Raw genomic sequence first — 56,086 nt, forward strand, 5'->3', positions numbered from 1 at the left:
GTCGAAGGACGCCAAGGGCGCCATCACCTTCGCGCTCAATGCGCAGGGCGCGCCTACGGCACCGGACCTGTCATTGACGGTGAACAGCGACCGGCTTTCGGTGGCGTCGCGCGATATCACCGGGCTGAAGCTGATCGCGACCGGCAAGGCCGATGCCGCCAGTCCGGCGGCCAATGTGCAACTGACCGGCAATGTCGCCGGGCAGCCGCTGCAGGGCAGCGCGGTGCTTGCCACCACCAACGGCAAGAGCGCGATCAACGGGCTTTTGCTGTCGCTGGGATCAAGCAAGATCTCCGGCGATCTGGCGCTCGACCAGGCTTTCGTGCCGGTGGGCACCGTGTCGCTCGACCTGCCCGACATCGGACCGCTGGCGGCGCTGGCACTGGAAAAGGCGGAAGGCGACGTACGCGGCACGATCGCCTTCGCGAAAACCGACAACGGACCGAATGTCGCCGTCAAGGCGACCACGGCGGCGATCAAGCGCGGCGACCTCTCGGCCAAGAACGTCGCCATCGATGCCCAGATCGCAAACTATCTCGCGGCGCCCGTCATCTCCGGCACGATCCGCGCCGGGAGCGTGATCTCGGGCGGCACCGCCGTCACCGGCATCGACGTCGACTTGAAGCGCGACGGCGACTGGACCGGCTTCTCCGGAGGCGCCACCGTGAAGAATATTCCGGCGAAGGCGGCCGGCCGGGTGAAAATGGCGAACGGCACGACGACCATCGAGCTCGCGTCGGGCCAGGCGACGGTGCAAGGCATCAAGGCCGCGATCGCGCAGGCCTCGACGGTGACCATCGCCAACGGCGCCACGACGCTCGACCGGCTGGTGCTCAATCTCGGCGGCGGCACGGCAACGGTGACGGGCAAGGTCGCGCAGACGCTCGACATCAACGCCAATCTGGCCAGGGTGCCGGTCTCGCTCGCCAACAGTTTTTCGCCCGGCCTCGATGCTGCGGGCTCGATCTCGGGCACGGTTAAGGTGTCCGGCGCGCCGGCCACGCCGGCGGTCGCCTTTAACGTCGACGCTTCGGGTGTGCAGACCTCGCAGACGCGCGGCGCCGGGCTCGGCGGCATCAACGTCTCGTCGTCCGGAACCTTTGCCGGCAACAAGCTCGCTTTCGACGCCAACATCAGCGACAGCGCTGGCCTTGGCCTCAAGGGCGGCGGCACGGTGACGACAGCAGGTGGGCCTACATTGGCGCTCGACTTCAACGGCAAGGTGCCGTTTTCCTTCCTTGCCGCCAAGCTTGCGGCGCAAGGCCTGGCGCTCAATGGCACCGCCAATGTCGACGTGCAGGTGCGCGGTCCCGCATCGTCGCCGGTGATCAGCGGCAAAGTCACGACATCCGGCGCACGCCTTATCGACGCGCGTTCCGGGCTCGCGGTCAACGACATCGCGGCCGACGTCTCGATCGGCGGCGGCGTTGCCAGGATCAATCGCCTGACCGGTACTTTGTCGACGCGCGGCAGCCTTTCGGCCAGCGGCACAGTCGGCATTACCCCGGCGCAAGGCTTCCCGGCCGACCTGTCGATAAAACTTACCGATGGCCGCTATACCGACGGCAGGGTGGTGACCGCCAATCTCGGCGGCGACCTGACCATCAAGGGGCCGCTCGTTTCGGCGCCGGTGATCGCCGGCACCATCAATCTGGCGAGGACGGTCATCACCGTGCCGGAAAAGCTGCCGGGCTCGCTCTCGGCGCTCGACGTCAAGCACAAGAATGCGCCACGCGCGGTGCGGGCGCAGGACAGGGCGCTGAACCCGCCGACATCTAGCGGTAGCAGCAAGGGCGGCGGCGGTCTTGTTCTCGACGTCACAGTCAACGCGCCGAACCAGATCTTCATCCAGGGCAGGGGCGTCGATGCCGAGTTCGGCGGATCGCTCAAGCTGACCGGCCCGGCCTCGTCGCCGCAAGCCGTGGGCACCTTCACCCTGCAGCGCGGACGGCTGTCGATTCTTGCCAAGCGGCTGACCTTCACCGAAGGCACGGTCGGCTTCCAGGGTTCGCTGGTGCCTTATCTCAACCTGACGGCGACTACGACGACAAGCAGCGCCACCGTCACCATCGTCGTTTCGGGCGAAGCGACCAATCCGAAGTTCACTTTCTCCTCCGTGCCGGCGTTGCCCCAGGACGAGGTCCTGGCACAGCTCATCTTCGGTCAATCCATGTCCAAACTGTCACCGCTGCAGATTGCGCAACTGGCGCAAGCCGCCGCGCAGCTGGCAGGGGTCGGCGGCTCGACCTCACTGCTCGAGAACCTGCAAAGCGCCATCGGCGTCGACAATCTCGACGTGACGACGGACGAGAAAGGCGGCACCGCGGTTTCCGCCGGCAAGTACCTCAACGACCGCACCTATGTGACGATCCAGAAGGGCGACAAACCAGGCTCCGGCAAAGCAACGATCGACCTCAATGTCGGGCGTGGCGTGAAACTTCGCGGCGAGGCCAACGACGCGGGCGAAGCCAAGGGCGGCGTCTTCTACGAGCGCGAATATTGACGACGTGGCGCTCGCCTCGGCGGGCCTGAGGGGACTTTTGCCGTGCGCGCAAGGCCCTTATCCGCCTAAAATGTCTTGATTTAATCCGCTCGTCGATTTTTTCAGAAATGTGCGCTGCACTAACAAATTTGCGTCATGACTGTCGTTATCGCGCGAACCGGCCTCATTCCAAAGTTGCACATTCGCCACCATGTTCCCAGTCCACACCGTGTTTTGACATCACGGTCCGGATGCGGAATGTTAAAAGGCAGAAAGCCAAACAATGGGAGTTAGTCATGGCAATCTACAAAAGTAACGGTGACCGCGTTCCGGACCACATCCTGGCAATGGCCGAACAGGCCAAGTCGGGCGAGGTGGACCGCCGTGAATTCCTGGCCTTGGCCACCGTCTTCGGCGCATCGACGGCAATGGCCTACGGCATGCTCGGCCTCGCCGCTCCGACGCCGGCCAAGGCCGAGGACGTGCAAGGCAAGAAGGGCGGCGTGCTGAAGGTCGCCATGTCGGTCAAGGATCCGAAGGATCCGCGTACCGCGGATTGGTCAGAGATTGCCAACGCCGAGCGCCAGGCGCTCGAGCCGCTGGTTAAGTACACGAAAGAGTACACTTTCGCGCCGTACCTGCTGGCAAGCTGGGACATCAACGACGACGCCACCGAATACACGCTGCACGTGCGGCCGGGCGTCGAATGGAACAACGGCGACAAGTTCACCGCCGACGACGTCATCTACAATTTCACCCGCTGGGCCGACAAGGGAGCGGAAGGCAACTCGATGCCCGGCCGCCTCGGCAGCCTGGTCGACGACACCACCAAGAAGCTGCGTGAAGGCTCCGTCGTCAAGGTCGACGACATGACGGTCAAGCTCAAGCTGAGCAAGCCTGACATCGCCATCATCCCGAACCTGTGCGACTATCCGGCACTGGTCGTGCACAAAACCTTCGACGAGAAGGGCGCCAACTTCAAGAACTGCCCGATCGGCACCGGCCCGTTTGAGCTCGTCTCCTACGATGTCGGCCAGAAGGTGGTCTACAAGCGTCGCGAGACCGGCAAGTGGTGGCAGGGCGAGGCTTTCCTCGATGGCGTCGAGTTCATCGACTACGGCACCGATCCGGCGGCGACGGTTTCGGCCTTCGAGTCCGGCGAGGTCCAGACCAACCACGAAACGACCGCCGACTACATCAAGATCATCGCTGACGTCGGCGCGCCCGTATCGGAAGTGGTGACCGCCGCCACCGTGGTGTCGCGCTTCAACGTCACCCACAAGCCCTATGACAACCAGAAGGTTCGTCAGGCGATGTTGCTTGCCGTCGACAACGCCACCGTGCTGCAGCTCGGCTACGGCAATGCCGGCACGCCGGCCGAGAACCACCATGTGGCGCCGATCCATCCGGAGTATGTCAAGCTGCCGGAGGTCAAGCGCGATATCGCCAAGGCCAAGCAGATGCTGACGGAAGCCGGCGTGATGGATTTCGAGCACGAGCTGATCAGCAACGACGAGGACTACCACAAGAACACCACGGACGCGATCGCGGCGCAGCTGCGCGAGGCTGGCATCAAGGTGAAGCGCACCGTGCTGCCGAGCTCGACCTTCTGGAACGACTGGACGAAATATCCGTTCTCGGAAACCAACTGGAACATGCGTCCGCTGGGCATCCAGGTCATCGCCATCGCCTATCGCTCCGGCGAAGCGTGGAACGAGACGGCCTACGCCAATCCGGACTTCGACAAGAAGGTGAACGAGGCGCTCGGGATCGCCGATGCGGAGAAGCGCAAGACGGTGATGAAGGACATCGAGCAGACCCTGCAGGATTCCGGCATCATCATCCAGCCCTACTGGCGCAAGCTCTACATCAACATCAAGCCCGAGGTGAAGAACCACTCGATGCACCCCACCTACGAGCACGACTTCGGCAAGGTCTGGCTCGATCAGGCGTGATCCTTTGCGATGAATACGAGGGGCGCCAGCCCCTCGTATTTGCAGCTTCGTCGCCGTTGCGTATTGTGCAGCGGTGGCGGGGCCTCACAAGGTTTCCGACACAGGGTTGAACGTATCTGACCCCAACCCGGCCGGCAGGGGGGCACGCATGTTCTCATTCATCGCCAGACGCATCGGCACCATCCTGCTCACGATGCTATGCCTGACGCTGGTCGTCTTCTTCCTCGTCAATCTCGAACCCAATCTGAAGAAACTGGCGATCAGCCAGACCGAGATGCACACTTCGGCCGACCAGCTCGAAAGCTGGCTGGTCAACCATGGCTACCGGCAGAACTTCTTTGCGCGCTACGGCCAGTGGCTGGGCATCCTGCCGAAGCAGCCGATCACGGATCCGGCGACCGGAAAGATGATGCAACGCTTCACTTTCTGCAATGATCCGACCGTGCCGACATTTTCCGGTGTGCTCGAAGGCGATTTCGGCTGTTCGACCAAATTCAAGACGACGGTCGCGGCCAAGCTCTTCCCGGCGCTCGGCGCCACAGGCGTACTGATGTTCTGGGTGCTGGCGCTCATGGTGCCGGTTTCGCTGCTGATCGGCATCCTGGCGGGGATGCGCGAAGGCTCGCGCACCGACCGGACGTTGTCCGTCGCCTCGATCGCCTCGACGGCGACGCCCGAATATGTGTCGGGCGTCATCTTCACCGTCATCTTCGCGTCGTGGCTCGGCTGGCTGAACGGCTCGGCCGCCTCCGCCAGCCAAGGCATCACCTTCTACAATTTCACCCTGCCGGTGATCACGCTGGCGATCTACGGCACCGGCTATATCGCGCGCATGACGCGCGCCTCGATGGTCGAGGTGATGACGCAGCAATATATCCGCACCGCGCGCCTCAAAGGCCTGTCATTCGGGGGCGTGGTGGTCAAGCACGCGCTGCGCAACGCGCTGATTGCGCCCTTCACCGTCATCATGCTGCAGTTCCCGTGGCTGCTCACCGGCGTCGTCATCGTCGAGGTGATGTTCCGGTACCAGGGTTTCGGCTACACGCTGGTCGAGGCCGCGGGCAACAACGACATCGACCTTCTGCTCGGCTGCTCGCTGGTCTCGGTGTTCATCGTGCTGATCACGCAGCTCATCTCCGATGTCGGCTACGCGTTCCTCAATCCGCGCATCAGGGTTCAATAGGGGGACAGGGCGGATGCAAATCGAATATATCAGCGCCTTCGACGTCGTGGTCGGCGTGCTATGGCGCTTCTGGCCGGTGTGGGTCGCCCTCGTCGTGGTGATGGGTGTCAGCTTTGCCTACAAGAAGAAGCTCGGCCTCTACGGCCAGCTCTTCGACAGCGGCGTCGGCATAGCCGGCGTCGGCATCTGTCTGTTCTGGCTGTTCACGGCGATCTTCGCCTCGACCATCTCGCCCTTCGATCCGCTGGCGCAGGTGTCGATCATGAAGGACACGCTGCCCGGCGCGATCGAGCCGACGTCGAAGCTCATCTATTATTTCGGCGGCGACAAGCTTGCCCGCGACGTGTTCTCGCGCATGGTCTACGGCAGCCAGATCGTGCTGATCATCGCGCCGGCGGCGACCGGTTTCGCGCTGATGGTCGGCATCACGCTCGGCCTGCCGGCCGGCTATTACGGCGGCAAGATCGACACTATCCTGTCGTTCCTCGCCAATCTGGTGCTGGCCTTCCCGGTGATCCTTTTGTTCTACCTCCTGGTGACGCCAGGCATCATGGACACGCCGATCCCCTATGCGATGGCCGGACTGTTCTTCCTGTTTCCGATCATCTTCTTCTGCGTGCTGTTCTGGACCCGTTACAAGAACCGGCCGGACCGCCTCTACATCCTGCTCGGTGTCACGCTCGTCGTCGGCGGCTGGATCTATGCCGGCCTCGTCTTCGACAAGGACCCGCTGAAGATCGTCCACATCGATCCCAACCAGCTCAACATCTTCGTGGCGGTGGTGTTCGCTTCCAGCCCAGGCGTGTTCCGCATCGTGCGCGGGCTGACCATGGACATCAAGACGCGCGACTATGTGGCGGCGGCGCAGACGCGCGGTGAATCGCCCTGGTACATCATGCTGTGGGAAATCCTGCCCAACGCACGCGGACCGCTGATCGTCGATGCCTGCCTGCGTATCGGCTACACGACGATCCTGCTCGGCACGCTTGGCTATTTCGGCCTGGGCCTGGCGCCGGAAAGTCCCGACTGGGGAACCGCGATCAAGGATGCGAGCCGGCTGCTGCGCTCCTTCATCCATCCGGCGCTGCCGCCGACGATCGCGCTGATGTCGTTCGTGCTGGGGCTGAACCTTCTGGCGGACTCGCTGCGCGAACAGTCGATGAAGGATTGATGACGGGGCCTTAGGCCCTAGTTGCCCGGAGCATGATCCCGAACCGAAGGTCAGCGTAGCAAAAAGTGGTACTCTGGTTTTCGGACAAGATCATGCTCTAACAAAAGACCAAGGATTGGAGCGACCCATGAACGAGGCAGTTCGAGATCCGGCCAAGCCCTCCAACGGGCCAATCATCGAGATCGAGAACCTGTCGATCTCCTTCTTCACCCGCAAGGGCGAGATCCCGGCGGTGATGGACTTTTCCTGCACGGTCATGCCTGGCGAGGCGATGGGCATCGTCGGTGAATCCGGCTGCGGCAAGTCCACCGTGTCGCTCGGCATCATGCGGGACCTCTCCAACATCGGAAAGATCGTCGGCGGACGGATCAAGTTCCAGGGCAGGGACATGGGCGAAATGTCCGAGGAGGAGCTTCGCGCCATCCGCGGCAACAAGATCGCCATGATCTACCAGGAGCCGATGGCGAGCCTCAATCCGGCAATGAAGATCGGCCAGCAATTGATGGAAGTGCCGCTGATCCACGACAAGGTCTCGAAGGACGAGGCCTACAAAAGAGCGCTCGACATGGTGCGCGCGGTGAAGCTGCCGGACCCCGAGCGCATGATGCGCTCCTATCCGCACCAGCTTTCCGGCGGCCAGCAGCAGCGCATCGTCATCGCCATGGCGCTCTTGTCGAAGCCGGCGCTGCTTTTGCTCGACGAGCCGACGACGGCGCTCGACGTCACAGTCGAGGCCGGCATCGTGGAATTGGTCAAGGGGCTCGGCGAGAAGTTCGGCACCTCGATGATCTTCGTGTCGCACAATCTCGGCCTCATCCTCGAGACCTGCGACAAGATTACGGTGATGTATTCGGGCGAGGCGGTCGAGACCGGCAAGATCGAGGACGTCTTCGACCGGATGCGCCACCCCTATACGCAAGGGCTGTTCCGCTCGATCCCGCTGCCAGGCGCCGACAAGAATTCGCGGCCGCTGATCTCCATTCCCGGGCAGTTGCCGCTGCCGCATGAGCGGCCCATGGGCTGCAATTTCGGCCCCCGCTGCCACCATTTCGTCGAGGGCGTCTGCAACGCCGCCGAAATCCCGATGGTTCCGGTCGAAGGGCATGAAGGCCATTTCTCGCGCTGCGTGCGCTTCAACGAGATCGACTGGGAGGCGCTGCCGCCTGGCGCCAAGAAAGTCAATGAAAAGGTCGAGCCCGGCGCGCCGGTGCTCAAGATCGACGACCTCAAGAAATACTACAAGGTCGGCGGCAGCGAGGTGTTCGGCTCCAGCGAAGGCCGCGTCGTCAAGGCCAACGAGACGATTTCGTTCACCGCGCGCGAATCCGAGACGGTCGCAATCGTCGGCGAGTCCGGCTGCGGGAAGTCGACGCTCGCCAAGGTGCTTCTGGGGCTCGAGACCGCGAGCTCGGGCACGGTGACGCTGGGCAACAAGGAGATCCAGTCGACCGGCATCGAGAGCCGCAATGTCGAGACCGTGTCTTCGATCCAGATGGTATTCCAGAACCCGTTCGACACGCTGAACCCCAGCCATACGGTCGGCTCGCAGATCATCCGCACGCTGGAGAAGTTCAATGTCGGCAAGACGGTCGCCGAGCGGCGCAAGCGCATGCTGGAACTGCTCGACCTGGTGAAGCTGCCGCGGGCCTTCGAGACCCGCAAGCCGCGCCAGCTCTCAGGCGGCCAGAAGCAGCGCATCGGCGTGGCGCGCGCCTTCGCCGGCGACGCCAAGGTGGTGGTGGCCGACGAGCCGGTCTCGGCGCTCGACGTCTCGGTGCAGGCGGCGGTGACCGAGCTTTTGATGGACATCCAGCGCAAGAACAAGACGACGATGCTGTTCATCAGCCACGACCTGTCGGTGGTGCGCTATATCGCCGACCGCGTCGTGGTCATGTATCTCGGCTACATCGTCGAACAGGGCACGACGGATCAGATATTTTCGCCGCCCTACCATCCCTATACCGAAGCGCTGCTCTCGGCGATCCCGATCGCCGACACCAGCGTGGTCAAGAAGCACATCGTGCTCGAAGGCGACATCCCGTCGGCAATGAACCCGCCGACCGGCTGTCCGTTCCAGACACGCTGCGGCTACAAGAAGCTGGTGCCGGACAATCTGTGCGAGACCAAGGTACCGCCGATAAAGAATCTCGGCGACGGCCATATGAGCCTGTGCTGGCTGGCCGACGATGTGCTGGCCAAGATGGAGCCGGTCATCAAATTCGACAAGGAGCACGCCGCGCATGAGGGCGTGCCGGATGACGCGCCGCACGGCGCTGGTCCGGGCTTTGCCGGTACACCTCCGAAGCGTCCGCGCGGAAAGAAGCCGAAGCCGAACTAATTTAAGGGCGTGGCGCCGACATCAGTTCCGCGCCACGGTCAGCTTCCACACTGCCGCAACTGCGTGGCGTAGTCGCGGGCCATCTGGTCGGTGGCGCGCGCGTAGTTCTGTACGCCGGCGTCGCCGCGATTGCCGCGGCCGTAGGTCGACCAGCCGAGGTAATAGGCGAGATAGAGGTTGTAAGTGTCGTTGCGGGCGACGCCGAACGTGTCGGCGGTCTTGGAATGATACCAGCCGACGAAATCGATGGCGTCGGCGAAACGGCTGCGGCGCGCCGCCCAGTTGCCGGTCTCCATCTGATACTGCGACCAGGTGCCGTCGAGCGCCTGCGAGTAGCCCGCGGCAGTGGAGACGTGCTTCCAGGGAATGAAGCCGAGCAGCTTGGTGCGCGGCGGCCGGGCGTTGCTCTTGAAGCCGGATTCCTTGCGCACCGTCGCCATCAGCACCGGGACGGGAATGCCGTATTTCTGCTCGGTGCGTTCGGCAGCGGACTGCCAGTTGTCGAACCAGCCGTCGTTCTGGTCGAAGACGGCGCAGACGTTGTTGATATGGCTGGGCGCCGTCGCGCAGGCCGAAAGCGCCAGCAGCACAGAGACAGCGACAATTTTACTAAAACTCGATCTACGCATCGGAAGACGAATAGGCGGAAATCATAAAAGGAGTCTTTCGAGCTTCCTTAACGCCGGCCGTAGTGCGCCGATCTGGCTCTATCGATATTTCGACCAAATGCGTCGCATTTCTCTCCATCGATTTTGAAAAATGCCGCCTTGGCTAAAATCACGCCGGCAAATGGCGAATTCCTGACAGCTCATGGGCCACGTCGGCGCTCTGATGCGCGCATGACCGAACCAAGACGAAAACGCGGCGCCGAGCGAACCAGCAACCGGGGGCCATCCGCCATCCCGCAGTTGCCGCTAAGGCGCGTGACGAATCCCTACCCGCCGATGGCTCTGCTTTCGGCCGACCAGATCGAAGCCATCCATCAGGCGTCGATGCACATCCTGGAAAATTTCGGCATCGAGGTGATGAGCAGGAGGGCGCTCGCCCTGTTCGAACGCGCCGGCGCCAAGGTCGATCACAGCTCGATGAATGTGCGCGTCGATCGCGGCATGGTCGACGAGGCACTGAAGACGACGCGTGCCAGCTACACGCTTACGCCGCGCAACCCGGCCCGCGCCATTCATCTCGGCGGCAACACCATCAACTTCACGCTGGTCGCCGGGCCGCCCAATGTGCACGACATGGAGCGCGGCCGCCGTGCCGGCAACCTCGCCGACTACTCGGACCTCGTCCGACTGGCGCAGCATTTCAACTGCATCCACATGCTCGGCAACCAGGTCTGCGCGCCGATCGAGCTGCCGGCGAATTCGCGTCATCTCGACACCTATTTCGCCAACCTGACGCTGACCGACAAATGCTTCCATGTCTCGGCGATCGGCCGGGGCAGGGCGCTGGACGGCATCGAGATGATGGCGATTGCGCGCGGACTGACACTGGAGCAGTTGGGCGAGGATCCCGGCGTCACCACCATCATCTCGGTCAACTCGCCGCGCCGCTTCGACGAGATGATGGCCGAAGGGCTGATGACCATGGCCGAGTTCGGCCAGTCGGTGGCGGTGACGCCGTTCACGCTGATGGGTGCGATGAGCCCGGTGACGCTCGCCGGCGCGTTGGCGCAGCAGAACGCCGAAGCACTGTTCGGCATCGTGCTGACGCAACTCGTGCGGCCGGGCGCGCCGGTGATGTACGGCGCCTTCACCTCCAATGTCGACATGAAGTCCGGCGCACCAGCCTTCGGCACGCCGGAGAACACGAAAGCAAACATCGCCTCGGGGCAATTGGCGCGGCGCTACAATCTGCCGTACCGCACCACGCCCGGCTCCGCCTCCAATGCCGCGGACGCCCAGGGCGCCTACGAGACGCTGATGGCGCTGTGGGGCGCCGTGCTTGGACACGGCAACCTCGTCTACCATGCCGCCGGCTGGCAGGAGGGCGGGCTGACGGCGTCGTTCGAGAAGCTCATCATCGATGTCGAAATGATCCAGCACATGATGGAATTCCTGCGGCCGATCGCGGTCGACGAAGGCGAACTGGCCGTCGAAGCGCTGGGCGCGGTGCCGACGGGCGGCCATTTCTTCGGCGAGCCGCACACGCTGGAGCGTTATGCCACCGCCTTCTATCAGCCGATGCTTTCCAACTGGCAAAATTACGAAGCCTGGCAGGAGGCCGGCGCGCTCGACGCCACGGCCCGCGCGACGCGGCTATGGAAGAAAGCGCTGGAGGAATATGTCCAGCCGGCCATGGATCCTGGCGTGCGCGAGGCCCTCGAAGCCTATATCGCGCGCCGCAAGGAAGCGATCGGGCAGGGCGAGCCGTGATGGTTTTGGAATGCTGGCGCCGCCCCTCATCCGCCTGCCGGCACCTTCTCCCCGTGAAGGACGGGGAGAAGGGAAGCGCTCCAGCGCCGGTGCCCCCTCTCCCCGTTCTTCACGGGGAGAGGGTAAGGGTGAGGGGCAGCGCCGACTTTGAAAAGAGATAACTGCCTCCCAACCTGAATCCACTCATTCGCTCAACTCACTGAAATAACGAGAAGAACCCATGAAGTCGCATGCAAAGGTCGTGGTCATCGGCGGCGGTGTCGTCGGATGCTCGGTGCTGTTCCATCTTGCCCGCCACGGCTGGACCGACGTCGTGCTTCTGGAGCGCGATGAGCTGACTTCCGGCTCGACCTGGCACGCGGCCGGCGGCATGCACACCATCAATGGCGATCCCAACGTCGCGAAGCTGCAGAAATACACGATCTCGCTTTACAAGGAGATCGAGGAGCTTTCCGGCCAGGCGACCGGCGTGCATCTGACCGGCGGCGTGCTTTTGGCCGCGACCGAGGCGCGACTCGACTGGCTGCGCGGCGTCGTCTCCAAAGGCCGCTATCTCGGCATCGATCTCGAAGTGATCTCGCCGAACGAAGCGGCCGAGCTGATGCCGCTGCTCGACCCGAAGCAATTCGTCGGGGCAGTGCGCAACAAGGAGGACGGCCATCTCGACCCGTCCGGCGTGACGCATGCTTACGCCAAAGCAGCGCGCAAGCTCGGCGCCGAGGTCGAGCGCTTCACCAAGGTAGAGGACATCGTGCGCCGGCCGGACGGGTTGTGGCGCGTCATCACCAACAAGGGCGAGGTGATTTGCGAGCATGTCGTCAATGCTGGCGGACTGTGGGCGCGCGAGGTCGGCCGCATGGTCGGGCTGGAGCTGCCGGTGCTGGCGATGGAGCACATGTACTTGATCACCGAGGACATGCCCGAGGTCGCCGACTGGAACAAGAAGACCGGCACCGAGATCATCCATGCGGTCGACTTCGACGGCGAGCTTTATTTGCGCCAGGAGCGCGGCGGCATGCTGATGGGGACCTATGAGAAGGCGAACAAGCCGTGGTCCGAGTTCCAGACGCCATGGAATTTCGGCCATGAGCTGCTGGAGCCGGACATCGACCGCATCGCGCCGTCGCTGGAGGTCGGCTTCCGCCACTTCCCGGCCTTCCAGAAGACCGGCATCAAGCAGATCATCAACGGACCCTTCACCTTCGCGCCGGACGGCAACCCGCTGGTCGGCCCGGTGCGCGGCCTGCCCGGCTTCTGGGTCGCCTGCGGCGTCATGGCGGGCTTCAGCCAAGGCGGCGGCGTCGGGCTGGCGCTCTCCAACTGGATGATCGAGGGCGATCCCGGCGCCGATATCTGGGCGATGGACGTGGCGCGCTACGGCGACTGGGCGACGATGGCCTACACCAACGCCAAGGTGCGCGAGAACTATTCGCGCCGCTTCTCGATCCGTTTCCCGAACGAGGAACTGCCCGCGGGGCGTCCGCTCAAGACGACACCGGTCTATGACACGCTGTCGGCCAAGGGCGCGCAGTGGGGCGTCGCCTATGGGCTGGAAGTGCCGCTGTGGTACGCGCCGGCAGGCGTCAAGGACGAGTTCTCGTGGCGGCGTTCGACCGACTTCGACCATGTCGCGAGCGAGGTTGCCGCCGTTCGCAACAGCGTCGGCCTGTCGGAGATTTCGAGCTTCGCCAAATACAGGGTGACGGGCAACGGCGCCGCAGCCTGGCTTGACCGCGTGCTCGCCTGCAAGCTGCCCAAGCCAGGCCGCATGACGCTGGCGCCGATGCTGAAGGCAGACGGCAAGCTGATCGGCGACTTCACGCTCGCCAATGTCGGAGATGGCGAATGGTTCATCGCCGGCTCAGGCATTGCCGAGCAGTACCATATGCGCTGGTTCGAGGCGCATCTGCCCGGGGACGGATCGGTGCGCGTCGAGGCGCTGGGGCAGAAGCTCACCGGTCTCGCCATTGCCGGACCGAAGGCGAGGGAGGTGCTGGCCAAAGTCACCCGCGCCGATGTCTCCAACGCTGCCTTCCCCTTCATGGCGGTCGCCAGGATGGATATCGGCATGGCGCCGTGTCTCGTCGGCCGCGTGAGCTATACGGGCGATCTCGGCTACGAGATCTGGGTGGCGCCGGAATATCAGCGCGCCGCTTACCACGCGCTGATCAAGGCAGGCGAGGAATTCGGCGTCGGCCTGTTCGGCTCGCGCGCGCTCAATGCGCTCAGGCTCGAGAAGAACTACGGCTCATGGGCGCGCGAGTACCGGCCGATCTACGGACCGGTCGAGGCCGGGCTCGATCGTTTCGTCGCCTATGGCAAGGAGGCCGATTTCATCGGCAAGGAAGCGGCGCTGGCCGAACGCAAGCAGGGCGGCAAGCTCAGGCTGCGCACCTTCATCGTCGAGGCTCACGATGCCGACGTCATCGGCGACGAGGCGATCTGGCATGACGGCGTCGTACGCGGCTGGGTCACCTCGGGCGGCTATGCTCACAATTCGAAGAAATCGGTCGCGATGGGTTATGTGCCGAAGGAGATCGCCGACAGGCCGGACGGCTTCGAGATCGAGATCCTGGGCAGGCGCCATGCGGCGCGCATTCAGGCGGCGCCGCTGTTCGACGCCAATTTCGAACGGATGCGCGCCTGAATTCAGGCGCGCATCAAGCTGTCAGGCCTTGGCGCTGTCGCGATTGTCCAGCGCGAAGGAGCCCGGACCGGCAAAGAACAGATAGAGGAAGACGAAGCAGAACAGGATGGCTGCGTCGCCGCCATTGTTGGCCGGAAAGAAGTCGCGCGGCATGTGCACCATGAAATAGGCAACCGCCATCTCACCGCAGAGCAGGAACGCCACCGGGCGCGTGAAGAGCCCCAGCGCGAGCAGGACGCCGCCGGCAAACTCGAGAATACCGGACGTCAGTGCAAGTCCGGTCAGGGCCTCGGCATGGGCTCCGGGAGGAAAATTGAACAGTTTCTGGGTGCCGTGCTCGATGAACTGCAACGCGGTCATGATGCGAAGCACGCCCAGCACCTGCGGACGGTATTGGGCAAGGCTTTCGAAAAGCTTCACGCAGAACTCCATTTCATCCCTTCGGAGCCGGCCATAAATTAATGCCCGGCACCCACTCACCTTCCTATGGCCTGCCATCAACAATCAGTGATGGAGAGACCCAGCGCACCTCCCATATTTCTTCTCTCTCTGGTTGCATTTATATCCCTATGGTTGTATTAGTCTGCAGATACTCCAAACTATCTGGGTCACCTTTGCCATGAAGAAAGCCGCCATTAGCCTATTCGCATTCCTTGCAGGCACCAGCTTCGCCATGGCCGGCGACGCCGGCTGCGATGCCTTCAAATGGCCGGTCACACGCGAGCAGGCCCTGTTTCCGGAAGCGCCGGCCGCGCAATCCGGCGCTGCCTTGACAGTCGGGCAAGCGGTGGATTTGTCACTCGCGGCGGTCGACACGATCAGCTTTGAGGTGCCGCCGCAACGCGCACCGGCAGCCGGCTCGTTCGGTGCGACGGCAAGCGTGACCGTGCCACCTGAAGGCGAGCTCCAGTTCAGCCTGTCTGATGAGGCCTGGATCGATGTCGTGCAGGACGGCCATTCCGTGAAGTCGACGGGTTTCAGCGGCGTGAAGACCTGTCCGGGCATTCGCAAGAGCGTGCGCTTCAAACTTTCCGCCGGTGGTCCGGCTACCGTGCAGCTCAGCGGCGCCAAGAAGGCAGATCTCAAAATGGCAGTGCTGACGCCCGAGTAATCTCAACAGCGAAAGGTCGGCGAGACAACGTCCCTATATGTCCTGCCGGCTTTCGTCGGATGGAAAGCCAAGCAATTGGCTTTCCATCCGCTTCCCACTGCCACGAGGACGAGATCGGCTGTTGCCGCCGGCTTCGCCATTTGTCACCGCACTGGGGCCAGCAACGCGAAATGCGCGCCCTGCGGATCCTGGCATTGGACGACCCACTGCGCGCTCGGCACTTCCATCGGTCCCATCATGACCTTGCCGCCATTGTCGGTGACGCGTTTGGCCGCGGCATCGATGGCGTCGACGTTGAAATAGAACAGCCAGACCGGCACCGGAATCTGCGACGGCTTGTTCATCATGCCGCCGCCTGATTCCGGCCCCGCGGTGAAGGTCTTGTAGATGCCCATCTCGCCCATGTCGAACTCGCCGGCGCTCTCCCAGCCGAACTGGCCCGCATAGAAGTCGAACGCCGCTTTCCAGTCCGAAGTGTAAAGCTCATGCCAGCCGATATGGCCGGGCGTGGTGGCAGGCACCGGCGGTTGCCCAGGCTGGTTGGGCTGCAGGAACATGAAGGTCGCGCCCTGCGGGTCAGCAACCACGGCGAAGCGGCCGACTCCCGGGATGTCATCCGGCGGGCGATGGACGGTGCCGCCGGCCTCCTGCAGCGCCTTCGTCGAGGCGTCCACATCCTTGGTGTAGATGTAGCCGAGCCAGGCGGGCGGCATGCCCATCTTGGCGGCATCCTCCGGCATGGTCATCAACCCGCCGACGCCGCGCACGGCCGAATTCATCACGATATAGCGAGGCATGCCCGGCGCTTTCGCAAAGGGCTCGGCCTTCCAGCCGACAACGGCTGTGTAAAAGGCCTCGGCGGCGTCGAGGTCGGTGGTCATCAGTTCGTACCAGAAGAAGGGTTTTGGGGAATTCGGCATGGTCGGTCTCCTCACCGGTTCAGGCAGCGATCGCGGTCCGATCCATCCTAGGACGATCTCGGCGACAGAAATCCGACATCTGGACCAGAAATCGCGAACGGCAAGGCGCGCCGGGCCTGCAATCTTGCGTGTTCCGCGGTTTTCGACTTTGCTGGCGTCAAAGAGGGGCTGTTTTCCATGCGTCGAATGTCGCTCACGCCCGAGCTCGTCGCTCTGTGCCACCGGGAGGAGGTCGATCCGGGGCCGAGCGGGGAATGGACACAGTTGAACGACGACGATTTCCGCGCGCTTGCCTTGCGCCTGTCGGGCGAAGCCGACGAGGGGCCGCTCTGGGTGTTCGCCTATGGCTCGTTGATCTGGAAGCCGGCCTTCGAGTCCGTCGAGCAGTGGCGCGCCTCGGCCCATGGCTGGCATCGGTCCTTCTGCCTGGACCTTGTGCGCTGGAGAGGCAGCGCCGAGCAGCCGGGGCTGATGATGGCGCTCGAGCGCGGCGGGTGCTGCGATGGCGTGATCTACCGTCTGCCCGATGGCGAGAAGCCGGCCCAGATCGAGCGGCTGCTGCGGCGTGAAATCGACGATCACGAGGCTGTCAGCTCCGTCAGATGGGTTCCGGTACGCACGGCACAAGGATCGTTGCGGGCGCTGGGCTTCTGGGTTGGAGTGACGGGCAGGGGGACGTCGCTCAGGCAGCCACTCGAAAGGGTCGCAAAGATACTGGCACGCGCGTGCGGCCATGTCGGCTCCGGCGCCGAGTATCTCTACAACACCGTCAGCCACCTCGAGACATTCGGCATCCATGACCGCAATCTGTGGCGACTGCAGCAGCTGGTCGCCGACGAGATCAGGTCGCTCCATGGCCACAGGATCGCAAGCGGCGGACCGTCGGAGACAGCAGTTCCCGCTATAATATGACTACGATTATCAAGTTTTTATCCAGCCATTACAGTGGCTTGGCCGAAAATTGACCAATTGATAAAAAAATAAAACGTGCTAGCCTTCCCCAAAACAAAACAAGGGGAACTGGAATGGCGACTGGTCATTTCATCGAAGGCATAGCTGGCGGCAGGCTGTCGGCCGAGCAATATGCCGACAATTTTTCCGACCTGCATCCGCTGCTCGATCACCACGAGGCGCTGGTCGAGGCCGATCGCTGCTACTTCTGCTACGACGCGCCGTGCATGAATGCGTGCCCGACGTCGATCGACATTCCGATGTTCATCCGGCAGATCGCGACCGGCAATCCACTGGGCTCGGCCAAGACCATCTTCGATCAGAACATCCTTGGCGGCATGTGCGCCCGCGTCTGCCCGACCGAGACGCTCTGCGAAGAGGTCTGCGTGCGCGAGGTGGCGGAAGGCAAGCCGGTGCAGATCGGCCGGCTGCAGCGTTACGCGACCGACGTCGCGATGGGCGAGGACAAGCAGTTCTACACGCGCGCCGAACCGACCGGAAAAACGGTCGCCGTGGTCGGCGCCGGGCCGGCGGGTCTCGCGGCGGCGCATCGTCTTGCCCGTCACGGTCATGACGTCACCATTCTCGAAGCGCGGCCGAAGGCCGGCGGCCTCAACGAATACGGCATCGCCGCCTATAAGAGCGTCGACGATTTCGCCCAGGCGGAAGTCGACTATGTCACCGCTATCGGCGGCATCGACATCCAGAACGGCAAGGCGCTCGGCCGCGACTTCCAACTGGCCGACCTGATCCGCAACTACGATGCGGTGTTCCTCGGCCTTGGGCTTGGCGGCGTCAATGCGCTCAGGGCCGACGGCGAGGACGCCGACGGCGTCGCCAACGCCGTCGAGTTCATCGCCGAGCTCAGGCAAGCGAGCGATCTTGGCAGCCTGCCGGTCGGCCGGCGCGTCGTCGTCATCGGCGGCGGCATGACGGCGATCGACGCCGCGGTGCAGTCGAAGCTGCTCGGCGCCGAGGAGGTGACGATCTGCTACCGGCGCGGGCAGGAGCACATGAATGCCTCCGGCTTCGAACAGGATCTGGCCGCCGCCAACGGCGTTACTATCCGCCACTGGCTGCAGCCGAAGCGCGTCATCGCCGAGAACGGCAAGGTGTCGGCGATCGAGCTCGAATACACCGCGATCGACGGCGACAAGCTTGCCGGTACCGGCGAACGGCTGACACTTGCCGCCGATCAGGTGTTCAAGGCGATCGGCCAGAGTTTCACGCCGGCGGTGCTCAACGGCAGCGTCGCATCGATCGAACTCGAGGGCGGCCGCATCAAGGTCGACGCCGAGGGCCGCACCTCGCTGGCGAAAGTCTGGGCCGGCGGCGACTGCATCGCCGGTGGCGACGACCTGACGGTGTCGGCCGTGGCTCAAGGGCGCGACGCCGCCGAATCCATCCACCGGGCACTGACCTCTAACGGGAGGGCATGAGCATGGCAGACATCCGCAACACCTTCGTCGGCATCAAGTCGCCCAATCCGTTCTGGCTGGCCTCGGCGCCGCCGACCGACAAGGCTTACAATGTCGAGCGCGCCTTCAAGGCCGGCTGGGGCGGCGTGGTCTGGAAGACGCTGGGCGAGGAGGGGCCGCCCGTCGTCAACGTCAACGGCCCGCGCTACGGCGCGATCTGGGGCGCCGACCGCCGCCTGCTCGGCTTGAACAACATCGAGCTGATCACCGACCGCGACCTGCAGGCCAATCTGCGCGAGATGAAGCAGGTGAAGATGAATTGGCCGGATCGGGCGCTGGTCGCCTCGATCATGGTGCCGTGCGTCGAGGAAAGCTGGAAGGCGATCCTGCCGCTGGTCGAGGAGACCGGCGCGGACGGCATCGAGCTCAATTTCGGTTGCCCGCATGGCATGAGCGAGCGCGGCATGGGCTCGGCCGTGGGCCAAGTGCCGGAATATATCGAGATGGTGGTGCGTTGGTGCAAGCAGTACACGCGCATGCCCGTCATCACCAAGCTGACGCCGAACATCACCGATATCCGCAAGCCGGCCCGCGCGGCCAGGGCCGGCGGCACCGACGCGGTGTCGCTGATCAACACCATCAACTCGATCACCGGCGTCGACCTCGACAGTTTCGCGCCGCAGCCGACCATCGACGGCAAAGGCTCGCATGGCGGCTATTGCGGCCCGGCGGTCAAGCCGATCGCCATGAACATGGTGGCCGAGATCGCGCGCGATCCGGAGACTCACGGCCTGCCGATCTCCGGCATCGGCGGCATCACCACCTGGCGGGACGCCGCCGAATTCATGGCGCTCGGCGCAGGCAATGTGCAGGTCTGCACGGCGGCGATGACCTATGGCTTCAAGATCGTGCAGGAAATGATCGCGGGCCTGGAGAACTGGATGGACGAGAAGGGGCACGCCTCGCTCTCGGACATCATCGGCCGCGCCACGCCCAACGTCACCGACTGGCAGTATCTCAACCTCAACTATGTCGCCAAGGCGCATATTGACCAGGATGCCTGCATCAAGTGCGGGCGCTGCCACATCGCCTGCGAGGACACCTCGCATCAGGCGATCACCAGCATGGTCGACGGTGTCAGGCATTTCGAGGTGATCGAGGCGGAATGCGTCGGCTGCAATCTTTGCGTCAATGTCTGCCCGGTGGAAGGCTGCATCACGATGGAGCCGCTGGCGGCCGGTTCGGTGGATCAGCGCACGGGCAAGCCGGTGTCGCCGATCTACGCCAACTGGACGACGCATCCAAACAATCCGATGGCCAAGGTGGCGGCGGAGTAAGCTTGGGTTCCTTGCCCCGGCGAGGTGGCCCCGCGAAGCCGGGATGGAGAGGCGCCTTGGCTGCTGGACACGGCTGAGGGCCCCTAATTCCAAGCGGCTGGTCTTTGGCGATAGCGTGCATGGCAGCTTGGTGCATGCATTGTCTAATGTAGCGCTGGTCGACCCCCCACTCCGTCTCGGCTTCGCCGAGCCACCTCTCCCCCGATCGACGGGGTAGAGGAAAGGCGCCAAGCCTTTTGCCGTCAACGCCCGTCCAGCAAGGTTCCCTTCCTTTCCCTCCTGATACTGTTCCTCATCGTCGCAACACCCATGTTCCACAATTTCTGGGACCATCAGGGTCCGGATCGCGCCTCTCGTATCAACGGCTTCGTCGGCAATGTCGCTTTAGCCGGAGGGTTCCTGGCGCTGATCGCGCATTCTGTTTGATCTCGGTCGCCGGATTCGGCGCAATTGATGCCGCAGCGTTAATCGCTCCGTCGCGATTGCCCTGTATTAGCAAATGCAGGTTCGCCACTCGGAGCGTTCATGGAGCGGAGCTGGACTGCATTCTGGACACGCGTTTCGGAAGCCTTCCATCAGGCGCTGTTCCCGTTCCGGGCTGTCGCCCAAGTCCTTGGCGGGCATCCGAGCGACATTCAGATATGGTGTTTCCTGTGCGGCGTCTTCTTCCTGACGGTGGTCGCCATACAGACCTATGGCGACATCGTGCTCAGGCGACGCGGCGTCCTTGCCACCGGCAAGGTGGTCCGCATCGACAAATCGAGCGACGGGCCGGATACGCCGATCATCGAATTCGCCGACCGGCTGGGCAAGACATGGCGGTTCACGTCCTATTTGCCGGTCAACGGAACTACCAGGAATGTCGGCGCGCCAGTCGACGTGATGTACGATCCGCTTCGCCCGAAGCGGGCACGCGAAGTGGGCCGCCCGCTGATGAAGGCGGTCCACCTGATCGTCTGGTATGCGGTCGTTACGGGGCTGATGGCACTCGCCTTCTTGCCCGGCCTCACTTCCAATTGATCCATTCGCCGTTCAGGCGGCAAAGCGCAGGCCGCCGTCGCAAGTCAGCACCTGGCCGGTCATGAAGCCGTTCGAGACCAGGAAGGCGATCGCGTCGGCAACGTCTTCGGCGCGGCCGATACGGCCGACCGGCGTCTTGCCGGCATATTCGGCAAACACCGCCTGCCGCTGTTCGCCCGGCAGAAAATCCCACCAGGGCGTGTCGATGACGCCGGGCGCCACGACGTTGACGCGCAGCGGCTTCAACTCGACGGCCAGGATCGGCGCTACGGTGAGCAGCATGCCGTTGATGGCGGCGATGCCGGCGACGCCGGGCGCGGCGAGCTGCGCCGAGACGGCCGAAATGAAGGTGGCCGACCCGGCCCTGTTCAAGGTCGGCAGGGCCGCCTGCAGACAGGCCAGTTGCGGACGGATCTTCTCGTCGACGCCGCTGCCGATGTCGGCAAGGTCGAGGGTCGCGAACGGCCCAAGCCCCTTGCCGCCGCTCGCGGCCAGAACGAGATGATCGAAGGGCCCGAGGCCTTCGAAGAACTGCCGGACCTCATCCGGCTTGGTCGCGTCGAAAGCGGCCTTGCCGACGGTGCCGCCAAGGCTCGCCCAGGCGTTCTTCAGCTTCTCCTCGTTGCGGCCGGTGATCGTCACTTTCATCGTGGGGCTGACCAGTCGTTTGGCCGTGGCAAGGCCGATGCCGGACGAGCCGCCGATGATCACGCAATGTTCGATGTTCTCGCTCATGAATTTTGTTCCTTGGGCGTCGTGGAAGATTGTCCGGTCAGTTCGAGGCTGAGCGCCCGCAACTGGCGGCGGGCTTTTTCGTCATAGGCCTGGGCGTCGGCGCGCGATTCCCGCTGGCCGTCGAAATAGAGGCCGCTGCGGCCTTCGAGCGCCGGCGACGCCGCGAGGTTGAGTGTCGCGTCGGCGCCGGTCTCGACCGAGCTCCATGGCGTGACGCCCGCCTGCCGGACCATGGTGGTGTCCATGTAGCTTGCGGGATGGAGGGCATTGACGGTGACGCCGGTACCTTTCAACTGTTCGGCCAAATCGATGGTGAACAGGATCTGCGCCAGTTTGCTCTGGCAGTAGGCGCGCACGCCGCTATAGCCATGTGTCAGCATGACATCGGCGAAATCGATCGCCTGCTGGCCGGCCGAGGCGACATTGACGATGCGCGCCGGGGCGCTTGCCTTGAGCAGCGGCAGCAGTTCCGACGTCAGCAGGAAGCCGGCGAGATAGTTGACGGCGAAGCGCAGCTCATAGCCATCGGCGCTCACCTGCCTTTTCGCACCTTGGCCGCCGGTGCCGACACCGGCATTGTTGATCAAAACATCGAGCCGGTCGGTCCTTTTGCGCACGGCTTCGGCGAGGCGGCGCACCTCGGCGAGCGAAGAAAGGTCGGCGACGAGAAATTCGGCCTTGCCGCCCTTTGCCTCGATGGCGGCGACTGTCGCCTTGCCGCGGGCTTGGTCGCGGCCATGCACCAGCACGCGGGCGCCGGCGGCGCCGAGCCTTTCGGCGACCACGCGGCCGACGCCCTCGGTCGAGCCGGTGACGAGAATGGTCTTGTTCTTGAGTTCCATGTTCAGAGCCTCCTTGTGTTGCTCTGAACCCAAGATGGGGCGCGGCGCGCATTCCAAACAGTTTAAACTTTATCCTGGTATCAGTACTGCTATAATAGCTTCATGGATGCCGTGACCCATTCCCCCGAGGACACCCGCCGCCGCGAACTCGGCGCGTTCCTGCGCTCGCGCCGCGAAAGGCTGTCGCCCGCCGACATTGGCATTGCGACCGGCGCCCGGCGGCGCACGCCCGGGCTGAGGCGCGAGGAAGTGGCGATGATCGCCGGCGTCGGCACCACCTGGTACACCTGGCTGGAGCAGGGCAGGGACGTGCGGCCGTCGGTCGAGGTACTTTCGGCGCTCTGCGAAGCGTTGCGCCTCGACGCAGTGGAGAAGCGGCACCTGTTCATCCTCGCCGGCCGCCAGCAGCCGGAGCGTCGCGTTGCTGCGCCCGAAAAAGTCGATGGCACGCTGCTGCACATGCTGCAAAGCCTCGTTCTGCAGCCGGCCTATGTGGTTGGCCGGCGCTGGGACGTGCTGGCCTGGAATGACGCCGCGGCGGCGGTGTTCGGCGACTATGGCCTGCTGGAGGGCGACGCCCGCAACATCGTCCATCTGGTGTTCACCAGCCCGCATCATCGCCGGCTGCTGGTCGACTGGGAAGGGCTTGCGCGTGTGGTGCTCGCTTCGTTCCGTGCCGAAAGCGCGAAATATGTCGGCGATCCGGATTTCGAGCGGCTGATCGCGCTGATGATGCGCTCGAGCCCGGAGTTCCGCGATTGGTGGCCGCGGCGGGACGTGGCGCGAAGGCTGACGGGAGTGAAGCACGTCCGCCATCCCACCGCCGGCGCGATGGCCTTCGAACATATGAGCCTGTCGATCGACGACGGCTCGGATATGCGGCTGATCGTCTACACGCCGCTCGCCGAGCAGAACTCGATCGCGAAGTTGAAGAAATTGCTCGAAGCGGAGCCGGCCGAGCGACGCAGCGCCTGAGGTTAGTAGGTCGCAGGCCCCTCAACTTCGTCATCCACGGGCGGAGCGGGAGCGAAGCGGACGCGGAGACCCGAGGATCCATTCCGTTACCTTGGCCATGGGGTGCAGCAGTGCAGAATTTTGGACCGCAGCGGCGCTTCGAGGTCACGGAATGGATCCTCGGGTCTGCGCCGCGTCGCTTCGCTCCCGCTCCGCCCGTGGATGACGAAGCTGAGAGGCTTCGGCTAATCTCGAAGGGCAGCAATAGCCAAACGGCTCGCAAGCTGCTCAAGCCCGTTGAGCTGTCATGACGAGCCGCTCAGCCCTTCGGCTTCAGCCCTTCGAGGAACAGCTGCTCGAGGAACCGTGCCGCGTCCTCGAAGCGACCGTCGCCGCCACGGTCGGGACCGAGCACGGCGCGCACCTGGACGTCGAAATCGGCGTAATGCTGCGTCGTCGCCCAGATCGAGAAGATCAGATGCCACGGATCGGTGCGGGCGATCTTGCCGGCGCGCATCCAGCCCTTGATGACGGCGGCCTTCTCGTCGACCAGCGTTTTCAGCTCGCCCTCCAGCATCGGCATGATGCGCGGTGCGCCTTGCAGGATCTCGTTGGCGAAGAGCCGGCTTTCGCGTGGGAAGTCGCGCGCCATTTCGAGCTTGCGGCGGATGTAGCTTCTGAGCTCGGTCATCGGATCGCCGATGTCGTCGAGTTCCCTAAGCGGGGCCAGCCAGGTGTCCAGGAGCCGCTGCATCAGGGTCTCGTGGATGTCTTCCTTGCGGCGGAAGTAATAGAGAAGGTTCGGCTTCGACATGCCGGCGGCCTCGGCGATCTGGTCGATGGTCGAACCGCGAAAGCCATTGGCGGAGAAGACTTCGAGCGCGGCTTCCAGGATGAGTTCACGCTTTTCCAGCTGGATGCGGGTGCGGCGTGGAGTCGAGCCTTCCATCGTGTCCGTCATCCTTGCCAGCCGCTAAAGCAATTCCAGGAAAAGTGCGCGGCGGTTTTCCGTCCGGAATTGCGTAAAAACAAAAAGTTGGAGCAGGCCAGCGGCTCTATCAAACGCTGGACTGCTCCAGCGTGCGGTCTCGCTGGACCAATTCTCTGGACCAGTTTTTCTCCGAGCCGTGGAACGCGCTTTTGATGCCGCATTTCCGCTAGTAGTCCCTTGACCGCCGACAGGGCGGTGCTAACGTTTGTCCAATCGGTCAAAAATTTGCGTAGCACGAAAACGCAACGAAGACCAAGCCTTGGGAAGACTAAGCGTTAGCGTACCGAAACAGGTTACAAGGGGAAGTCTTGGTCATGTCCAACCGGCTGAAAGTCACGCCGAACGATCTCAGCGCATTCTGGATGCCGTTCACGGCAAACCGGCAGTTCAAGCAGGCGCCGCGTATGTTCGTGTCCGCCAAGGACATGCACTACACGACGAGCGACGGCCGCAAGGTGCTCGACGGCACCGCCGGTCTCTGGTGCGTGAACGCCGGCCACTGCCGGCCGAAGATCACCGAAGCAATCCAGAGTCAGGCGGCGGAGCTCGACTATGCGCCGGCCTTCCAGATGGGCCATCCGATCGTGTTCGAGCTGGCGAACCGCCTGGTCGACATCGCGCCGAAGGGCATGGACCACGTCTTCTTCACCAATTCCGGTTCTGAATCGGTCGAGACCGCGCTGAAGATGGCGATCGCCTATCACCGCGTCAGGGGCGAGGGCTCGCGCACCCGCCTGATCGGTCGCGAGCGCGGCTATCACGGCGTCAATTTCGGCGGCATCTCCGTCGGCGGCATCGTCAGCAACCGCAAGATGTTCGGCACGCTGCTCGGCGGCGTCGACCATCTGCCGCACACTCATCTTCCGGAGAAGAACGCCTTCTCGAAGGGCGTGCCTGAGCATGGCGCGGAACTGGCGAACGATCTCGAACGTCTCATCGCGCTGCATGACGCCTCGACCATCGCGGCCGTCATCGTCGAGCCGGTCGCGGGCTCGACCGGCGTCATCCTGCCGCCGAAGGGCTATCTGCAGAAGCTGCGCGAGATCTGCACCAAGCACGGCATCCTGTTGATCTTCGACGAGGTCATCACCGGTTTCGGCCGCCTTGGCGCACCGTTCGCGGCGGACTATTTCGGCGTCACGCCGGATATCATGACCACGGCCAAGGGCGTGTCCAACGGCGTCATCCCGATGGGCGCGGTGTTTGTCAAGAAGGAGATCCACGACGCCTTCATGACCGGCCCCGAGCACATGATCGAGTTCTTCCACGGCTACACCTATTCGGGCAATCCGATCGCCTGCGCCGCGGCTCTCGGCACCTTGGACACCTACAAGGAAGAGGGCTTGCTGACCCGCGGCGACGAACTCTCGTCCTACTGGGAAGATGCGCTGCATTCGCTCAAGGGCGAGCCGCATGTCATCGACATCCGCAATATCGGCCTGATCGGCGCGATTGAGCTGGCGCCGATCGCCGGCAGCCCGACCAAGCGGGCCTTCTCGGCCTTCGTCAAGGCGTTCGAGCGCGGCGCGCTGATCCGCACCACCGGTGACATCATCGCGCTGTCGCCCCCGCTGATCATCACCAAGGGCCAGATCAACGAACTGATCGACCATGTCAGGGACGTTCTGCGCTCGATAGACTAAACTGCTTCAACCGGTCGGGCGGTGTCGGGAACCGCCGCCCGACCGGAGACATGAAATGAGAGGACTTTGAATGGCCGCCCCCGGCGAGAATCTGCGAGTGAATTCAGACCGTTTGTGGGATTCCATAATGGAGATGGCGAAGATCGGCCCCGGCATTGCCGGCGGCAACAATCGCCAGACGCTCACCGATTCCGACAGAGAAGGTCGCGAGCTGTTCAAGTCCTGGTGCGACCAGGCCGGGCTCACCATGGGCGTGGACCAGATGGGCACCATGTTCATGACTCGCGCCGGCACCGATCCGGACGCGCTGCCCGTCTATGTCGGCTCCCACCTCGATACCCAGCCGACCGGCGGCAAATATGACGGCGTGCTCGGCGTGCTGTCGGGTCTGGAGGTCGTGCGCTCGCTCAACGATCTCGGCATCAAGACCAAGCATCCGATCGTCGTCACCAACTGGACGAACGAGGAGGGCGCGCGTTTCGCCCCGGCCATGCTTGCCTCCGGCGTGTTCGCCGGCGTGCATACGCAGGATTACGCCTATGGCCGCAAGGACCTCGACGGTCTGACCTTCGGCGACGAGCTGAAGCGGATCGGTTGGGTCGGCGACGAGAAGGTCGGCGCGCGCAAGATGCACGCCTATTTCGAGTATCACATCGAGCAGGGGCCGATCCTCGAGGCCGAGAACAAGCAGATTGGCGTGGTCACCCACTGCCAGGGCCTTTGGTGGCTGGAATTCACACTGACCGGCAGGGAGGCGCATACCGGCTCGACTCCGATGAACATGCGCGTCAATGCGGGCCTCGCCATGGCGCGTATCCTGGAGATGGTGCAGACGGTCGCCATGGAGAACCAGCCGGGCGCCGTCGGCGGCGTCGGCCAGGTGAAGTTCTCGCCGAATTCCCGCAACGTTCTGCCGGGCACGGTGATCTTCACCGTCGACATCCGCTCGCCCGACCAGGCCAAACTCGACGGCATGCGCGCCCGCATAGAGAAGGAAGCGCCGAAGATCTGCGAGGCGCTCGGCGTGAAATGCTCGGTCGAGGCGGTCGGCCATTTCGATCCGGTGACCTTCGATCCGACGCTGGTCGGCCGTGTCCGCACGGCTGCCGAGAAACTCGGCTACAGCCACATGAACATCATTTCGGGCGCCGGCCACGATGCTTGCTGGGCGGCCAAGGTCGCGCCGGCGACCATGGTGATGTGCCCCTGCGTCGGCGGGCTCAGCCACAACGAGGCCGAGGACATCTCCAAGGAATGGGCGGCGGCGGGCGCCGACGTGCTGTTCCACGCGGTGGTCGAGACGGCGGGAATTGTCGAATGACCGAATAGACGTCACCTCGAAAAGCCGCTCGCAAAGAAGCGCGAAAAAGATCAGGGGAACAGATATGACCAAAGTCATCAAGAACGGCACCATCGTCACCGCCGACCGCACGTGGAAGGCCGACGTGGTGTTCAGCCACGGCAAGATCATCGCCATCGGCTCGGACCTGCACGGCGACCACGAGTTCGACGCTACGGGCTGCTACGTCATGCCGGGCGGCATCGACCCGCACACCCATCTCGAAATGCCTTTCATGGGCACCTATTCGGCCGACGATTTCGAGTCCGGCACGCGCGCGGCACTCTCCGGCGGCACGACCATGGTCGTCGATTTCTGCCTGCCGGCGCCGCAGCAGTCGCTGCTCGAAGCCCTGCAGATGTGGGACAACAAGACCTCGAAGGCGTCCTGCGACTATTCCTTCCATATGGCCATCACCTGGTGGGGCAAGCAGGTGTTCGACGAGATGGCGACCGTCGTCGACAGGGGCATCACCTCGTTCAAGCACTTCATGGCCTACAAGGGCGCGCTGATGGTCGACGACGACGAGATGTATGCGTCGTTCCAGCGCTGCGCCGATCTCGGCGCGCTGCCGCTCGTCCATGCCGAAAATGGCGACGTGGTTGCGGCCCTCTCGCAAAAACTGCTTGCCGCCGGCAACAACGGGCCCGAGGGCCATGCCTATTCGCGTCCGCCGGAGGTGGAAGGCGAGGCGACAAATCGCGCCATAATGATCGCCGACATGGCCGGCGTGCCGCTCTATGTCGTGCATGTCTCCTGCGAGCAGAGCCACGAGGCCATCCGCCGCGCGCGCCAGAAGGGCATGCGCGTTTTCGGCGAGCCGCTGATCCAGCACCTGACGCTCGACGAGACCGAATATTTCAACAAGGACTGGGACCATGCGGCGCGCCGCGTGATGAGCCCGCCTTTCCGCAGCAAGTGGCATCAGGATTCGCTGTGGGCCGGCCTGCAGGCCGGCTCGCTGCAGGTGGTGGCGACCGACCACTGTTCCTTCACCACCAAGCAGAAGCGCAACGGCCTCGGAGACTTCACCAAGATTCCGAACGGCACCGGCGGCCTCGAGGACCGTTTGCCCATCCTGTGGACAACCGGCGTCAACACCGGCCGGCTGACGATGAACGAGTTCGTCGCGGTGACCTCGACCAACATCGCCAAGATCCTCAATATGTATCCGAAGAAGGGCGCGATCGTCGAAGGCGCGGATGCCGACATCGTGGTCTGGGACCCAAAGCGAAAGAAGACGATCTCGGCCAAGAAGCAGCAGTCGGTGATCGACTACAACGTCTTCGAAGGCTTCGAGGTGACCGGCCTGCCGCGCTTCGTCTTCTCGCGCGGCGAGCTGTCGATCGAGGAGTCGGACGTCAAGGCCAAGATCGGCCATGGCGAATTCGTCGCCCGCGAGCCGAACGCTGCGGTCAACCGGGCGCTGTCGACCTGGAAGGAGATTTCCGCGCCACGCAAGGTGGAGCGGTCCGGCATTCCGGCGACCGGAGTTTGAGCGTGCGGATAGCTCACCTTATCATCGCGGCAGCCGTGCTGCTGACCGCAGGCTCGGCCTTTGCTGCCGGCATCGACCTCAGCAAGCCTTACGGCGACAAGTATGGCTGTATCAACAGAAACGGTCAGGAAGTCGCCGCCGATCAGATGCTGCTTCTGACCGACAAGGAGCTGATCACTGCAGCCAGCGCCTGCACCTTCAGCGACAAGCAGATGCAGGCCGATGGTTCGCTTGTGGTGACAGCAAAATGTGAGGCGGAAGGCGAAGAGGGGCAGTCGCCGACAAAGTTCATCATCAAGCGCAGCAAGAAGAATGCGAAGAAGCTGGTGGTGACCGACCAGGACGGCAATGCAATGGGCGAAGTCTCCCGGTGCAAATAGCGGCGAGAGAGATCCCTCCGGCCTCAGGCGACCAACGCATCCAGCTCCGGCAGCAGGACGACGCTTTCCTGCTCGTTGGGATCGGTGCGGGCAATGACCGCCGAAGAGGGCGCGCCGCTGAGATTTGCAGGCAAATGCGGCATTCCGGCCGGGATGTAGAAGAGATCGCCGGCCTTGACGACGATGTGGTGCTCGAGCCGGTCGCCGTACCAGGTATGGACCTCGCCGGAGAGCACATAGATCGCCGTCTCGTGGTTCTCATGCATATGCGCCTTGGCGCGGGCGCCGGGCGGCATGGTCAAGAGATGCATGCAGATGCCGGAAGAGCCGACGGTCTCGGCGGCGATACCGGCGAAGTAGCTCAGCCCCTGCTTGCCTTCATAAGTGCTTTCAGGGCGAATAAGATGACAAGTGGGTTTAGGCGACATAGGCAAGCCTCCGGGCGGCGTCGATCTGTTGGGACAGGACGAGTGGAAAGCAACATAAACGCAAAATCAACCGGATTCCGGCCAGCGCGGCAACGGCTGCGAAAGGCAGGCTGCAGCCAATGAGCGGACAGTCGCCAGCAGTCGTTTCGGCAAGCAAGCTCGGCCTCACCTTCCAGACCAATGACGGTCCGGTGCAGGCTCTGTCCAATGTCGATCTCACCATCAACAAGGGCGAATTCGTCTCCTTCATCGGCCCCTCCGGCTGCGGCAAGACGACGTTGCTGCGCGTCATCGCCGACCTGGAGAAGCCGACATCGGGAACGATCTCCATCAACGGGATTTCGCCGGAGCAGGCGCGCGAGAAGCGCGCTTACGGCTATGTCTTCCAGGCGGCGGCGCTGTTCCCGTGGCGCACGATCGAGCGCAACGTGGCGCTGCCGCTGGAGATCATCGGCCTCAGCCAGGCCGAGCAGGCGGAGCGCATCAAGCGCACCATGGAGCTGGTCAACCTCTCCGGCTTCGAGAAGAAATATCCCTGGCAGCTTTCCGGCGGCATGCAGCAGCGCGCCTCGATCGCGCGCGCGCTCGCCTTCGACGCCGACCTGCTCCTTATGGACGAGCCGTTCGGCGCGCTCGACGAGATCGTGCGCGACCATTTGAACGAACAGCTCCTCGAGCTCTGGGACCGCACCAACAAGACGATCTGCTTCGTCACCCATTCGATCCCCGAGGCAGTCTATCTGTCGACGCGCATCGTCGTCATGTCGCCGCGGCCGGGCCGCGTTACAGACATCATCGAATCGACGCTGCCTAGGAAGCGGCCGCTCGACATCCGCGAGACGCCGGAATTCCTGGCGATCGCCGCGCGCGTGCGCGATGGCTTGAGGGCTGGGCACAGCTATGATGATTGAGGGTGATCTTCCTCCTCTCCCCGACGGGGAGAGGGTGGCCGGAGCGAAGCGGAGGTCGGGTGAGGAGGCGGCCGCCCACCGCTTCGTCACCCGAGGGCGGAGCAGGGGGGCCAACGCGCATGTAGTGGGAGCCGCCCATCGCGATTTCGTCATCCTAGGGCGGAGCGACGCGAAGCGGAGTGCAGACCCTAGGATCCATGCCGTGACCTCGGCCGAAGGGTCAAAACGGCGAAGAATGGCCACTAAATGCCGCGCGGCGCAGGGAGCCCTATTCTGCACCGCTGCGAAGCCGAGAAGGAACGGCATGGATCCTAGGGTCTGCGCTGCGTCGCTTCGCTCCTTGCTCCGCCCTAGGATGACGAACAACGCGCCGCGCCACGCTCTATCGCTGAGACGAGGGGAGCGGTAGATGGACTCCTTCCGCTCCAAGATCATCCCCGTCACCACCATCCTCGCCGGCGTGGTTGTTCTCTGGTATGTCTTCGCCGTCATCCTCAACGCGCCGTTCCAGCGCGATCTCGACCAACGGGCGAACCAGACCCGCGGCACCGTCGAATTCATCGGCAAGACGCTGTCGCAGCCGAAGCCGACGCTGCCGGCGCCGCATCAGGTGGCGGCGAACTTCTTCGAGAACACATTCCTGCGCAGCGTCACCTCGAACCGCAGCCTGGTCTACAACGCCTGGGTCACGCTGTCCTCGACGCTGCTCGGCTTTGCCTTCGGCACGGCGCTCGGCATCGTCATCGCGGTCGGCATCGTGCATGTGACGACGCTCGACCGCAGCCTGATGCCGTGGATCATCGCATCGCAGACCATTCCGATCCTGGCGGTGGCGCCGATGATCATCGTGGTGCTGGCGGCGGTCGGCATCACCGGCCTGATCCCCAAAGCGTTGATCTCGACCTATCTCTCCTTCTTCCCGGTCGCCGTCGGCATGGTGAAGGGCCTGCGCTCGCCCGAGATCATGCATCTCGACCTGATGCACACCTACAATGCCAGCGCCTCGCAGACCTTCTGGAAACTTCGCGTGCCGGCCTCGGTGCCGTTCCTGTTCACCTCGATGAAGGTGGCGGTGGCGGCGAGCCTGGTCGGCGCCATCGTCGGCGAGTTGCCGACCGGCGCCGTCGCCGGTATCGGCGCCAAGCTGCTCTCCGGCGCCTATTACAGCCAGACCATCGACATATGGTCGGCGCTGGTCGCAGGCTCGGTGGTTGCCGCACTTCTGGTCATGGTGGTCGGCATCGCCGGCCGCCTTGTCGACCGCGCCATGGGCGGGAGGCCGGCATGACCAGGCTGAAACCGTCCTGGCAATCGGTGCTGGCGATCCTCTTTTGCCTCATTGCCTTCGCGCTTGGCGCAATGTCGAAACCGGAAGCGGCCGCGCTCGCGCAGCCCACGGCAACGATCGCCTACCCGTATATGGGCACGAAGGGGCTGATCCTCGGCTTGCTGCTGATCGCGGCGCTGGTATCGGCGGTCAGGCTCGCGCCTATCGTCGAGGCTGTGATCCTGTTCATCGGCGCCCATGTCGCCGCCTGGCTTCTGATCAAAGGCATCGCCGGTTTCGAGGGCACGGCGTTGGCGCCCTATTTCCTGGCTCTCGCCGCGGCCTGGCTGCTCGCCTGGCGCTGCGCGGCCCTGTTATCCTCCCTGCGACCCACTGCGAGTGGGGCGAAGACTGGACTGCGCCTGATCATCCCGGCGATCTTTGGCGCCTGGATCCTGATCATCTGGGAGGCGGTGACACGCGGCGCCGGTATCCCCTTCATTCTGCTGCCGCCGCCGAGCGCCATTGGCGCGCGCATTGCCAACGCGCTGCCGATCCTGGGCGAGGATGTGCGGCAGACGATCTTCAAGGCGGTTCTGGTCGGCTATATCGTCGGCAACCTCGCCGGCTTCGTCGTCGCCATCCTTGCCGACCGCGTACCGTTCCTCAGGCGCGGGCTGCTGCCGATCGGCAACATGGTTTCGGCACTGCCGATCATCGGCGTCGCGCCGATCATGGTGATGTGGTTCGGCTTCGACTGGCCGTCCAAGGCGGCGGTCGTCATTATCATGACCTTCTTCCCGATGCTGGTGAACACGGTCGCCGGGCTTGCCGCATCCGGCCACATGGAGCGCGACTTGATGCGCACTTATGCCTCGGGTTATTGGCCGACGCTTCTGAAGCTCAGGCTGCCGGCGGCGATGCCGTTCATCTTCAACGCGCTGAAGATCAATTCGACGCTGGCGCTGATCGGCGCCATCGTCGCGGAGTTCTTCGGCACGCCTGTCGTCGGCATGGGATTCCGCATTTCGACCGAAGTCGGACGGATGAACATCGACATGGTTTGGGCCGAAATCGCAGTTGCAGCACTGGCGGGTTCGGTCTTTTATGGCGTGGTCGCTCTTATCGAGAGAGCCGTCACGTTTTGGCATCCCTCTGTCCGTGGTGGATAGGGGCGGTGGGTTTGGGTGCTAACTTCAGAGGGTAAAAATATGAAAAGACTGGTAATTTCTGCTCTAGCCGGCGCGATGTCGCTGGCCGCTTTCCAGGCTATGGCCGCCGACAAGGTGACGCTGCAGCTGAAATGGGTCACGCAGGCGCAGTTCGCCGGCTACTATGTCGCCAAGGCCAAGGGCTTCTATGATGCCGAGGGCCTCGATGTCGACATCAAGCCGGGCGGTCCGGACATCGCGCCGGAGCAGGTGATCGCCGGCGGCGGCGCCGATGTCATCGTCGACTGGATGGGTGGCGCGCTGGCGGCTCGCGAAAAGGGCGTGCCGCTGGTCAACATCGCGCAGCCGTTCAAGAAGGCCGGCATGGAGCTGGTCTGCCCGAAGGACGGCCCGATCAAGACCGAAGCCGACTTCAAGGGTCATACGCTCGGCGTCTGGTTCTTCGGCAACGAATATCCATTCTACGCCTGGATGAACAAACTCGGCCTCAAGACCGACGGCGGCAAGGACGGCGTCACCGTGCTGAAGCAGAGCTTCGACGTGCAGCCGTTGATCCAGAAGCAGGCGGACTGCATCTCGGTCATGACCTATAACGAGTACTGGCAGCTGATCGACGCCGGCTACAAGCCGGAGCAGCTCACCGTCTTCAACTACTCGGCCATGGGCAACGACCTGCTCGAGGACGGGCTCTACGCGCTTGAGGACAAGCTGAAGGACCCGGCCTTCGAGGACAAGATGGTGCGTTTCGTGCGCGCCTCGATGAAGGGCTGGAAATACGCCGTCGACAATTCGGACGAAGCGGCCGGTATCGTCATGGACAATGGCGGCCAGGACGAGAACCACCAGAAGCGCATGATGGGCGAGGTCGCCAAGCTGATCGACAATGCCGACGGCAAGCTCGACCCGGCGACCTACGAGCGCACCGCCAAGGCGCTGCTCGACCAGAAGATCATCGCCAAGGAGCCTTCGGGCGCCTACACAACCGCGATCACCGACAAGGCGATCAAGTAAAGGTCAGGCTTCTGCAACGGAGTTGAAAGGGGCGGGCGACCGCCCCTTTTTGGTTGGCGCCGGTAAAATATGCGTGCGCAGGGATACAAAGCGCCGGCCAACCGTTGCTGTAAGTGCATCCGCGCGCCGGGGGAGCCGTGGCGGACGCGTCAGCAAACGGAGGTCCTCAATGCGTATCTACTCCTTGCCGCTGCTTTCGGCGTTCGCGGTTTCGACCGCCTTCCTGCTCGCCTCGCCGGCCATGGCCGAGACGATGAAATTCAAGGCGACGCTCGATGGCAGCCAGCAGAACCCGCCCGTCACTACCAAGGCCAAGGGAACTGCCACGCTCACATTCAACACCACCAGCAAGAAGCTCAGCTGGAACGTCAAATATTCCGGTCTCAGCGGGCCGGCGTCGGCCGGTCACATTCACGGTCCGGCGGCAAAGGGTGAAAACGCGGATCCAGTAATCCCGTTCAAGAAGGTCAAGAGCCCGATCAAGGGCTCGGCGACGCTGACGGATGCCCAGGCCACCGACCTGGAGGCCGGCAAATATTACGTCAACATCCACACCGCCGCTAACCCGGACGGCGAGATCCGAGGACAGATCGAGAAATCAACAGGCGCATCGATGTAGCCAGATTTTTCCAGGCCGTAACGAGGCGGGTGACCCGTCTCGTTCGGCCTGATCACGACTTGTCGCGGATCTGCGTCAGCGTGCGGGTCGGGGTGATCGCTTCGGGATCGAGCCTGATCTCGACGATCGCGGGCTTGCCGCTGGCGCGCGCGCGTTCGAAGGCGGCAGCGAAGTCCCCGGTCTTTTCGACCGTCTCGCCATGGCCGCCATAGGCGCGGGCGAGAGCGGCGAAGTCCGGGTTCTTGAGGTCGGTGGCGACGACGCGGTTCGGATATTCCCGCTCCTGATGCATGCGGATCGTGCCGTAGATGCCGTTGTTGACCACTACGATGATGATCGGTAGGCCGTATTGCACGGCGGTCGCGAATTCCTGCCCGTTCATCAGGAAGCAGCCGTCGCCGGCAAAGGCGACAACGGTGCGATCCGGGAACAACGCCTTGGCGGCAACGGCCGCCGGTGTGCCATAGCCCATCGAGCCGGAGGTCGGGGCGGCCTGCGTGGCGAAGCGGCGGAAGCGGTGGAAGCGGTGCACCCAGGTGGCGTAATTACCGGCGCCGTTGGTGAGGATGGCGTCCTCCGGCAGCACCTTTTCCAGATAGTTCATGATCGGCCCCATCTGGACGGCGCCTGGGCCGGTTTCAGGCGGTGTCGACCATTCGAGGTAGGCGGCGTGAGCTTTCGCCGTCTCGTCCGCCCATGACGGCGTGCCGACCGGCTTGCGCTTGGCGAAGGCTTCGACGAAGGCGGCGGGCGAGGCGTTGATCGCCAGCGTCGGCCGGTAGACGCGGCCTAGCTCGCCGGCGTCAGCGTGGACATGCACCAGCGCCTGGTCGGGGTAGGGGCTCTTCAGCAGCGTGTAATCCGAGGACGGCATCTCGCCCAGGCGACCGCCGATCAGCAATACGACATCGGCCTGCTTGATCTGTGTCGCCAGCTTCGGATTGATGCCGATCCCGACATCGCCGGCGTAATTCGGGTGCAAATGATCGAACAGCATCTGGCGGCGGAAGGAGCAGCCGACTGGCAGTGCCCATGCCTCGGCGATCGCGCGCATATGCGCCACCGCTTTCGCATTCCAGCGCGTGCCGCCGAGGATGGCAAATGGGCGCTTGGCGCCGTTGAGCAGCATTTCAAGCGCGTCGAGCTCGGCTTCGCCGGGATATGTTTCGACCGGCGAATAAGGCAGCGCTTCCGGCGCCTCGACCTCGCTGGTCAGCATGTCCTCGGGCAGCGAGATGACGACCGGGCCGGGGCGGCCGGATGTCGCGACGGCAAAGGCGCGGGTGACGAATTCCGGGATGCGCGCGGCATCGTCGATCTCGACCACCCATTTGGCGATGTCGCCGAAGAAGCGCTTGTAGTCGACCTCCTGAAAAGCCTCGCGCTCCTTGGCGTGACTGGCGACCTGGCCGATGAACAGGATCAGCGGCACCGAATCCTGCATGGCGATGTGGATGCCGGCGGAAGCGTTGGTGGCGCCGGGGCCGCGGGTGACGAAGCAGATGCCGGGCTTGCCGGTCAGGCGCCCCTGACAGTCGGCCATCATCGCGGCACCCCCTTCCTGGCGGCAGACGATGGTGCGGATCGAGGAGTCGTGCAGCGCGTCGAGCACAGCCAGATAGGATTCGCCGGGCACGCAGAAGATGCGGTCAGTGCCGTTCGCTTCGAGCGCCTCGACGATCAGTTGTCCGCCGGTCTTCATTTTGCTGATCTCTCCAGTTCGGCAAGGATTTCTGCAGTGTGCTCGCCAAGACGCGGCGAGGGGCGCTCGTAGACGAGCGGCGTGCCCGACATCACCATCGGCGCGCGCACGGAAGGCAGCAAATTGCCATGGCCGTCATCGAGGTCGAGCCGCATGCCGCGCGCGATCGTCTGCGGATCGGCGAACATCTGGCCGATCGTGTTGATCGGGCTTGCCGGAACGCCTGCCGCTTCGAGCTTGGCCAGCAGCGGATCGCGTTCCCAGGTGCTCAATACCTCGATGATCAGCTCGCGCAGCCTGGCGCGATTGGCGACGCGGGCGGGGTTGGTGGCGAAATCCGGGTTGGCGGGCAAGTCGGTCAGACCGACCACGGCACAGAATTTGCCGAACTGGCCGTCATTGCCGACGGCAAGGATGATATGGCCATCCTTCACCGGCAGCACCTCGTAAGGCGCGATGTTCATATGCGCGTTGCCCATCTGCACCGGCGATTTGCCGGAAACCAGATAGTTGAGGTTCTGGTTGCCGAGCGCCGAGATCTGGCTGTCGTAGAGCGCCATGTCGATGTGCTGGCCTTCGCCGGTCTTCTCGGCATGGCGAAGTGCCGCCTGGATGGCGATCACGGAATAGAGGCCGGTGAACAGGTCGGAGATGGCGACGCCCGCCTTCTGCGGCTCGCGGCCGGCCTCGCCGGTGATCGACATCATGCCGGCCATCGCCTGGATGATGAAATCGTAGCCGGCGCGTGGCGCATACGGGCCATCCTGGCCGAAGCCGGTGATCGAGCAATAGACGAGGCGCGGGTTGGTCTTCTTCAGGCTCTCGTAATCGAGGCCGTATTTCTTCAACCCGCCGAGCTTGAAGTTCTCGATCAGCACGTCGGCCGTGGTGATGAGGCGGCGCAGCGTGTCGGCGCCCTCGGGCTTGGAGAAATCGATGGCGATCGAGCGCTTGCCGCGATTGCAGGAATGATAATAGGCGGCCGACAGGTTCTCGCCGTCATGGCTCATGACGAAGGGCGGCCCCCATTTGCGGGTGTCGTCGCCGCCGTCCGGGCTCTCGACCTTGATGACATCGGCGCCGAGGTCGGCGAGCAACTGGCCGGCCCAAGGTCCCGCCAGGATGCGGGCCAGTTCGATAACGCGGATGCCTTTCAGCGGAGGTTCAGCCATGGATCACCGTGGTTTGACGAAGCGCAGCCTCTATCAATCGTAGCAGGCTGTGTCACGACTCATGCTGTAGGCCACGCCGATCACGACTTCAGCACGTTGTCTGCCCAGGCGGAGAAATCGTTCATGACGAGATCTCGATTGACCTCGTTCAGGCTTTCGTGCCGCGTCTCCGCGTAAACCTTTGAAACCAGATTCGAAAAGCCCATTCGGTCCATGCGCCGGGCGAGGTGGCTAACCGCCTTACCATAGTCCGAAGCCGGGTCCCTCTCGCCGCCGACCAGGTTGACGGGAAGGTCGCGCCGCACGCCGGTAAAGCTGGAATCCTTGCCGGCGTAAAGCGCCATCTCGACCACATCGCGCCACATCGAGATGGAGGCATCCCAGCCGCAGAGCGGATCGGCGATATATTTGTCGACCTCGACCGGATCGCGCGACAGCCAGTCGAACAAGGTCCGATGGTTGGGCACGGCCTTGCCCCAGGCCTGGAAGGTGAGCCTCGGCAGCAGGCGCGACGGCACGTCCGATCCCAGCCGCATCCGCTCCCAGCCGAGGATGCCCAGCGCCAGCTGGCCGAGCAGGCCTTGCGCGAAATTGCCGTTCCAGATCGCGGCGGCATGGATGCGCCCGGAATGGCGCAGGATGAAATTCAGCGCGATCGAGGCGCCGAGCGAATGTCCAAAAGCGATCACCGGCAATCCTGGATGCTCTGCGGCGATCAGATCATGCACCGCGCCGACATCGGCGATCACCTTGGCGATGCCGTCGACGTCGGCGAACCTACCGAGCGGCGCGTCGGGCGCCTTTGTCGCGCCATGACCGCGATGGTCATGGGCATAGACATGGAACCCGCGGTCCGCGAGGAAATCGGCAAAGCGGGCGTAACGCGCCGCATGCTCGGCCAGGCCGTGATTGATCTGGATGACGGCGCGCGGAGATGTCCGCGCTTGTCTCACATAGAGGTTGAGGTCGGCCCCGGTCGGTGAGGCCAGCCTGGTCTTCCTGTCAAATGGCATGTCTCGCTCCCTTCGCGACTGATGGGCGAGGGTTTCGACGGCGTCAAGAGAGCGCGATCCTTTCGACCGGATCGGGCGCGCCCATCGCTCTCCTGGGGATTATTTTCGCGCGACGAAAAAGATCGTAATTCTGACACTTCGCCTGTTCTAGTGTGACGAATTCAATACGGTTCAATGATCGCCGGGAGAGCGGGAATGCGGGCTTGGGCATTGTGGGGTTCGGTTGTTCTGGCTCTGGTTGGCGCCGACGCGGCGCATGCCGATGTGAAGATGAGCGGCACCTTCGTGGCCGACAGCGCCTGTCCTGCGACGCAAGCCATCAAGAGCGGCAAGAATCCTGGCGACGTGTCCACTCAAACAGGACAGAGCTACCAGCTTTTGGCCGGCAACAAGGACGAACCCACCCACTACCTCATCCAGGTTCCGGGAGCCGATCCGGAACGACGTTGGGTGAGGATCGGCTGCGGCCATGTCACCGGCGGCGGCGCCGCGGCCGCACCGGCATCCGCCGGCCAGGCCAAGCCGTCGCAGCCCGCCTCCGGCAAGCCTGAATATGTCTTCGCTCTGAGCTGGCAGCCCGCCTTCTGCGAGACCAAGGGCAGCAAGCCCGAATGCAAGGCACAGAGCCCCAGCGAGTTCGATGCTTCCCACTTCACCCTGCATGGGCTGTGGCCGCAGCCGAACGGCAATTTCTATTGCCAGGTGTCGGCCGGCGACAAGGCCAACGACAGCCCCGCGCATTGGGGGGACCTGCCGCCCGTCAATCTCGATGCCGGCACGCGCGCCGAGCTCGACCAGGTTATGCCGGGCACGGCTTCCAAGCTCGAACGCCATGAGTGGGTCAAGCACGGCACCTGCTACGGCAAGAGCCAGCAGGACTATTTCTCCGACGCGCTCAATCTGATGCGCGCGGTGAATGCCTCGCCGGTGCGCGACCTCTTCACCAAGAACATCGGCAAGCAGTTGACGTCGGAGCAGATCCGCAATGCCTTCGACAAGGCCTTCGGCGCCGGCGCCGGCGACCGGGTGCGCGTTTCCTGCCTGGTCGATCCGTCGAGCGGCCGGCGGCTGATCGGCGAGCTGACGCTCGGCCTCTCCGGCCCGATCGGTCCCGACAGCAAGCTCGCCGACCTGCTCATGGCTTCGGCGCCGACGGGCAAGGCCGGTTGCCCGAAGGGCACGGTCGACGCGATCGGGTTTCAGTAAGAGCTCGGCAGCCGGGTTTTGGCTGTCGAAGTCAGGCGGTCTTCGGAGCTGCCCGTCGGTTGTTGGCGTCGCTGCCCGGCTCGCCGACCACCCTGTCGCGGCCGCTCGACTTGGCCTTGTAGAGGCGCTGGTCGGCCAATGCGAAAATGTCGGCCAGGCAGCGCGTCGTCTCGCCGACCGTCGAGACGCCGGCGCTGACGGTTATGTTGAAACGGCTGGTATGGCCTGAGGTCTTGACTGCGTTCCTGATGCTTTCGCCGAGCAGCTTTGCCAGCGAATGCGGCCGAGGGCACAGGATCGCGAACTCCTCGCCACCGATCCTGAACACCTGGTCCTCGCTTCCGACAGTCTCGATCAGCGCGGCGGTTATCGATTTCAGCACCTTGTCGCCCTCGGCATGGCCGAACCGGTCGTTGATCGATTTGAAATGGTCGACATCGACGATCAGCAGACTGAGCGGCTTGGCGGTCCGGATGCACGCCGCGACAGCCGCCTCGCCGTCGGCATCGAAGCTGCCGCGATGCAGCAGTCCTGTCAGGCCGTCGCGGCCGACATGCTTGACCAGCGCCTCGTAGCGTTCGCGATAGGTGAGGGTGTCGAAAATGTCGGAGAGGCCGCGCGGCACGGCAATCTCGTGGTCTTCCACCCATTCGAGGTAGGCGACAAGCATGCCGCTGTAGACGAGTGCCGCGGCCATCTTGGCGAACCAGCCGCCGAAGAAGACCTCGATCGGCGCACCGGCGACGAAATGCAGCGCCGTGAAGAAGCCGGCCTGGTCGAATGTCAGCACGCAGGCGACCGAAGCCAGGTGCGTGCAAGAGGCAAATGGCGCAGATAGGCGCCGAGCTTTTCGTAGAGCAGGATGATCAGGATGGCGTCGACGAAGAGCAGCGAGGTGCCCCACGCCATCAGCCAGCCCATCTCGTCGATGAAGGCGATATCCGGCATCTTGCCGTCCGGAAGCGGCGAGATCGCGTGCAAACGCAGGACGAGCACGAGAGCGATCATCAGCGCATTGCCGAGCAGCAGGCCGTAGATCGGCTGGCGGACGGTCGCGGCGTCCTCCTTCATATACAGAAGAAGCAGCATCACCAGCTTGCCGGAGAACATCACGGCGGAGCCGGGCGAGACCATGCCGAAGGGCAGCGCGACATAGAAGGTGCTGGCGAGGTAGGTTTCGAGGAAATGCATGACGCCGAGCGCGCAGATGAACACGCCGAGCCCGATGCGGCGCCGGAAGCGGAAGAGCGTCACCATGGCGCCGAAGTACAGAACCGCTTCGGCAAGCAGCAAGGAACCGTTCAGCACGTCGTCGATCCGATCTCTCCCGAAAATCGCGGCCTTGCCGCGATTCCCCAACCTTCTTCGTTCTGAAGGGGAATGGTTAACCGCTGCTTTCACCGGCTCGGGCCGTGCAAGGATTTGATCGACTACGCATGGCTGCCTCCAATCCAGCGAAAGCCTCAGGAAGGTCCGGGATGCTGAAAGCGATTGCCGTTAGGCGCTTCATCGCCTACATAGCGCGCAACCCCCATCCAATGTGACACCTCAGTTTCCAGGGAAAGCGCGCGTGGCTCGCCAGTTCATCTATCACATGTCCGGCCTGTCGAAGGCCTACGGCACCAAGAAGGTGCTCGACAACATCCACCTGTCCTTCTACCCGGATGCCAAGATCGGCATCCTCGGCCCCAACGGTTCGGGTAAGTCGACGATCCTGCGCATCATGGCCGGGCTCGACAAGGAGTATCAGGGCGAGGCGTGGCTGGCCGAGGGCGCGACCGTGGGCTACCTCGCGCAGGAGCCGCAGCTCGACCCCAGCAAGACCGTGCGTGAAAACGTCATGGACGGCGTCGCCAGGAAGACCGCCATCATCGAGCGCTACAACGAGCTGATGATGAACTATTCCGACGAGACGGCCGACGAGTCCGCCAAGCTGCAGGACGAGATGGACCGCCTCAACCTGTGGGACCTCGAGCAGCAGGTCGAGATGGCGATGGACGCGCTGCAGTGCCCGCCCGCAGATTCCGAGGTGACCAATCTGTCGGGCGGCGAGCGCCGCCGCGTGGCGCTCTGCCGGCTGCTGCTCGAGCAGCCCGACCTGCTGCTGCTCGACGAGCCGACCAACCACCTCGACGCCGAGACCACGCAATGGCTGGAAAAGCACCTGCGCGACTATCCGGGCTCGGTGCTGATCATCACCCACGACCGCTACTTTCTCGACAATGTCACCGGCTGGATCCTCGAGCTCGACCGCGGCCGCGGCATTCCGTACGAGGGCAACTATACCAAGTATCTCGACGCCAAGGCCAAGCGCCTGATCCAGGAAGGACGCGAGGACGATGCCCGCCAGAAGGCGATCTGGCGCGAGCGCGAGTGGATCCAGTCCTCGCCGAAGGCGCGCCAGACCAAGTCCAAGGCGCGCATCAAGGCCTATGAGGAGCTGGTCGAGCAGTCGCAGAACCGCAGGCCCACCGACACGCAGATCGTCATTCCGTCGAGCGAACGCCTCGGCAACGTCGTCATCGAGGTCGAGGGTCTCAACAAGGGCTTTGGCGACGAGCTTCTGATCGAGGACCTGTCGTTCAAACTGCCGCCGGGCGGCATCGTCGGCGTCATCGGCCCGAACGGCGCCGGCAAGACGACGCTGTTCAAGATGATCACCGGCCAGGAAACGCCGGATGCGGGCTCGATCCGCAAGGGCGAAACCGTGAGGCTCGGCTATGTCGACCAGAGCCGCGACGCGCTCGACCCGAACAAGACGGTCTGGGAAGAGATCTCCGGCGGCGCCGAGGTCATCAAGCTCGGCAAGCACGAGGTCAACAGCCGCGCCTACTGCTCGTCGTTCAACTTCCGCGGCGGCGACCAGCAGCAGAAGGTCGGCAACCTCTCGGGCGGCCAGCGCAACCGCGTGCATCTGGCCAAGATGCTGAAGGGCGGCGGCAATGTGCTGCTGCTCGACGAACCGACCAACGACCTCGACACCGAGACGCTGAGCGCGCTGGAAGATGCGCTCGAAGCCTATGCCGGCTGCGCCGTCATCATCAGCCACGACCGCATGTTCCTCGACCGCATGGCGACCCACATGCTCGCCTTCGAGGGCGACGCGCATGTCGAATGGTTCGAGGGCAATTTCGAGGAATATGAGAAGGACAAGCTGCGCCGCCTGGGCGCCGAAGCGGCGACCCCGCACCGCATGACGCACAAGCGGCTGACAAGGTAGGACAGTCCACGGGTGGCGAACAAATACGAGGTTCTGAAATGGCTGACTGGTCCGCCGCCCAATATCTGAAATTCGAGGACGAGCGCACGCGGCCGGCGCGGGACTTGGCGGCACAAGTTCCCGTCGACTTTCCGCGCCGCGTCGTCGATATCGGCTGCGGTCCGGGCAACTCGACCGAGCTTCTGGTCGAGCGCTGGCCGGATGCCGAAGTCCGCGGCTTCGACACTTCGCCGGACATGATCGAGAAGGCGCGGGCGCGGCTGCCCAATGTCAATTTCGAACTTGCGGATGCTTCCACCTGGCAGCCGCAGAAGCCGGTCGACGTGATCTTCGCCAACGCCGTTTTCCAGTGGCTGCCAGAGCATCCGGCGGTGTTCCAGCGGCTGATGGGACTGCTTGCGCCCGGCGGCGCTCTCGCCATCCAGATGCCCGACAATCTCGCCGAACCCTCGCATCAGCTGATGCGCGACACGGCGGCCGAGATGCCGTTCTCGGCGAAGCTGAAAGGCGCCGCGCGCGCGTCGCTGCCGCCGGTTTCCTTCTACTACGATCTCCTGTCGCCGCTCGCGGATCGGGTGGATATCTGGCACACGATCTACAACCATCCGCTGGCCGACGCCGAAGCGGTCGTCGAATGGGTCAAGGCGACGGGACTGAAGCCTTTTCTCGATCCGCTCGACGCGGGCGAGAAGAAGACTTTCCTCGAAAGCTATGCCGCCAAGATTGCAAAGGCCTATCCGAAGACGGCGAACGGCAAGGTGCTGCTGCGCTTCCCGCGCATCTTCATCATCGCCAAGCGCGCCTGACCGCTTCCGGTCAACTCATCGCGATAGCCGCGCAGCAGAGATTTAAGCTGGCATAAACCGGCCAAATGCGACAAGGGTGGCCCGCCCGCTTCGGCACCAACAGGCTGCGCCTCGGACGGATTGGACATGCATCGCGTCATCATCAGCGGCATCGGCGCCGAAATCCCCGAGCCAGTCATCACCAATGAAGAGCTGGTCGGAAGCTTCAACAGCTGGGTTGATACCGAAAATGCGCGCCGTGCCGTCACCGGCGAGACGCTGTTGCAGAAGTCGGACAGCGACTTCATCGTCCATGCATCGGGGGTGCAGACCCGCCATGTGATCGAGCGCGAAGGCATCCTCGATCCCACCCGTATGGCGCCACGGATTCCGGCGCGGCCGGATGACGCGCTGTCGCTCCAGGCGGAGTTCGGCATCGCATCCGCCAGGAAAGCGATCGCTCATGCCGGCGTGAAAGCGTCGGATATCGATCTGGTGATCTGCTCGGCCTCGCATCACCAGCGGCCTTATCCGGCGATCGCCATCGAGATGCAGGAGGCGCTGGGCACCAAGGGCGCCGGCTTCGACATGGGGCTGGGCTGCTCTTCAGCCGCGGCGGCGCTGCACATCGCGGTCAACCTGGTCAGGGCAGGGGCGCACAGGCGCATTCTGGTGTCGACGCCGGAAATCATCACCGGCCATCTCAATTTCCGCGACCGGCAGACGCATTTCATCTTCGGCGACGCCTCCGTCGCGATGATCGTCGAAGGGCTCAACCAGGGCGAGAAGCAGCCGGGGCGCTTCGAGGTGCTCGACACGCGCACCTGGACGCAGATGTCGAACAACATCCGCACCAATCTCGGTTACCACACCCGCACCGCCCAGGACGATCCCTACCAGATCAACCTCGAAGGCAATCTGATCAAGCAGGTCGGCAACAAGGTGTTCAAGGAAGTCACCGTCGCGGGCCATAAATTCATCGTCGAATTCCTGGCCGAGCATGGGCTGACGCCGCAAGGCATCCGCCGCTTCTGGCTGCATCAGGCCAATGCGCGCATGAACGCGATGATCCTGAAACTCGCCTTCGGCCACGATGTCGACCATGACCGCGCGCCGATGGTGCTGGAGCGGCTCGGCAACACGGCGGGCGCCGGCGCGATCGTGGCGCTGTCCGAAAACCATGCGGACATGAAGGCCGGCGATTTCGGCCTGCTCTGCGCCTTCGGCGCCGGCTATTCGATCGGTGGCGCGCTGCTCAGGATGCTCTGAAAGCCACGTCAAGCGGGCGCGAAGGGCACCAGCATCGGCACGCGCCTGGCATAGTCGTCATAGGCGGGGCCGAGCTCGCCGCGCAGGAAGCTCTCTTCCAGTCGCGCCTTGACGACGATGCCGACAAGCAGAAGGCCGGCGCCGGCGATGCCCCAGACCGTGCCCTTCGCAGCCATGGTGGCCAGGATCGACAGCAGCAGGCCCGTGTAGATCGGGTGGCGGACCAGCCGATAGGGACCGGTCTCGACCACGCGATGATCGGCCTTGGCTGTGATGGTGCCGGACCACAGCCTGCCGAGATGCAGGCGCGCCCACCAGGCGAAGGCGATGCCGATGGCGATCAGGGCGACGCAGATCCACGTCTCGGCAAGCGTCGGCGTCCACAGCCGCAGCCTGCCGGCATAGCCGTGCGCCGGCACGAACAGCAGGATGGTGCCGGCGAGCCACAGTACCCGATATTGCGCCTCAGCCCTGAAGCCTGCGCGCTTTTGCGCGGGGTCGGCCCAGAAGGAGGCCAAAGCCCAGGATACGATCCAAGCCAGCCACAAGGCAGCGATTGCGGGTCCGGGATGCATGATCAACCTTTCGTCTTGGCGCCGCCATGAAAGCGACGCCGCGGGGCCAAAGATAGTGGCGGCCAGTAAGAACGTCGTGATCGCAAGGGCGGGCGGCGGGCAGACACCGCTCCTATTCGCTCGAACAGCTAAACATCCACTGTACGCCAAAGGCATCGACGAGCATCCCGAAGCTCGTCCCCCAATATCGACGCGCCAGAGGCACGGTGATCCCGCCGCCCTCGGCCATGTTACCGAACAGCGCCCGCATCGTGATGAGGTCGTCGAACTCCAACATCAGCGCCGAGCCTTTCATGGGCTCGGCGTCGTCATTGTCGGATGCGTGAAAAAGGATGCCCGGCCCCTCGAAACGGGCATGCAGCACTTTCCCTCGCATGGCCTCGGTTCGCACGGGCATATTGTTTTCACCCCAGCGCAGCAGGACTGTTCCCCGGCCGAGGCCGCAACATTCGTAAAAGGCGAGAGCCTCCTCGCAGTTGGTCGTGAAGAACAGCGAGGGAGAAAACCGCATCCCGTGTCCTTGCTTCTGAACCGTGGTCGTCATGCGGCGGCCATCGCCGCCGCGACCAGCGCCTCGCCTGAATATTGCCGGCCGCCGATACCCCAGCCGCCGTCGGGCGCATTGAGAATGTTGATCCAGGTATTTTCGGGCCTGTGACCCGGCACGCAAAGGTCGGTGACGATGCTTGCGGCGGCCATGATGAATGCCTCTCGTGCCTCGATGGAGGCAAGGCCTATGTTCGGCAGTTTCAATTCCACCATGACGACAGGCCGGTTGGCACCGCCCGCATAGATGCGATGATTCGGCAGGACATGGACCGTTCCGCCGACGATTGCAGTGAAAAATGCATTCCCGGTGGCTCCGGAGGCCTCGATGAGCGCGGCGCTCAGGCGGGGAAGGATTTCGCGCTCTCCAGCTGCTGTCAGCACGCCTTCGGGCGCGGTCACGGTGATCGGCATGATGGGTTTCCCTTGCTTGCTGCGGATGGCCCTGACGGCTCTGGTGCTTTGCGCTTGTCAGGTTACGTATTGATTGTTACGTTACATCAAATCGGCAAGTCAACAGGTTTCGTATCGATCACTATGGAAAATCTCGAGAAGTCACGCGGCGGCAGGCCGCGTGCATTTGACCCGGAGGTTGCGCTCGACGCCGCGATGCATTTGTTCTGGGAGCATGGCTATGAAGCGACCTCACTTGCCATGCTGCGCGAGGCCATGGGCCTGACGCCGCCGCAGATCTACAATGCCTTCACCGACAAGGAGACGCTGTTCCGTCGGGCGCTGGCGCGCTACCACGAAAGGGAGATCGGTTTTGCGCTCGACGCGCTTAGCGCGCCGGTGCCGCTCAAGGAGGCGATCCGTTTGCTGCTGATGGGCGCGGCTGAGGCCTACACCCGGCCGGGCAAGCCCGGCGGCTGCCTTTTCATCAGCGGTGCGCTGGCGACCTCGCCGCAGGCGCAAGCCGTCGCGGACGAGCTCAAGACATATCGCAAGGCGACCGAAGCGGCGATCGCGACGCGGCTGGGCAAGGGCCAAGAGGCCGGCGAATTGCCGGCGAATCTGTCCGTCGAGCGATTGGCCAAATACCTGACCGGCGTCATGCACGGAATGTCGATCCAGGCGCGCGACGGCGCTTCGGCGGAAGACCTCAGGGCTATGGCCGAGATCGCTCTTGCCGCCTGGGCAGCCGAAGTGCGAAAAGCGGCCGACTCAAATGGCGAAACCGATGCCGGACCTGTTCTCCACGATTGAAACGCCCTTCGAGATCGTGCCGGGCCGCAAGCTCGCGGCGATGGCCGCGGCGCTTTACACGGCGCCTTCCGATCATTTCGAGACAAGACGGGTGGAGGAATTGCGGCTCGGCTTCGACGGCATCGAGGGCGATTTCCATGCCGGCGCGACGCGGCGTTCGGGCGGGCGCGAGCCCTGGTATCCGCGTGGCACCGAGATGCGCAACGAGCGGCAGTTGTCTCTGGTCGCCGCCGACGAACTGGCCATTGTTGCCGAGCGCATGGGCATCGCGGAGATCAAGCCGGAGTGGATCGGCGCCAACCTGCTTATCGAAGGCGTGCCGCATCTTTCCATGCTGCCGGCGGGATCGCTGCTGTTTTTCAAGGGCGGCGTGACCGTCAAGGTCGACGCCCAGAACGGGCCCTGCCGCTTTTCCGGCCGCTCGGTGGCCGAGCATGCCGGCATGACTGATCACGAGGCTGGGGCATTGCTGTTTCCGAAAGCAGCCAAGCGCCTGCGCGGTCTCGTCGCCTGGGTCGAGAAGCCGGGCGTCATCAGGACAGGCGAGGAGATATCGGTGCGGGTGCCGGAGCAGTGGATCTATCGCGCCTAAAGCGCATCGCGCTGAAACGGATTCAGGCGACGCGCTTCAAGTCTTTGTTTTGATGCCTGCCGTTCTCCCAAACCGCTGCGCACTTTGGGCGACATGCATTAGTAGCGCACCGGGCTCGACCAGGCCGGATCGTCGTGCTTGTTCCAATAGAGTGCCATCAGACGCTCAGTGATCACGCCGACCTTGCCGTCGGCGACAGGCGCGCCGTCGATCGTCGTGACGGGCATGATGCCGCCGGCAGTCGAGGTGATGAAGACTTCATCGGCTGTCTTGAGCGCGGCCACGCTGACATCCGCCGCCACCGCAGGGAGTCCCGCCTCGGCGCATAAGTCAAACACGGTGCGGCGCGTGATGCCGGGCAGAACGCCAACGGCGGGCGTCGACAGTTTGCCCGCCTTGACGCAGAACACGTTAAAGCCCGGACCTTCGGCGACGTTGCCGTTGAAGTCGAGGATCAACGCGGTGTCGGCGCGGCGGTCATAGGCGTCGTAGAGCCCACGCACCAGGTCCAGCCAATGGTAGTTCTTGATCGAGGGATCGATCGAGGCGGGCGGGATGCGGACCTTGTCGCTGATCGCGACATGCAGGCCGCGACGCAGCTGCTCGGCATTGGCGACGGAGCCAAAGGGGACGGCGAAAGCCATGAACCGGTTGACCGCCTGACGCGGATCGCGACTGAAGGTCGGCGATGCGCCGCGCGTGCACAGCATCTCGACATAGGCTGCTCGATGGCCGGACAGCGCAACGCAGTTGTGAAGGATTTCGGCGACGCCGTCGCGGTCGAACGGGATCGCCATGCGGAGCTTTTCCAACCCGCCGAAGAAACGCTCGAGATGCAGATCGAGACGGAAAAAGTGGCCATCCCAGACATGGACCGTGTCGTAGGTGGCGTCGGAGTGCAGAAAGCCCCAGTCGAGCACCGAGACCTTGGCCTGCGACATCGGCAGGTATTGTCCATCTAGGTAGGCGACGCCGTCCGGATAGGCGTGCGGGTCGACGTGACGATCTGAAAGAATGGGCAGCGGCGCAGCGGGCTTGGGGGCGGCCTGGCTCATTTCATTCCTCCTTCGTCGTTCCGGGAAGGCAGGCTAGCGTCCGGCCCCGAATGAAGTAGAGCCAGGCCGCTGGCGCTGCTTGGCCGATCAGGTGGCTGGACGACCTCATTCGTCCTCGTCGTCCTCTTCCAACAAGCGCGTCGCGCGCCAGCGGGTGAGCACCTCATTGGTTTGATCGATCACGAAGAAGCGCGCCGAGTCCCGGTCATAGCCTTCGGCGAGCAATTTCTCGTAGTCGGTGTGGGCGTGGCGGACATGGGCGATGGTTGCCAGCCACACCGCGATCGTCGGCGGCAAGGTCTTCATATGCACGGCCCCAGCATCGGCGCGGATCTTTTCCATGTCCGCGTAAGGGCCGAGCGGCAAGAGCGCGGTCAGTGCCTTGGCAATGGCGCGGCGGCGGCCGGTCGGCGTGCTCATTTCTCGTCACGCCCGGCAATGTTCGCTTCCGGGAAGGCGTCGATCGAGGCGTAGTAGGGCTTGACGTCGACGACCGGCGTGCCATCGAGCACGTCGATGGCATCGATCTCGATCCGGCCTCCCTCGATATCGAGCGCGACGAGCTTCGCGACATGCAGTCCGACGGGGTTTGGCCGGGCAGGGGAGCGTAGCGAGAAAACGCCTTTCGGTTCAGCGGCATGGCGCGGTTTCTGCACAATCAGATTCCGCGGCGCATGATCGAGCCAGGACAGGATGACGACGTGGCTGGCGCGGTCGAGATTCTGCAGCCCCGGACGATAGCGCTCGTCGATCAGGATGGCTGCCGCCCGTCCGGTGTCGCGGGCGGCGCGCATGTTCTTCGGGCAGTCCTCGCGGCTCGTCCAGGGCGAGACTATGCGGCCGATGAAGACGACATGGCCGTCGGGCGGCATATCCGCCGGGTCGGTTTCAAGGAGCTTCTCACCCTCGCGTATCTCGAACATCGCCCTCGTCCGCTCAATCGTTCGCGGCGCGAGGGTCACGGCTGCGCCATTTTCTTGTCCGGAAGCGACATAGTGCTTGCCAGGGTTTCAAATTCGACATAAACATATCTTTATATCTTTCAGCGAGTACCCGTTCATGCATGTCACGCTCGACACGATGGTAGATACATTGAAGGCGGCAGCCGAATCCAGCCGCCTGCGCATCCTGGTGCTGCTGTCGCGTGGGGATCTCACGGTCTCCGACCTCACTGAAATCCTTGGCCAGTCGCAGCCGCGCGTCTCGCGACATCTGAAGCTCCTGCTCGACGCGGGGCTGATCGGCCGCTACCAGGAAGGGTCCTGGGCCTTCTTCAGGCTGTCCGATACGGACAGCTCGCGCGATTTCGTGCAACGTCTGGTTTCTGGCGTGCGCGAGGCCGATGTGCAGGTGGTACGCGATCTGGAGCGGCTGACCGCGGTCAAGCGCAAGCGGCAGGACCGGGCCGCCGAGTATTTTTCCGTGAACGCCGCGAGCTGGGACCGCATTCGCTCGCTGCATGTGCCCGATCGAGCGGTGGAAGCCGCATTGCTCAAGCTCGTCGGCAAACGGCCGTTCCAGTCGATGCTCGACCTCGGTACGGGCACGGGCAGGCTGCTGGAAATCTTCGCGCCGCTCTACAGGCGCGGCGTCGGCATCGACATGTCACGCGAGATGCTGACGGTGGCGCGCGCCAATCTCGACAGGGCAGGGGTCGCCAATGCGCAGGTGCGCCAGGGCGACATCTTTTCGCCGCCCGTCGAGCGCAACGCCTTCGATCTCGTCACCATCCACCAGGTGCTGCACTATCTCGACGATCCGGCACGGGCCATCGGCGAGGCGGCGAGGCTGCTGCGTCCGGCGGGCAGGCTGGTCATCGTCGACTTCGCGCCCCATAATCTGGAGTTCCTGCGCGACCAGCACGCCCATATGCGGCTCGGCTTCTCCGATCGGCAGATCGCCGACTGGTTCGAGGAGGCAGGGCTCGATCTCGAGGACAGCCAGGAATTCGAGCCGCGCGGCCAGGCCGAGGCAAAACTCACCGTCAAGCTCTGGCTCGGCCGCGATCGCCGGCTGCTGATTGCCGACCCGTCCAATGATGCGCTACCAGCAAGGGAAACAGCCTGATGAACCAATTCCGCTTTTCCCGCCGCCCCGACATTGGCGACAAGGTCCGGGTCTCGTTCGAGTTCTTCCCGCCGAAGACGGACGAGATGGAGGCAAGGTTGTGGGACACTGTCACCCGGCTGGAGCCGCTCAAGCCGAAATTCGTCTCGGTGACCTACGGCGCCGGCGGCTCGACGCGGGAGCGCACGGCGCGGACGGTGAAGCGCATCCTCAACGAGACGACGCTGACGCCGGCGGCGCATATGACCTGTGTCGACGCGGCCCGCCATCAGGTCGACGCCGTCATCCGGGAATTCGCCGGCTTCGGCGTGACCCGTTTCGTCGCCCTGCGCGGCGACCCGGCGGCGGGGGTGGGAACCGCGTACCGCCCGCATCCCGATGGCTATGCCAACGGCGCCGAACTGGTCGGAGCGCTGAAGAGCGTCGGCGATTTCGACATCTCGGTTTCGGCCTATCCGGAAAAGCATCCGGAAAGCCCGGATTTCGCCACCGACATCGACATGCTGAAGCGCAAGGTCGACAATGGCGCGACGCGGGCGATCACCCAGTTCTTCTTCGACAATGATCTCTACGAGCGCTATGTCGAGCGGGCGCGCCGCGCCGGCATCTATATCCCGATCGTGCCCGGCATCCTGCCGGTGCATAATTTCACGCAGGTCGCCAATTTCTCCTCGCGCTGCGGCGCGCTGGTGCCGGCATGGTTGGCCGAGCGCTTCGAGGGGCTGGAGAACGATGCGCAGACGCATGCGCTGGTGGCGTCAGCCGTGGCGGCCGAGCAGGTGCACGATCTCGTCGAGCGCGGCGTCGGCGATTTCCATTTCTACACGATGAACCGCGCCGATCTGGTCTTTGCCGTCTGCCACATGATCGGCATCCGCTCGCATGAATCGGAGGCTGCTGGGTCGGCTGCAGCCTGAATGGAAAAGGCCGGGTGGAACCCGGCCTTCTCGAATTGATTTGGACTATTTGCGGTGCTGGTCTTCCCGGCTTCGGCGGGTCAGGGAAGAACGCCTATGATAAGGGCGCCGATGAATGCAAACGCAGCACAGATCATCAATGCGTTGATTGGCCTCGTCAGTCCCATGTCATAGCCTCCTCTTAAGAGCTATGGCCGGAATCTAGAGTCATTTGGGTCACAGGCAAGCGGAAAATATGCTGCATTGCGACGTGATTGTGGAATTTGCGACCGCCGATTTGTCGTTAGCCGTTGAAACTCTTCGGCAAAAATCGATCCAAAAGTTGTGAAAAAATTATGGCGAAGCCGTGGCATGGCACCGCTACCATCGGCCGAACAGGCGGCCGTCGATGGTGATCAGGCCGAGTCCGATCAGCGCCATGCCGCCGATCTCGAAGGCCGCCAACCTCTCGCCGAGGAACAGGAATCCGAGCAGCACGGCGCTGACAGGCACGATCAAAGTCACCAGCGAGGCGTTGGTGGCGCCGGCCGAGGCGACGAGGTTGAAATAGAGAATGTAGGCAAAGGCGGTGGAAAGCAGCGCCAGCCCGAGCACTGCGGCCCAGACCGGCGACGAGACCGAAAACAGCCCGGCCGGGCCGTAGGTGAGGAGCACGACGGGGATCATGATGATGGTCGACGCGGTCAACTGTCCGGTGGCGATCACCGGCGAGGGGACGCCCTTGAAGCGGCGCGCGATCATCAACGCGACCGCGTAGGATAGCGAGGCGCCGATCAGCGCGAACTTGGCCCAGACCGGCCCGCCGAGGCCGGCAATCAAGCCCGGGCCGATCATCACCGCCGTTCCCGCAACGCCGAGCGCGATGCCGGCCAGCTTGTTCCAGGAGAGCTTTTCGTCCGTGGTGAGCGCATTGGCGAGGATCAGCGTCCAGAACGGCGTCGTGGCGTTGAGCACGGACGCAACGCCGGCGCCAAGCTCGGTCTGGCCGGCGAAGATCAGCGAAAAGGGAATGACGTTGTTGGTCAGCGCCAGCAGGAAGAACAGCCCGGCATAGGGAAAGGCGAAGCGGAAAGACGGACCGCGGACCGCCAGATAGAGCTGAAGCGCTGCCGCGGCGATGGCGACGCGAAACAGCACTAGCGCCAGCGGATGGATCTCGGACACGGCGATGCGGGCAAAGAAGAACGAGCCGCCCCAGATCGCGCCGAGCAAAAGCAGCTGAGCCCAGTCCTTGAGCGTCATCGGTCCGCGAGTCGCCGCGGCGCCAGCCGTAATCGTCATCTCTTCAACCCTCCCAGGCCGGTCGCAATCTCAAGCCCGCCGAACAGTTGCAACCGATATCCGGTCTGGGGGCAAGGGCCACCCGAAACCTGACCAGTGGTTTAGCGTTGGCGAAAGGGTGCGGCCGGCCGCGGGGGAAGGCGAGACACAGAACTGTTTTCTTTGGCGGCTAGCTAGGATTAATTGTGCGCGGCCAGATCAAGGATTCGTCCATGCAGCGATTCGAAAATGCCCGCGAGGCGGCACTGGCGCTTCGCCCGGACGATCCGGTCTACTGCTTCCGCCCGCAGGTGCTGAAGGCCGACGCCTTGCAGTTCATGGGCATGTTTCCCGGCAAGACCGCCTATGCGGTGAAGACCAATGGCGAACAGATCGTGCTGAGGACGCTGATCGAGGCAGGCGTCAGCGCCTTCGATGTCGCTTCGCCGGGCGAGTTCGCCGCCGTGCGCGCCGTTTCGCCGGATGCCGAGATGCTCTACATGCATCCGGTCAAGGCGCAGTCGGACATCAAGCTGGCGCTGGAGAAATACGGCATCCGCGTGATCTCGCTCGACCATGAGGACGAGATCACCAAGCTGACGCGGGTGGTGCGGGCGCTCGACATCGACCCCGGCGCGCTCACCGTGTTCGTGCGCATCCAGACCAAGGGGCACGCCGCCTATGAGCTATCGAAGAAGTTCGGTGCCGGGCCGGCCAATGCGGTCGAGCTTGCCGAGCGGCTCAACCGCACCGGCTACAAGGTCGGCCTTTGCTTTCATGTCGGCAGCCAGATCGAGGATCCCGACACTTATGAGCGGGCGCTGGCCTCGGCCGACTGGGTGCGCAACCGGCTGACCTTCGACATTGCCGGGCTCGACGTCGGCGGCGGCTTTCCCGCCGAATACGGCCACGACCCCAATCGCAGGCACATCGAGATGCCGTCGCTCGGCCAGCTGATGTCGCGGCTGGCCGGCGACCTCAAGGAATACCAATTCGACGAGATGCCGCTGGTCGCCGAGCCAGGCCGCGTGATCGTGGCGCGCTGCCTGTCGCTGATCGTGCGCGTGCTCTTGCGCAAGGGCAAAAGGCTCTACATCAATGACGGCATCTGGGCGTCGCTCTCCGATTCATGGACCGGCAAGATCACGCTGCCGGCGCGCTTCATCCCCGACCCCGCGATCCGCACGCGCAACGGCAGCGAGAAGACCATCGTGCCGTTCAAGGTCTGCGGCGCGACCTGCGATTCCGTCGACATCCTGTCCAGGCCGTTCTGGCTGCCGGAAACGGTCGACACCGGCGACTGGATCGAGATCGGCCATATCGGCGCCTATTCGCTGTCGCTCAGGACCCGCTTCAACGGCTTCTTTCCCGATACGTTTGTGGAAGTGACGACACCTTTCGACGAAGGCGATGCGCCGCAGGGGTTTGCGAGTTTGGAGACGATGGCGGATTGAGCTTCTCCTTCTCCCCTTGTGGGAGAAGGTGGCCGAGCGAAGCTCGGTCGGATGAGGGGTGTTCCAGGGAACGCCAGCGCCTCACTCCGCTGGAACACCCCTCATCCGTCTCGGCGCTGCGCGCCGATCCACCTTCTCCCACAAGGGGAGAAGGAGAGGGTGCTATAATTTCGCCAGCAGCTCCGGCGTCGGCCAGCCGTCCACCGGAAGGCCGAGCCGCATCTGCTCCTTGCGGATCGCTTCGCGTGTGTTGGTGCCCAGGATGCCGTCGACGGTGCCGACATCGTAGCCCTTGGCTTCGAGCTTGGTCTGCAGCGCCTTCATCTGGTCGCCGTTGAGGCCGGGCTCCGGCGTTCGCGGATCGAATTGCGGCGCGCCGGCCAGACGGGTCGCGAGCACCGCTGCAGTGAGCGCGTAGGTGAAGGACTGGTTCCATTCCAGATAAACGTCGAAATTGTCGTAGGTCAGGAAGGCGGGGCCCTTGCGGCCCATCGGCAAGGCCAGACCGGCCTTCAAGCCGTTGTCGACCAGCGGCGTGCCGTTCGGATTGGTGACGCCCCACGCGGCCCATTGCGACAATGGCAGCTTGTTGGTGCGGCCGGTCTGGTCCCACGGCATTTCGTCAGGAACGCGCACCTCCTCGACCCAGGGCTGGTCGCGCTTCCAGCCGCGCGACACGATCTTGTCGGCCGTGGTCATAATGACGTCCGGCGCACTGTTCCTGAGATCGACCTTGCCGTCGCCGTCGCCGTCGACACCGCGGGCGAGGTAGTCGGTGGGCAGGATCTGCGTCTGGCCGATCTCGCCGGCCCAGGCGCCCTTGACGTCGGCCGGCAGCACGCCGCGGTCGATCAAGGTCAACAGCGGTATCAGCTGCGGCCGGAAGAGCTGGGGCCGGCGGCAATCGTGCGAGAGCGTGACCAGCGCATCGAGCGTATGGAAATCGCCCTGAACGGCGCCGAAATCGGTCTCAAGTCCCCAGAAAGCGGTGATGACGGCCGGCTGGACGCCGAACTCCGTTTCGGCGCGCGCGAAGACGTCGGCATATTTCTTCAGATTGGCCGCGCCCTGCTTCAGGCGGTAGCCGGAGATCATGCGGTTCGAGAATTCGGTGAAGGTCTGGGTGAACACACCCTGGGCGCGGTCGCGTGCCAGCACCTTCTGGTCGATCGTGGCATCTTCCAGCGCATCCAGGCCAACGTCTCCGACGCCGGCCGCCTTGGCTTCGGCCGCGACGCCCTGTTTCCAGGCTTCGAAATCGCCGCCGCATTCCTGCGCCGCCACAGGCCAGGCCAGAGCACCGAGAACCAGCGCCGCCAAGATATCAACGCGCAATCGCATCGCTT

The 56,086-nt window shown here is 63.8% G+C and carries 51 protein-coding genes and 1 pseudogene (1 of these 52 running past the window's edge); 32 read left to right on the forward strand and 20 right to left on the reverse strand.

Annotated features, from left to right (window positions below; genetic code table 11):
* The 5 genes from QAZ22_RS15975 to QAZ22_RS15995 all read left to right on the forward strand — a co-directional run.
* Positions 1-2,503, forward strand: partial view of a translocation/assembly module TamB domain-containing protein gene (locus tag QAZ22_RS15975; RefSeq protein WP_278201722.1) — the 3' portion only. The gene continues 3,551 nt to the left of window position 1, outside the view; 2,503 of the gene's 6,054 nt are visible here — the last part of the coding sequence; its start codon lies off the left edge, out of view; its stop codon occupies positions 2,501-2,503.
* 275 nt (positions 2,504-2,778) lie between these two features.
* Complete coding sequence (locus QAZ22_RS15980) at positions 2,779-4,437, forward strand: ABC transporter substrate-binding protein (RefSeq protein WP_278201723.1); 1,659 nt, start codon at positions 2,779-2,781, stop codon at positions 4,435-4,437.
* A gap of 148 nt (positions 4,438-4,585) precedes the next feature.
* Positions 4,586-5,620, forward strand: coding sequence for an ABC transporter permease (locus QAZ22_RS15985; protein ID WP_278201724.1), 1,035 nt, complete (start codon positions 4,586-4,588; stop codon positions 5,618-5,620).
* Positions 5,621-5,633: 13 nt separating this feature from the next.
* Positions 5,634-6,791, forward strand: a complete 1,158-nt coding sequence (locus tag QAZ22_RS15990; protein ID WP_278201725.1) for an ABC transporter permease — start codon at positions 5,634-5,636, stop codon at positions 6,789-6,791.
* Between the two features lie 127 nt (positions 6,792-6,918).
* A complete protein-coding gene (locus QAZ22_RS15995; protein ID WP_278201726.1) occupies positions 6,919-9,129 on the forward strand; it encodes an ABC transporter ATP-binding protein in 2,211 nt (736 codons plus the stop codon).
* Between the two features lie 38 nt (positions 9,130-9,167).
* On the opposite strand, the gene QAZ22_RS16000 is transcribed toward QAZ22_RS15995, so the two are convergent.
* Positions 9,168-9,758, reverse strand: a complete 591-nt coding sequence (locus QAZ22_RS16000) for a transglycosylase SLT domain-containing protein (RefSeq protein WP_278201727.1) — start codon at positions 9,756-9,758, stop codon at positions 9,168-9,170.
* A gap of 210 nt (positions 9,759-9,968) precedes the next feature.
* On the opposite strand from QAZ22_RS16000, the gene QAZ22_RS16005 reads away from it, so the two are divergent.
* Together QAZ22_RS16005 and QAZ22_RS16010 are read left to right on the forward strand one after the other, a co-directional pair.
* Positions 9,969-11,507, forward strand: coding sequence for a trimethylamine methyltransferase family protein (locus tag QAZ22_RS16005; RefSeq protein ID WP_278201728.1), 1,539 nt, complete (start codon positions 9,969-9,971; stop codon positions 11,505-11,507).
* Between the two features lie 220 nt (positions 11,508-11,727).
* On the forward strand, positions 11,728-14,154 hold the full coding sequence (locus QAZ22_RS16010) for an FAD-dependent oxidoreductase (protein ID WP_278201729.1): 2,427 nt from the start codon (positions 11,728-11,730) through the stop codon (positions 14,152-14,154).
* A gap of 21 nt (positions 14,155-14,175) precedes the next feature.
* Here QAZ22_RS16010 and QAZ22_RS16015 read toward each other — a convergent pair whose 3' ends face one another.
* Positions 14,176-14,574 (reverse strand): DoxX family protein, encoded by a 399-nt coding sequence (locus QAZ22_RS16015; protein WP_278201730.1) that lies wholly within the window; start codon positions 14,572-14,574, stop codon positions 14,176-14,178.
* 199 nt (positions 14,575-14,773) lie between these two features.
* On the opposite strand from QAZ22_RS16015, the gene QAZ22_RS16020 reads away from it, so the two are divergent.
* Complete coding sequence (locus QAZ22_RS16020; RefSeq protein WP_278201731.1) at positions 14,774-15,265, forward strand: hypothetical protein; 492 nt, start codon at positions 14,774-14,776, stop codon at positions 15,263-15,265.
* A gap of 143 nt (positions 15,266-15,408) precedes the next feature.
* On the opposite strand, the gene QAZ22_RS16025 is transcribed toward QAZ22_RS16020, so the two are convergent.
* A complete protein-coding gene (locus QAZ22_RS16025) occupies positions 15,409-16,185 on the reverse strand; it encodes a VOC family protein (protein WP_278201732.1) in 777 nt (258 codons plus the stop codon).
* 177 nt (positions 16,186-16,362) lie between these two features.
* Here QAZ22_RS16025 and QAZ22_RS16030 point away from each other — a divergent pair, with 177 nt between their 5' ends.
* The 5 genes and pseudogenes from QAZ22_RS16030 to QAZ22_RS16050 all read left to right on the forward strand — a co-directional run bounded on the left by QAZ22_RS16030 (position 16,363) and on the right by QAZ22_RS16050 (position 20,911).
* On the forward strand, positions 16,363-17,097 hold the full coding sequence (locus QAZ22_RS16030; RefSeq protein ID WP_278201733.1) for a gamma-glutamylcyclotransferase: 735 nt from the start codon (positions 16,363-16,365) through the stop codon (positions 17,095-17,097).
* A 113-nt stretch (positions 17,098-17,210) separates the two neighbouring features.
* Complete coding sequence (locus QAZ22_RS16035) at positions 17,211-18,575, forward strand: NAD(P)-dependent oxidoreductase (RefSeq protein ID WP_278201734.1); 1,365 nt, start codon at positions 17,211-17,213, stop codon at positions 18,573-18,575.
* Between the two features lie 2 nt (positions 18,576-18,577).
* Positions 18,578-19,891, forward strand: coding sequence for an NAD-dependent dihydropyrimidine dehydrogenase subunit PreA (gene preA / locus QAZ22_RS16040; protein ID WP_278201735.1), 1,314 nt, complete (start codon positions 18,578-18,580; stop codon positions 19,889-19,891).
* A gap of 273 nt (positions 19,892-20,164) precedes the next feature.
* A pseudogene (locus QAZ22_RS16045) lies at positions 20,165-20,317 on the forward strand (DoxX family protein); the annotation flags it as partial.
* 99 nt (positions 20,318-20,416) lie between these two features.
* Positions 20,417-20,911, forward strand: a complete 495-nt coding sequence (locus QAZ22_RS16050) for a DUF3592 domain-containing protein (protein WP_278201736.1) — start codon at positions 20,417-20,419, stop codon at positions 20,909-20,911.
* 12 nt (positions 20,912-20,923) lie between these two features.
* Here the strand turns inward: QAZ22_RS16050 and QAZ22_RS16055 are convergent, their stop codons facing one another.
* Both QAZ22_RS16055 and QAZ22_RS16060 read right to left on the reverse strand, forming a co-directional pair.
* Entirely contained in the window at positions 20,924-21,646 is a 723-nt protein-coding gene (locus QAZ22_RS16055; RefSeq protein WP_278201737.1) for an SDR family oxidoreductase, read from the reverse strand.
* Entirely contained in the window at positions 21,643-22,488 is an 846-nt protein-coding gene (locus QAZ22_RS16060; protein WP_278201738.1) for an SDR family oxidoreductase, read from the reverse strand. Before QAZ22_RS16060 ends, QAZ22_RS16055 begins: the two co-directional genes overlap by 4 nt.
* Positions 22,489-22,590: 102 nt before the next feature.
* On the opposite strand from QAZ22_RS16060, the gene QAZ22_RS16065 reads away from it, so the two are divergent.
* On the forward strand, positions 22,591-23,463 hold the full coding sequence (locus QAZ22_RS16065; RefSeq protein ID WP_278201739.1) for a helix-turn-helix transcriptional regulator: 873 nt from the start codon (positions 22,591-22,593) through the stop codon (positions 23,461-23,463).
* A gap of 298 nt (positions 23,464-23,761) precedes the next feature.
* Here QAZ22_RS16065 and QAZ22_RS16070 read toward each other — a convergent pair whose 3' ends face one another.
* A complete protein-coding gene (locus QAZ22_RS16070) occupies positions 23,762-24,391 on the reverse strand; it encodes a TetR family transcriptional regulator C-terminal domain-containing protein (RefSeq protein WP_278207861.1) in 630 nt (209 codons plus the stop codon).
* Between the two features lie 356 nt (positions 24,392-24,747).
* On the opposite strand from QAZ22_RS16070, the gene QAZ22_RS16075 reads away from it, so the two are divergent.
* The 4 genes from QAZ22_RS16075 (at position 24,748) to QAZ22_RS16090 (ending at position 29,293) form a co-directional block, all read left to right on the forward strand.
* Positions 24,748-26,076, forward strand: coding sequence for an aspartate aminotransferase family protein (locus QAZ22_RS16075; RefSeq protein ID WP_278201740.1), 1,329 nt, complete (start codon positions 24,748-24,750; stop codon positions 26,074-26,076).
* Positions 26,077-26,146: 70 nt separating this feature from the next.
* Positions 26,147-27,397, forward strand: a complete 1,251-nt coding sequence (locus QAZ22_RS16080) for a Zn-dependent hydrolase (RefSeq protein ID WP_278201741.1) — start codon at positions 26,147-26,149, stop codon at positions 27,395-27,397.
* A 64-nt stretch (positions 27,398-27,461) separates the two neighbouring features.
* A complete protein-coding gene (hydA, locus tag QAZ22_RS16085) occupies positions 27,462-28,913 on the forward strand; it encodes a dihydropyrimidinase (RefSeq protein ID WP_278201742.1) in 1,452 nt (483 codons plus the stop codon).
* 2 nt (positions 28,914-28,915) lie between these two features.
* A complete protein-coding gene (locus tag QAZ22_RS16090) occupies positions 28,916-29,293 on the forward strand; it encodes a hypothetical protein (protein WP_278201743.1) in 378 nt (125 codons plus the stop codon).
* Positions 29,294-29,316: 23 nt separating this feature from the next.
* Here the strand turns inward: QAZ22_RS16090 and QAZ22_RS16095 are convergent, their stop codons facing one another.
* Positions 29,317-29,727, reverse strand: a complete 411-nt coding sequence (locus tag QAZ22_RS16095; RefSeq protein ID WP_278201744.1) for a cupin domain-containing protein — start codon at positions 29,725-29,727, stop codon at positions 29,317-29,319.
* Positions 29,728-29,840: 113 nt separating this feature from the next.
* Here QAZ22_RS16095 and QAZ22_RS16100 point away from each other — a divergent pair, with 113 nt between their 5' ends.
* The 5 genes from QAZ22_RS16100 (at position 29,841) to QAZ22_RS16120 (ending at position 34,701) form a co-directional block, all read left to right on the forward strand.
* Positions 29,841-30,632 carry an ABC transporter ATP-binding protein gene (locus QAZ22_RS16100; protein WP_278201745.1) on the forward strand — a complete coding sequence of 264 codons (792 nt, stop codon included), beginning with the start codon at positions 29,841-29,843 and terminating at the stop codon, positions 30,630-30,632.
* Positions 30,633-31,041: 409 nt separating this feature from the next.
* On the forward strand, positions 31,042-31,920 hold the full coding sequence (locus QAZ22_RS16105) for an ABC transporter permease (RefSeq protein WP_278201746.1): 879 nt from the start codon (positions 31,042-31,044) through the stop codon (positions 31,918-31,920).
* Positions 31,917-33,071, forward strand: a complete 1,155-nt coding sequence (locus QAZ22_RS16110; protein ID WP_278201747.1) for an ABC transporter permease — start codon at positions 31,917-31,919, stop codon at positions 33,069-33,071. Before QAZ22_RS16105 ends, QAZ22_RS16110 begins: the two co-directional genes overlap by 4 nt.
* Before the next feature lie 39 nt (positions 33,072-33,110).
* Positions 33,111-34,082 (forward strand): ABC transporter substrate-binding protein, encoded by a 972-nt coding sequence (locus QAZ22_RS16115; protein WP_192243255.1) that lies wholly within the window; start codon positions 33,111-33,113, stop codon positions 34,080-34,082.
* Positions 34,083-34,251: 169 nt separating this feature from the next.
* The gene (locus tag QAZ22_RS16120; protein ID WP_278201748.1) at positions 34,252-34,701 is read left to right on the forward strand and encodes a CHRD domain-containing protein; all 450 of its coding nucleotides are present in this window, start codon (positions 34,252-34,254) and stop codon (positions 34,699-34,701) included.
* Between the two features lie 52 nt (positions 34,702-34,753).
* Here the strand turns inward: QAZ22_RS16120 and QAZ22_RS16125 are convergent, their stop codons facing one another.
* The 3 genes from QAZ22_RS16125 to QAZ22_RS16135 all read right to left on the reverse strand — a co-directional run bounded on the left by QAZ22_RS16125 (position 34,754) and on the right by QAZ22_RS16135 (position 38,588).
* Positions 34,754-36,403 (reverse strand): thiamine pyrophosphate-binding protein, encoded by a 1,650-nt coding sequence (locus tag QAZ22_RS16125; protein ID WP_278201749.1) that lies wholly within the window; start codon positions 36,401-36,403, stop codon positions 34,754-34,756.
* Positions 36,400-37,575 (reverse strand): CaiB/BaiF CoA-transferase family protein, encoded by a 1,176-nt coding sequence (locus tag QAZ22_RS16130; RefSeq protein ID WP_278201750.1) that lies wholly within the window; start codon positions 37,573-37,575, stop codon positions 36,400-36,402. Before QAZ22_RS16130 ends, QAZ22_RS16125 begins: the two co-directional genes overlap by 4 nt.
* A gap of 80 nt (positions 37,576-37,655) precedes the next feature.
* Entirely contained in the window at positions 37,656-38,588 is a 933-nt protein-coding gene (locus tag QAZ22_RS16135; protein ID WP_278201751.1) for an alpha/beta hydrolase, read from the reverse strand.
* Positions 38,589-38,783: 195 nt separating this feature from the next.
* Between QAZ22_RS16135 and QAZ22_RS16140 the strand changes: the two genes are divergently transcribed.
* Positions 38,784-39,794: a ribonuclease gene (locus QAZ22_RS16140; protein ID WP_278201752.1), complete on the forward strand. Its 1,011-nt coding sequence runs from the start codon at positions 38,784-38,786 to the stop codon at positions 39,792-39,794.
* A 31-nt stretch (positions 39,795-39,825) separates the two neighbouring features.
* Here QAZ22_RS16140 and QAZ22_RS16145 read toward each other — a convergent pair whose 3' ends face one another.
* Together QAZ22_RS16145 and QAZ22_RS16150 are read right to left on the reverse strand one after the other, a co-directional pair.
* Positions 39,826-40,584: a GGDEF domain-containing protein gene (locus tag QAZ22_RS16145; protein WP_278201753.1), complete on the reverse strand. Its 759-nt coding sequence runs from the start codon at positions 40,582-40,584 to the stop codon at positions 39,826-39,828.
* Positions 40,578-41,102, reverse strand: coding sequence for a hypothetical protein (locus QAZ22_RS16150; protein WP_278201754.1), 525 nt, complete (start codon positions 41,100-41,102; stop codon positions 40,578-40,580). The genes QAZ22_RS16145 and QAZ22_RS16150 overlap by 7 nt, the downstream gene beginning before the upstream one ends.
* Positions 41,103-41,364: 262 nt before the next feature.
* On the opposite strand from QAZ22_RS16150, the gene ettA reads away from it, so the two are divergent.
* The 3 genes from ettA (at position 41,365) to QAZ22_RS16165 (ending at position 45,068) form a co-directional block, all read left to right on the forward strand.
* Positions 41,365-43,014 (forward strand): energy-dependent translational throttle protein EttA, encoded by a 1,650-nt coding sequence (ettA, locus tag QAZ22_RS16155; protein WP_278201755.1) that lies wholly within the window; start codon positions 41,365-41,367, stop codon positions 43,012-43,014.
* A 38-nt stretch (positions 43,015-43,052) separates the two neighbouring features.
* The gene (gene tam / locus QAZ22_RS16160; RefSeq protein ID WP_278201756.1) at positions 43,053-43,820 is read left to right on the forward strand and encodes a trans-aconitate 2-methyltransferase; all 768 of its coding nucleotides are present in this window, start codon (positions 43,053-43,055) and stop codon (positions 43,818-43,820) included.
* Between the two features lie 126 nt (positions 43,821-43,946).
* Positions 43,947-45,068: a beta-ketoacyl-ACP synthase III gene (locus QAZ22_RS16165; protein WP_278201757.1), complete on the forward strand. Its 1,122-nt coding sequence runs from the start codon at positions 43,947-43,949 to the stop codon at positions 45,066-45,068.
* An 8-nt stretch (positions 45,069-45,076) separates the two neighbouring features.
* On the opposite strand, the gene QAZ22_RS16170 is transcribed toward QAZ22_RS16165, so the two are convergent.
* The 3 genes from QAZ22_RS16170 to QAZ22_RS16180 all read right to left on the reverse strand — a co-directional run bounded on the left by QAZ22_RS16170 (position 45,077) and on the right by QAZ22_RS16180 (position 46,405).
* Complete coding sequence (locus QAZ22_RS16170) at positions 45,077-45,643, reverse strand: isoprenylcysteine carboxylmethyltransferase family protein (RefSeq protein WP_278201758.1); 567 nt, start codon at positions 45,641-45,643, stop codon at positions 45,077-45,079.
* Positions 45,644-45,755: 112 nt separating this feature from the next.
* The gene (locus QAZ22_RS16175) at positions 45,756-46,154 is read right to left on the reverse strand and encodes a glyoxalase/bleomycin resistance/extradiol dioxygenase family protein (RefSeq protein ID WP_278207862.1); all 399 of its coding nucleotides are present in this window, start codon (positions 46,152-46,154) and stop codon (positions 45,756-45,758) included.
* A 29-nt stretch (positions 46,155-46,183) separates the two neighbouring features.
* The gene (locus QAZ22_RS16180; RefSeq protein ID WP_278201759.1) at positions 46,184-46,405 is read right to left on the reverse strand and encodes a hypothetical protein; all 222 of its coding nucleotides are present in this window, start codon (positions 46,403-46,405) and stop codon (positions 46,184-46,186) included.
* Between the two features lie 51 nt (positions 46,406-46,456).
* Here QAZ22_RS16180 and QAZ22_RS16185 point away from each other — a divergent pair, with 51 nt between their 5' ends.
* On the forward strand, positions 46,457-47,395 hold the full coding sequence (locus QAZ22_RS16185) for a TetR/AcrR family transcriptional regulator (protein ID WP_278201760.1): 939 nt from the start codon (positions 46,457-46,459) through the stop codon (positions 47,393-47,395).
* Positions 47,370-47,987 carry an MOSC domain-containing protein gene (locus tag QAZ22_RS16190; RefSeq protein ID WP_278201761.1) on the forward strand — a complete coding sequence of 206 codons (618 nt, stop codon included), beginning with the start codon at positions 47,370-47,372 and terminating at the stop codon, positions 47,985-47,987. Before QAZ22_RS16185 ends, QAZ22_RS16190 begins: the two co-directional genes overlap by 26 nt.
* Positions 47,988-48,085: 98 nt before the next feature.
* Here the strand turns inward: QAZ22_RS16190 and QAZ22_RS16195 are convergent, their stop codons facing one another.
* From QAZ22_RS16195 to tsaA, 3 genes are all read right to left on the reverse strand, one after another.
* Positions 48,086-49,042: an aminotransferase class IV gene (locus QAZ22_RS16195; protein ID WP_278201762.1), complete on the reverse strand. Its 957-nt coding sequence runs from the start codon at positions 49,040-49,042 to the stop codon at positions 48,086-48,088.
* Positions 49,043-49,147: 105 nt separating this feature from the next.
* Complete coding sequence (locus QAZ22_RS16200) at positions 49,148-49,462, reverse strand: DUF2293 domain-containing protein (RefSeq protein ID WP_278201763.1); 315 nt, start codon at positions 49,460-49,462, stop codon at positions 49,148-49,150.
* Positions 49,459-49,965: a tRNA (N6-threonylcarbamoyladenosine(37)-N6)-methyltransferase TrmO gene (gene tsaA, locus QAZ22_RS16205; protein WP_278201764.1), complete on the reverse strand. Its 507-nt coding sequence runs from the start codon at positions 49,963-49,965 to the stop codon at positions 49,459-49,461. The genes QAZ22_RS16200 and tsaA overlap by 4 nt, the downstream gene beginning before the upstream one ends.
* A gap of 136 nt (positions 49,966-50,101) precedes the next feature.
* On the opposite strand from tsaA, the gene QAZ22_RS16210 reads away from it, so the two are divergent.
* A complete protein-coding gene (locus QAZ22_RS16210) occupies positions 50,102-51,109 on the forward strand; it encodes a metalloregulator ArsR/SmtB family transcription factor (RefSeq protein ID WP_278201765.1) in 1,008 nt (335 codons plus the stop codon).
* Positions 51,109-52,026 carry a methylenetetrahydrofolate reductase [NAD(P)H] gene (gene metF, locus QAZ22_RS16215; protein ID WP_278201766.1) on the forward strand — a complete coding sequence of 306 codons (918 nt, stop codon included), beginning with the start codon at positions 51,109-51,111 and terminating at the stop codon, positions 52,024-52,026. Before QAZ22_RS16210 ends, metF begins: the two co-directional genes overlap by 1 nt.
* Before the next feature lie 360 nt (positions 52,027-52,386).
* Here metF and QAZ22_RS16220 read toward each other — a convergent pair whose 3' ends face one another.
* Positions 52,387-53,307 (reverse strand): DMT family transporter, encoded by a 921-nt coding sequence (locus QAZ22_RS16220; protein WP_278201767.1) that lies wholly within the window; start codon positions 53,305-53,307, stop codon positions 52,387-52,389.
* 212 nt (positions 53,308-53,519) lie between these two features.
* Between QAZ22_RS16220 and QAZ22_RS16225 the strand changes: the two genes are divergently transcribed.
* Positions 53,520-54,740: an alanine racemase gene (locus QAZ22_RS16225; protein ID WP_278201768.1), complete on the forward strand. Its 1,221-nt coding sequence runs from the start codon at positions 53,520-53,522 to the stop codon at positions 54,738-54,740.
* Positions 54,741-54,902: 162 nt separating this feature from the next.
* Here the strand turns inward: QAZ22_RS16225 and QAZ22_RS16230 are convergent, their stop codons facing one another.
* Positions 54,903-56,081, reverse strand: coding sequence for a lytic murein transglycosylase (locus tag QAZ22_RS16230; protein WP_278201769.1), 1,179 nt, complete (start codon positions 56,079-56,081; stop codon positions 54,903-54,905).
* Positions 56,082-56,086: the final 5 nt, after the last annotated feature.

Origin of the sequence: Mesorhizobium sp. WSM4906 (assembly GCF_029674625.1) — a bacterium.
Taxonomy (GTDB): Bacteria; Pseudomonadota; Alphaproteobacteria; order Rhizobiales; family Rhizobiaceae; genus Mesorhizobium.

What these genes read in the sequence shown, in the direction of transcription:
- QAZ22_RS15980 (WP_278201723.1), top strand. Translation starts at nt 2,779, where the DNA reads ATGGCAATCTACAAAAGTAACGGTGACCGCGTTCCGGACCACATCCTG.
- QAZ22_RS15985 (WP_278201724.1), top strand. Translation starts at nt 4,586, where the DNA reads ATGTTCTCATTCATCGCCAGACGCATCGGCACCATCCTGCTCACGATG.
- QAZ22_RS15990 (WP_278201725.1), top strand. Translation starts at nt 5,634, where the DNA reads ATGCAAATCGAATATATCAGCGCCTTCGACGTCGTGGTCGGCGTGCTA.
- QAZ22_RS15995 (WP_278201726.1), top strand. Translation starts at nt 6,919, where the DNA reads ATGAACGAGGCAGTTCGAGATCCGGCCAAGCCCTCCAACGGGCCAATC.
- QAZ22_RS16000 (WP_278201727.1), bottom strand. Translation starts at nt 9,758, where the DNA reads ATGCGTAGATCGAGTTTTAGTAAAATTGTCGCTGTCTCTGTGCTGCTG.
- QAZ22_RS16005 (WP_278201728.1), top strand. Translation starts at nt 9,969, where the DNA reads ATGACCGAACCAAGACGAAAACGCGGCGCCGAGCGAACCAGCAACCGG.
- QAZ22_RS16010 (WP_278201729.1), top strand. Translation starts at nt 11,728, where the DNA reads ATGAAGTCGCATGCAAAGGTCGTGGTCATCGGCGGCGGTGTCGTCGGA.
- QAZ22_RS16020 (WP_278201731.1), top strand. Translation starts at nt 14,774, where the DNA reads ATGAAGAAAGCCGCCATTAGCCTATTCGCATTCCTTGCAGGCACCAGC.
- QAZ22_RS16025 (WP_278201732.1), bottom strand. Translation starts at nt 16,185, where the DNA reads ATGCCGAATTCCCCAAAACCCTTCTTCTGGTACGAACTGATGACCACC.
- QAZ22_RS16030 (WP_278201733.1), top strand. Translation starts at nt 16,363, where the DNA reads ATGCGTCGAATGTCGCTCACGCCCGAGCTCGTCGCTCTGTGCCACCGG.
- QAZ22_RS16035 (WP_278201734.1), top strand. Translation starts at nt 17,211, where the DNA reads ATGGCGACTGGTCATTTCATCGAAGGCATAGCTGGCGGCAGGCTGTCG.
- preA (WP_278201735.1), top strand. Translation starts at nt 18,578, where the DNA reads ATGGCAGACATCCGCAACACCTTCGTCGGCATCAAGTCGCCCAATCCG.
- QAZ22_RS16050 (WP_278201736.1), top strand. Translation starts at nt 20,417, where the DNA reads ATGGAGCGGAGCTGGACTGCATTCTGGACACGCGTTTCGGAAGCCTTC.
- QAZ22_RS16055 (WP_278201737.1), bottom strand. Translation starts at nt 21,646, where the DNA reads ATGAGCGAGAACATCGAACATTGCGTGATCATCGGCGGCTCGTCCGGC.
- QAZ22_RS16060 (WP_278201738.1), bottom strand. Translation starts at nt 22,488, where the DNA reads ATGGAACTCAAGAACAAGACCATTCTCGTCACCGGCTCGACCGAGGGC.
- QAZ22_RS16065 (WP_278201739.1), top strand. Translation starts at nt 22,591, where the DNA reads ATGGATGCCGTGACCCATTCCCCCGAGGACACCCGCCGCCGCGAACTC.
- QAZ22_RS16070 (WP_278207861.1), bottom strand. Translation starts at nt 24,391, where the DNA reads ATGGAAGGCTCGACTCCACGCCGCACCCGCATCCAGCTGGAAAAGCGT.
- QAZ22_RS16075 (WP_278201740.1), top strand. Translation starts at nt 24,748, where the DNA reads ATGTCCAACCGGCTGAAAGTCACGCCGAACGATCTCAGCGCATTCTGG.
- QAZ22_RS16080 (WP_278201741.1), top strand. Translation starts at nt 26,147, where the DNA reads ATGGCCGCCCCCGGCGAGAATCTGCGAGTGAATTCAGACCGTTTGTGG.
- hydA (WP_278201742.1), top strand. Translation starts at nt 27,462, where the DNA reads ATGACCAAAGTCATCAAGAACGGCACCATCGTCACCGCCGACCGCACG.
- QAZ22_RS16100 (WP_278201745.1), top strand. Translation starts at nt 29,841, where the DNA reads ATGAGCGGACAGTCGCCAGCAGTCGTTTCGGCAAGCAAGCTCGGCCTC.
- QAZ22_RS16105 (WP_278201746.1), top strand. Translation starts at nt 31,042, where the DNA reads ATGGACTCCTTCCGCTCCAAGATCATCCCCGTCACCACCATCCTCGCC.
- QAZ22_RS16110 (WP_278201747.1), top strand. Translation starts at nt 31,917, where the DNA reads ATGACCAGGCTGAAACCGTCCTGGCAATCGGTGCTGGCGATCCTCTTT.
- QAZ22_RS16115 (WP_192243255.1), top strand. Translation starts at nt 33,111, where the DNA reads ATGAAAAGACTGGTAATTTCTGCTCTAGCCGGCGCGATGTCGCTGGCC.
- QAZ22_RS16120 (WP_278201748.1), top strand. Translation starts at nt 34,252, where the DNA reads ATGCGTATCTACTCCTTGCCGCTGCTTTCGGCGTTCGCGGTTTCGACC.
- QAZ22_RS16125 (WP_278201749.1), bottom strand. Translation starts at nt 36,403, where the DNA reads ATGAAGACCGGCGGACAACTGATCGTCGAGGCGCTCGAAGCGAACGGC.
- QAZ22_RS16130 (WP_278201750.1), bottom strand. Translation starts at nt 37,575, where the DNA reads ATGGCTGAACCTCCGCTGAAAGGCATCCGCGTTATCGAACTGGCCCGC.
- QAZ22_RS16135 (WP_278201751.1), bottom strand. Translation starts at nt 38,588, where the DNA reads ATGCCATTTGACAGGAAGACCAGGCTGGCCTCACCGACCGGGGCCGAC.
- QAZ22_RS16140 (WP_278201752.1), top strand. Translation starts at nt 38,784, where the DNA reads ATGCGGGCTTGGGCATTGTGGGGTTCGGTTGTTCTGGCTCTGGTTGGC.
- tam (WP_278201756.1), top strand. Translation starts at nt 43,053, where the DNA reads ATGGCTGACTGGTCCGCCGCCCAATATCTGAAATTCGAGGACGAGCGC.
- QAZ22_RS16165 (WP_278201757.1), top strand. Translation starts at nt 43,947, where the DNA reads ATGCATCGCGTCATCATCAGCGGCATCGGCGCCGAAATCCCCGAGCCA.
- QAZ22_RS16170 (WP_278201758.1), bottom strand. Translation starts at nt 45,643, where the DNA reads ATGCATCCCGGACCCGCAATCGCTGCCTTGTGGCTGGCTTGGATCGTA.
- QAZ22_RS16175 (WP_278207862.1), bottom strand. Translation starts at nt 46,154, where the DNA reads ATGCGGTTTTCTCCCTCGCTGTTCTTCACGACCAACTGCGAGGAGGCT.
- QAZ22_RS16180 (WP_278201759.1), bottom strand. Translation starts at nt 46,405, where the DNA reads ATGGTGGAATTGAAACTGCCGAACATAGGCCTTGCCTCCATCGAGGCA.
- QAZ22_RS16185 (WP_278201760.1), top strand. Translation starts at nt 46,457, where the DNA reads ATGGACCGTTCCGCCGACGATTGCAGTGAAAAATGCATTCCCGGTGGC.
- QAZ22_RS16190 (WP_278201761.1), top strand. Translation starts at nt 47,370, where the DNA reads ATGCCGGACCTGTTCTCCACGATTGAAACGCCCTTCGAGATCGTGCCG.
- QAZ22_RS16195 (WP_278201762.1), bottom strand. Translation starts at nt 49,042, where the DNA reads ATGAGCCAGGCCGCCCCCAAGCCCGCTGCGCCGCTGCCCATTCTTTCA.
- QAZ22_RS16200 (WP_278201763.1), bottom strand. Translation starts at nt 49,462, where the DNA reads ATGAGCACGCCGACCGGCCGCCGCCGCGCCATTGCCAAGGCACTGACC.
- tsaA (WP_278201764.1), bottom strand. Translation starts at nt 49,965, where the DNA reads ATGTTCGAGATACGCGAGGGTGAGAAGCTCCTTGAAACCGACCCGGCG.
- QAZ22_RS16210 (WP_278201765.1), top strand. Translation starts at nt 50,102, where the DNA reads ATGCATGTCACGCTCGACACGATGGTAGATACATTGAAGGCGGCAGCC.
- metF (WP_278201766.1), top strand. Translation starts at nt 51,109, where the DNA reads ATGAACCAATTCCGCTTTTCCCGCCGCCCCGACATTGGCGACAAGGTC.
- QAZ22_RS16220 (WP_278201767.1), bottom strand. Translation starts at nt 53,307, where the DNA reads ATGACGATTACGGCTGGCGCCGCGGCGACTCGCGGACCGATGACGCTC.
- QAZ22_RS16225 (WP_278201768.1), top strand. Translation starts at nt 53,520, where the DNA reads ATGCAGCGATTCGAAAATGCCCGCGAGGCGGCACTGGCGCTTCGCCCG.
- QAZ22_RS16230 (WP_278201769.1), bottom strand. Translation starts at nt 56,081, where the DNA reads ATGCGATTGCGCGTTGATATCTTGGCGGCGCTGGTTCTCGGTGCTCTG.